At 63.6% G+C, this 56,992-nt stretch carries 53 protein-coding genes (1 of these 53 cut by a window edge); 34 read left to right on the forward strand and 19 right to left on the reverse strand.

The genetic code is table 11. The annotated features are described in order from the left end of the window. Positions 1–84: 84 nt before the first annotated feature. Positions 85–1,104 carry an IS110 family transposase gene (locus HH302_RS00005; protein WP_172196506.1) on the reverse strand — a complete coding sequence of 340 codons (1,020 nt, stop codon included), beginning with the start codon at positions 1,102–1,104 and terminating at the stop codon, positions 85–87. Positions 1,105–1,228: 124 nt separating this feature from the next. On the opposite strand from HH302_RS00005, the gene HH302_RS00010 reads away from it, so the two are divergent. The 5 genes from HH302_RS00010 (at position 1,229) to HH302_RS00030 (ending at position 4,247) form a co-directional block, all read left to right on the forward strand. Then, positions 1,229–1,540, forward strand: a complete 312-nt coding sequence (locus HH302_RS00010; protein WP_172196508.1) for an SMI1/KNR4 family protein — start codon at positions 1,229–1,231, stop codon at positions 1,538–1,540. 516 nt (positions 1,541–2,056) lie between these two features. Next, entirely contained in the window at positions 2,057–2,479 is a 423-nt protein-coding gene (locus HH302_RS00015; RefSeq protein WP_172196510.1) for a hypothetical protein, read from the forward strand. Positions 2,480–2,591: 112 nt separating this feature from the next. After that, on the forward strand, positions 2,592–3,116 hold the full coding sequence (locus HH302_RS22670) for a hypothetical protein (protein WP_216661728.1): 525 nt from the start codon (positions 2,592–2,594) through the stop codon (positions 3,114–3,116). Positions 3,117–3,305: 189 nt separating this feature from the next. Beyond that, entirely contained in the window at positions 3,306–3,692 is a 387-nt protein-coding gene (locus HH302_RS00025) for a VOC family protein (protein WP_172196512.1), read from the forward strand. A gap of 135 nt (positions 3,693–3,827) precedes the next feature. Further along, positions 3,828–4,247, forward strand: a complete 420-nt coding sequence (locus HH302_RS00030) for an MGMT family protein (RefSeq protein WP_172196514.1) — start codon at positions 3,828–3,830, stop codon at positions 4,245–4,247. A gap of 752 nt (positions 4,248–4,999) precedes the next feature. Here HH302_RS00030 and HH302_RS00035 read toward each other — a convergent pair. From HH302_RS00035 to HH302_RS00045, 3 genes are all read right to left on the reverse strand, one after another. Beyond that, a complete protein-coding gene (locus tag HH302_RS00035) occupies positions 5,000–5,350 on the reverse strand; it encodes a hypothetical protein (protein ID WP_172196516.1) in 351 nt (116 codons plus the stop codon). Positions 5,351–5,353: 3 nt separating this feature from the next. Beyond that, positions 5,354–6,631 carry a hypothetical protein gene (locus HH302_RS00040; RefSeq protein WP_172196518.1) on the reverse strand — a complete coding sequence of 426 codons (1,278 nt, stop codon included), beginning with the start codon at positions 6,629–6,631 and terminating at the stop codon, positions 5,354–5,356. Positions 6,632–6,929: 298 nt separating this feature from the next. Beyond that, entirely contained in the window at positions 6,930–7,244 is a 315-nt protein-coding gene (locus HH302_RS00045; protein ID WP_172196520.1) for a hypothetical protein, read from the reverse strand. A gap of 874 nt (positions 7,245–8,118) precedes the next feature. Between HH302_RS00045 and HH302_RS00050 the strand changes: the two genes are divergently transcribed. Both HH302_RS00050 and HH302_RS00055 read left to right on the forward strand, forming a co-directional pair. Then, positions 8,119–8,586 carry a hypothetical protein gene (locus HH302_RS00050; protein WP_172196522.1) on the forward strand — a complete coding sequence of 156 codons (468 nt, stop codon included), beginning with the start codon at positions 8,119–8,121 and terminating at the stop codon, positions 8,584–8,586. A 2-nt stretch (positions 8,587–8,588) separates the two neighbouring features. After that, positions 8,589–10,304: a M48 family metalloprotease gene (locus HH302_RS00055; protein ID WP_172196524.1), complete on the forward strand. Its 1,716-nt coding sequence runs from the start codon at positions 8,589–8,591 to the stop codon at positions 10,302–10,304. Positions 10,305–10,663: 359 nt separating this feature from the next. Here HH302_RS00055 and HH302_RS00060 read toward each other — a convergent pair whose 3' ends face one another. From HH302_RS00060 to HH302_RS00070, 3 genes are all read right to left on the reverse strand, one after another. Further along, positions 10,664–11,095, reverse strand: coding sequence for an HAD domain-containing protein (locus HH302_RS00060; protein WP_172196526.1), 432 nt, complete (start codon positions 11,093–11,095; stop codon positions 10,664–10,666). 662 nt (positions 11,096–11,757) lie between these two features. Next, positions 11,758–12,282: a GNAT family N-acetyltransferase gene (locus HH302_RS00065; protein WP_216661729.1), complete on the reverse strand. Its 525-nt coding sequence runs from the start codon at positions 12,280–12,282 to the stop codon at positions 11,758–11,760. A gap of 175 nt (positions 12,283–12,457) precedes the next feature. Then, the gene (locus tag HH302_RS00070; protein WP_172196528.1) at positions 12,458–12,952 is read right to left on the reverse strand and encodes a DUF2938 family protein; all 495 of its coding nucleotides are present in this window, start codon (positions 12,950–12,952) and stop codon (positions 12,458–12,460) included. A 650-nt stretch (positions 12,953–13,602) separates the two neighbouring features. Here HH302_RS00070 and HH302_RS00075 point away from each other — a divergent pair. From HH302_RS00075 to HH302_RS00090, 4 genes are all read left to right on the forward strand, one after another. Continuing rightward, positions 13,603–14,679, forward strand: coding sequence for a sensor histidine kinase (locus HH302_RS00075; protein WP_172196530.1), 1,077 nt, complete (start codon positions 13,603–13,605; stop codon positions 14,677–14,679). Between the two features lie 42 nt (positions 14,680–14,721). Then, complete coding sequence (locus HH302_RS00080) at positions 14,722–15,528, forward strand: LytTR family DNA-binding domain-containing protein (protein ID WP_172196532.1); 807 nt, start codon at positions 14,722–14,724, stop codon at positions 15,526–15,528. Positions 15,529–16,313: 785 nt separating this feature from the next. After that, positions 16,314–16,748 carry a FixH family protein gene (locus tag HH302_RS00085; RefSeq protein WP_172196534.1) on the forward strand — a complete coding sequence of 145 codons (435 nt, stop codon included), beginning with the start codon at positions 16,314–16,316 and terminating at the stop codon, positions 16,746–16,748. Between the two features lie 47 nt (positions 16,749–16,795). Then, on the forward strand, positions 16,796–18,061 hold the full coding sequence (locus tag HH302_RS00090; RefSeq protein WP_172196536.1) for a cytochrome-c peroxidase: 1,266 nt from the start codon (positions 16,796–16,798) through the stop codon (positions 18,059–18,061). 223 nt (positions 18,062–18,284) lie between these two features. Here the strand turns inward: HH302_RS00090 and HH302_RS00095 are convergent, their stop codons facing one another. Beyond that, positions 18,285–21,773, reverse strand: a complete 3,489-nt coding sequence (locus HH302_RS00095; RefSeq protein WP_172196538.1) for a carbohydrate binding domain-containing protein — start codon at positions 21,771–21,773, stop codon at positions 18,285–18,287. Continuing rightward, positions 21,770–21,967 carry a hypothetical protein gene (locus tag HH302_RS00100; RefSeq protein WP_172196540.1) on the reverse strand — a complete coding sequence of 66 codons (198 nt, stop codon included), beginning with the start codon at positions 21,965–21,967 and terminating at the stop codon, positions 21,770–21,772. The genes HH302_RS00095 and HH302_RS00100 overlap by 4 nt, the downstream gene beginning before the upstream one ends. Positions 21,968–22,293: 326 nt before the next feature. On the opposite strand from HH302_RS00100, the gene HH302_RS00105 reads away from it, so the two are divergent. From HH302_RS00105 to HH302_RS00170, 14 genes are all read left to right on the forward strand, one after another. Further along, positions 22,294–23,301 (forward strand): sulfate ABC transporter substrate-binding protein, encoded by a 1,008-nt coding sequence (locus HH302_RS00105; RefSeq protein ID WP_172196542.1) that lies wholly within the window; start codon positions 22,294–22,296, stop codon positions 23,299–23,301. A 225-nt stretch (positions 23,302–23,526) separates the two neighbouring features. Next, positions 23,527–24,054, forward strand: coding sequence for a rhodanese-like domain-containing protein (locus HH302_RS00110; protein WP_172196544.1), 528 nt, complete (start codon positions 23,527–23,529; stop codon positions 24,052–24,054). Between the two features lie 36 nt (positions 24,055–24,090). Continuing rightward, positions 24,091–25,065 (forward strand): cysteine synthase A, encoded by a 975-nt coding sequence (gene cysK, locus HH302_RS00115; RefSeq protein WP_172196546.1) that lies wholly within the window; start codon positions 24,091–24,093, stop codon positions 25,063–25,065. 58 nt (positions 25,066–25,123) lie between these two features. Further along, positions 25,124–26,086 (forward strand): serine O-acetyltransferase EpsC, encoded by a 963-nt coding sequence (gene epsC, locus HH302_RS00120; RefSeq protein WP_172196548.1) that lies wholly within the window; start codon positions 25,124–25,126, stop codon positions 26,084–26,086. After that, on the forward strand, positions 26,070–26,336 hold the full coding sequence (locus HH302_RS00125; RefSeq protein WP_172196550.1) for a helix-turn-helix transcriptional regulator: 267 nt from the start codon (positions 26,070–26,072) through the stop codon (positions 26,334–26,336). Before epsC ends, HH302_RS00125 begins: the two co-directional genes overlap by 17 nt. Before the next feature lie 99 nt (positions 26,337–26,435). After that, a complete protein-coding gene (locus tag HH302_RS00130) occupies positions 26,436–27,365 on the forward strand; it encodes a family 2A encapsulin nanocompartment shell protein (RefSeq protein ID WP_172196552.1) in 930 nt (309 codons plus the stop codon). Beyond that, positions 27,340–29,196 carry a family 2A encapsulin nanocompartment cargo protein cysteine desulfurase gene (locus HH302_RS00135; RefSeq protein WP_172196554.1) on the forward strand — a complete coding sequence of 619 codons (1,857 nt, stop codon included), beginning with the start codon at positions 27,340–27,342 and terminating at the stop codon, positions 29,194–29,196. Before HH302_RS00130 ends, HH302_RS00135 begins: the two co-directional genes overlap by 26 nt. A gap of 298 nt (positions 29,197–29,494) precedes the next feature. Continuing rightward, a complete protein-coding gene (gene ssuE / locus HH302_RS00140) occupies positions 29,495–30,091 on the forward strand; it encodes an NADPH-dependent FMN reductase (protein WP_172196556.1) in 597 nt (198 codons plus the stop codon). 77 nt (positions 30,092–30,168) lie between these two features. Beyond that, a complete protein-coding gene (locus HH302_RS00145) occupies positions 30,169–31,134 on the forward strand; it encodes a sulfonate ABC transporter substrate-binding protein (RefSeq protein ID WP_172196558.1) in 966 nt (321 codons plus the stop codon). Between the two features lie 32 nt (positions 31,135–31,166). Further along, on the forward strand, positions 31,167–32,339 hold the full coding sequence (gene ssuD / locus HH302_RS00150; protein WP_172196560.1) for an FMNH2-dependent alkanesulfonate monooxygenase: 1,173 nt from the start codon (positions 31,167–31,169) through the stop codon (positions 32,337–32,339). Between the two features lie 7 nt (positions 32,340–32,346). After that, a complete protein-coding gene (ssuC, locus tag HH302_RS00155) occupies positions 32,347–33,129 on the forward strand; it encodes an aliphatic sulfonate ABC transporter permease SsuC (protein WP_172196562.1) in 783 nt (260 codons plus the stop codon). Between the two features lie 13 nt (positions 33,130–33,142). Then, positions 33,143–33,994, forward strand: a complete 852-nt coding sequence (locus tag HH302_RS00160) for an ATP-binding cassette domain-containing protein (protein ID WP_172196564.1) — start codon at positions 33,143–33,145, stop codon at positions 33,992–33,994. 22 nt (positions 33,995–34,016) lie between these two features. Continuing rightward, on the forward strand, positions 34,017–34,232 hold the full coding sequence (locus tag HH302_RS00165; protein ID WP_172196566.1) for a molybdopterin-binding protein: 216 nt from the start codon (positions 34,017–34,019) through the stop codon (positions 34,230–34,232). Positions 34,233–34,274: 42 nt separating this feature from the next. Then, a complete protein-coding gene (locus tag HH302_RS00170) occupies positions 34,275–34,904 on the forward strand; it encodes an alpha/beta hydrolase (RefSeq protein WP_172196568.1) in 630 nt (209 codons plus the stop codon). A gap of 54 nt (positions 34,905–34,958) precedes the next feature. On the opposite strand, the gene HH302_RS00175 is transcribed toward HH302_RS00170, so the two are convergent. Genes HH302_RS00175 through HH302_RS00185 form a run of 3 tightly spaced genes read right to left on the reverse strand, consistent with a single transcriptional unit; the run spans position 34,959 to position 36,373 of the window. Then, the gene (locus tag HH302_RS00175; RefSeq protein WP_172196570.1) at positions 34,959–35,765 is read right to left on the reverse strand and encodes a class II glutamine amidotransferase; all 807 of its coding nucleotides are present in this window, start codon (positions 35,763–35,765) and stop codon (positions 34,959–34,961) included. A 6-nt stretch (positions 35,766–35,771) separates the two neighbouring features. Continuing rightward, positions 35,772–36,074 (reverse strand): hypothetical protein, encoded by a 303-nt coding sequence (locus tag HH302_RS00180; protein WP_172196572.1) that lies wholly within the window; start codon positions 36,072–36,074, stop codon positions 35,772–35,774. A 5-nt stretch (positions 36,075–36,079) separates the two neighbouring features. After that, positions 36,080–36,373, reverse strand: coding sequence for a DUF2325 domain-containing protein (locus HH302_RS00185; protein WP_172196574.1), 294 nt, complete (start codon positions 36,371–36,373; stop codon positions 36,080–36,082). A gap of 298 nt (positions 36,374–36,671) precedes the next feature. Here HH302_RS00185 and cysT point away from each other — a divergent pair, with 298 nt between their 5' ends. The 4 genes from cysT to HH302_RS00205 are packed head-to-tail and all read left to right on the forward strand — an operon-like array spanning position 36,672 to position 40,436. After that, positions 36,672–37,502, forward strand: a complete 831-nt coding sequence (cysT, locus tag HH302_RS00190) for a sulfate ABC transporter permease subunit CysT (protein WP_172196576.1) — start codon at positions 36,672–36,674, stop codon at positions 37,500–37,502. After that, positions 37,502–38,392, forward strand: coding sequence for a sulfate ABC transporter permease subunit CysW (cysW, locus tag HH302_RS00195; RefSeq protein WP_172196578.1), 891 nt, complete (start codon positions 37,502–37,504; stop codon positions 38,390–38,392). The genes cysT and cysW overlap by 1 nt, the downstream gene beginning before the upstream one ends. A 5-nt stretch (positions 38,393–38,397) precedes the next feature. Beyond that, positions 38,398–39,501, forward strand: a complete 1,104-nt coding sequence (locus HH302_RS00200; RefSeq protein WP_172196580.1) for a sulfate/molybdate ABC transporter ATP-binding protein — start codon at positions 38,398–38,400, stop codon at positions 39,499–39,501. Next, positions 39,498–40,436 (forward strand): CysB family HTH-type transcriptional regulator, encoded by a 939-nt coding sequence (locus HH302_RS00205; protein WP_172196582.1) that lies wholly within the window; start codon positions 39,498–39,500, stop codon positions 40,434–40,436. Before HH302_RS00200 ends, HH302_RS00205 begins: the two co-directional genes overlap by 4 nt. 99 nt (positions 40,437–40,535) lie before the next feature. Here HH302_RS00205 and HH302_RS00210 read toward each other — a convergent pair whose 3' ends face one another. Both HH302_RS00210 and HH302_RS00215 read right to left on the reverse strand, forming a co-directional pair. Further along, positions 40,536–41,591 carry a porin gene (locus HH302_RS00210; RefSeq protein ID WP_172196584.1) on the reverse strand — a complete coding sequence of 352 codons (1,056 nt, stop codon included), beginning with the start codon at positions 41,589–41,591 and terminating at the stop codon, positions 40,536–40,538. 181 nt (positions 41,592–41,772) lie between these two features. After that, positions 41,773–43,686, reverse strand: a complete 1,914-nt coding sequence (locus tag HH302_RS00215; RefSeq protein ID WP_172196586.1) for a radical SAM protein — start codon at positions 43,684–43,686, stop codon at positions 41,773–41,775. 372 nt (positions 43,687–44,058) lie between these two features. Here HH302_RS00215 and HH302_RS00220 point away from each other — a divergent pair, with 372 nt between their 5' ends. Beyond that, a complete protein-coding gene (locus HH302_RS00220; protein WP_172196588.1) occupies positions 44,059–45,237 on the forward strand; it encodes an ROK family transcriptional regulator in 1,179 nt (392 codons plus the stop codon). Positions 45,238–45,317: 80 nt separating this feature from the next. Beyond that, positions 45,318–45,779, forward strand: a complete 462-nt coding sequence (locus HH302_RS00225) for a lipopolysaccharide assembly protein LapB (RefSeq protein WP_172196590.1) — start codon at positions 45,318–45,320, stop codon at positions 45,777–45,779. A gap of 143 nt (positions 45,780–45,922) precedes the next feature. Here the strand turns inward: HH302_RS00225 and HH302_RS00230 are convergent, their stop codons facing one another. From HH302_RS00230 to HH302_RS00245, 4 genes are read right to left on the reverse strand one after another with little or no spacing between them, the layout of a single operon-like run. Next, positions 45,923–49,069, reverse strand: a complete 3,147-nt coding sequence (locus tag HH302_RS00230) for an efflux RND transporter permease subunit (protein ID WP_172196592.1) — start codon at positions 49,067–49,069, stop codon at positions 45,923–45,925. Between the two features lies 1 nt (position 49,070). Further along, positions 49,071–50,639: an efflux RND transporter periplasmic adaptor subunit gene (locus tag HH302_RS00235; RefSeq protein ID WP_172196615.1), complete on the reverse strand. Its 1,569-nt coding sequence runs from the start codon at positions 50,637–50,639 to the stop codon at positions 49,071–49,073. Continuing rightward, entirely contained in the window at positions 50,636–51,904 is a 1,269-nt protein-coding gene (locus HH302_RS00240) for a TolC family protein (RefSeq protein WP_172196617.1), read from the reverse strand. The genes HH302_RS00235 and HH302_RS00240 overlap by 4 nt, the downstream gene beginning before the upstream one ends. A 38-nt stretch (positions 51,905–51,942) precedes the next feature. Beyond that, the gene (locus HH302_RS00245) at positions 51,943–52,272 is read right to left on the reverse strand and encodes a copper-binding protein (RefSeq protein WP_172196619.1); all 330 of its coding nucleotides are present in this window, start codon (positions 52,270–52,272) and stop codon (positions 51,943–51,945) included. A 203-nt stretch (positions 52,273–52,475) separates the two neighbouring features. On the opposite strand from HH302_RS00245, the gene HH302_RS00250 reads away from it, so the two are divergent. Both HH302_RS00250 and HH302_RS00255 read left to right on the forward strand, forming a co-directional pair. Next, positions 52,476–53,156 carry a heavy metal response regulator transcription factor gene (locus HH302_RS00250; protein WP_172196621.1) on the forward strand — a complete coding sequence of 227 codons (681 nt, stop codon included), beginning with the start codon at positions 52,476–52,478 and terminating at the stop codon, positions 53,154–53,156. Further along, complete coding sequence (locus HH302_RS00255) at positions 53,153–54,556, forward strand: heavy metal sensor histidine kinase (protein WP_172196623.1); 1,404 nt, start codon at positions 53,153–53,155, stop codon at positions 54,554–54,556. The genes HH302_RS00250 and HH302_RS00255 overlap by 4 nt, the downstream gene beginning before the upstream one ends. 157 nt (positions 54,557–54,713) lie before the next feature. Here HH302_RS00255 and HH302_RS00260 read toward each other — a convergent pair whose 3' ends face one another. Continuing rightward, complete coding sequence (locus tag HH302_RS00260) at positions 54,714–56,372, reverse strand: methyl-accepting chemotaxis protein (RefSeq protein ID WP_172196625.1); 1,659 nt, start codon at positions 56,370–56,372, stop codon at positions 54,714–54,716. Positions 56,373–56,689: 317 nt separating this feature from the next. Here HH302_RS00260 and HH302_RS00265 point away from each other — a divergent pair, with 317 nt between their 5' ends. Then, a protein-coding gene (locus tag HH302_RS00265; RefSeq protein WP_172196627.1) for a transporter crosses the window boundary here: on the forward strand, positions 56,690–56,992 show its start. It continues 627 nt past the right edge of the window; only the first 303 of its 930 coding nucleotides appear in the window; the start codon lies at positions 56,690–56,692; the stop codon falls past the right edge of the window.

Raw genomic sequence — 56,992 nt, forward strand, 5'->3', positions numbered from 1 at the left:
CCGCCACGAGTTAAACAGGACATGCCTCGCGCGGGTCCAACCCTGGCTCATCAACGCGTGCCGTCTCGATCGGCGGGAAACGGGTTACTCGGACTTGAGTTCAAACGCGTCGCCGCGTGCAAGGCAGGCCCACGCGAGCCGTGCGTTCTTGGCCGCGACAGCGATCACGGCGCGCCAGTAGCCGCGTCGCACTGCGAGTGCGCGCGCCCAGCGGCTGATGCGATCTTCACGCTGGGCGGCCAGCGCCAATACCGCACGAGCGCCCATCACCAGCAGGCTTCGCAAGTAGGCATCCCCGGCTTTGGTGATGCGGCCCAGGCGTGACTTGCCGCCTGAGCTGTATTGACCCGGTACGAGTCCGAGCCAGGCAGCGAACTGCCGTCCGTTCTTGAATTCGTGGCCGTTGCCAATGCTCGCCACCAAGGCACCCGCGCTGGTCTCGCCGACACCAGGCAGGGCCATCAGGCGTGTAATGCGCCGATCCTGCCGCGCGATCTGACGTAGCTTGGTGTCGTAGGCATTGATGCGTTCGTCGAGCTGGGCGATGGTGACGAGCAGATCTTCGAGCGCGTCACGCGCCAAGCTTGGCAGCGTCTCGATCGCCGCACGCGCCTGACGGCGGACCACGCTCGCTTTGAGCGGTAGCACATGACCAAATTCGGCGAGCAACCCACGCAGGCGGTTGATCATTGCCGTACGCTCGGTGACAAAGCCTTGTCGGACCCGATGCAGCGTCAGATGCGCTTGTTGCGCTTCATCCTTCACCGGCACGAAGCGCATCGCCGGCCGTTGCACCGCTTCGCAGATCGCAGCGGCGTCCGCCGCGTCGTTCTTGCCGCGCTTGCCTGAAAGCCGGTAAGGCACCACAAATTTGGGCGCCATCAAACGCACCGAGTGACCGAAGCGGGAAAATGCCCTCGCCCAATGGTGCGCGCCCGAGCATGCTTCCATGCCGATCAAGCAGGGCGGCAGTTGGGCGACAACCTCGAGCAACTTCTCGCGTCGTACCGAGGGTTGTACAAGGGCAGGCTTGCCGTGTTCATCCACGCCATGCAACGCAAACACGTTCTTGGCCAGATCGATTCCAAGGACCACAATTTTCATGGGCTTCCCCTCCATCGAGATGACGATGAGTTGTGCAATCCCATCGTGGCACTCAAAACGCGACGCCGCTCACACGGCACCGCGGGATGGGGAATGCCCTTTCATTCGTTAGAGCGCAACACCAATGGCACCTAGCCCCGAACTAATCGCGTACTACGCCTCAGGAAAACCACTGGTTTGCGAGCTCGATGCCAATCCGTTTCTTTGCGAGTTCTGGCCGCCGGAAGAGTTGGAGCAATACAACCACGAGTACGAGGTGTCGGAATACGCGCCGGGCTATTTCGGCTTTGCTACAAGTGGCGGAGGTGAAATGTTCGCCCTTGCCCCCAACGGTGCAATCGTGTGCCTGCCGTTTGTCGGCATGGAGCCGGCCGCGGCTTCACCTGTGGCTCCATCATGGAGCGCATTTGAGGGCATGCTCCGAAATGCGCTCTAACAAGTCCGTCAACGGGACGCCAAACTGCTGCGCAGTTTGGTTCCCTTCGCTGCGCTCAGGCGCCCGTTACGTCCAACGTTAGCGCGCAAATCCGATGTACCTTGCAGTAGCCTTCCTTATCTTGCTCTTGACGTTTCTTCCTTACCTCGTTGTAGGCGGTGTTACGTTGCTGGCTCACCTGTTTGGCTGTGGGACAGCAGATACCCATTTCTGTCGAGAGCTCTACGGCTATATGGGTATTGGGTGGCTCGGAGTAATAACGCTCCCGCTCGGTCCTATCCTGCTTTTCGGGTGGCTCATACTCGGTGCCATTCTGTCTCCCTCAAGCAAGCAGCCAGTCCCCGAAGACGACAATGTGGCCGGATCAAATGAAAAATAGCACGGGCCGCACCCTGTCGGTTCAATGTCACCCGAGCGCTAACAAGGCAGTCAACCGGACACCCAAACTGCTGCGCAGTTTGGGTTCCCTCCGCTGGCGCTCCGGTGCCGGTTACTTTCAACGTTAGCCACTACCCCATGCCCAATCCGCTACGCGAGACCGTCAAACAGAAGTTCTATCCGTTTGCCGAGGCGCGGGGATTTTCGCGTGTGAAATCAAACAACGCGTTGTTCACGGTTTTCCGCAAGAGCGATGGCGGGGTCACATACGAGTTTGAACTTCAGTGGGACAAATACCACCGCCCATATTTCGTGCTTAACTTCGGTCGGCCCGAGGGATCCGGCGTTCAAACTCGAACAAAACGGGGACGGTTGCAACGAAAGAGAGGTGGTCCGATGAGTTGCTGGTTCAACCTTCGGAAGCCATGGCTTGAGGCGCTTCAAACCTGGCGTATCAGGTATACGCCGGACGAGGTAGTGGAGCAACTGATGACATTCTTTCCTGAGATCGAAGCTTGGTGGTCGTGCGGAACCGAAGGGCCTCATGTCTATTGCATCTAGGCTCCTGGCTAACAAGTCTGTCAACGGGACGCCAAAATGCTACGCATCTGGGTTCCGTCGGCTGCGCTCCGGCGCCCGTGACGTCCAACATTAGTCTGCAAAGGGAACCGCCGTGGCGTTGAACTCAATTCGTAAGCCGCAGGTCTGTATCCTCGGGAGTGCCGAGCCGGGCTCTGTCGCATATGAGCTCGCGGGCGAGGCTGGGGCGCTCTTGGCCCTTCACGGCATCACTTTAGTGAGTGGCTGCGGAAGCCCCGCCACGCGTATCGCCGCAGAACGTGCCGTTTCCGCCGGCGGCTTGGTCTTGAGCATCATTCCACCCGATCAGATGCCACCCGCCGATTGGCCTGCTACGGTGGTCGTACCATGCGGCATGGGAGATGCTAGGAACCTTCTCATGGCGCTGGCCGGTGACGCATGCATCGTGATTGGGGGTCGAGCCGGCACCATTTCGGAGGTCTGCTTGGCCTGGCTGCACAAGCGCCCGCTGTTGCCACTGGTTGGCTGCGGTGGCTGGTCCGCTGAACTCCCTTCGCATCCACCGGATGAAAGAGCGAACTCGCCCATTCTTCCTTGGGCCAGCGCAACAGAGTTGGAGGGCCAGCTTCGGCAGCTTCAGCTCATCCGCAAGCGCTGAGGAATGCCGCAACATTGCGGCCCAACCCTTCGCTCGAGCCGACCCGCTCCGGCAAAGCACCCTGGCCGCCCAGGTCCCAGTACTATGTTGCCCCCGTCGGCCAGGGCACCTTGCCTCTGTGGTCGGCTCAGCTCAACCGTCAGGCAGCAAATTCGCTCCCTTTCGCAGACCCCTATCCTCGGAGGTTCTATGAAGCGAGTTACTGGCATTGGTGGCATTTTCTTTAAAGCCAAAGACGCTCCGGCGCTGCGGGCCTGGTATCAGCGCCATCTTGGAATCGATGTTCAAGAATGGGGCGGCACCGCTTTCACCTGGACCGACGCAGAAGGCAATCCAACCGCGGGAACAACCATCTGGTCCATTGGTTCGGCGCAAAGCGATCAGTTCTCGCCAGGCTCAGCCACGTTCATGGTCAATTACCGCGTGGAGGATCTCCACGCGGTAGTTAAAGCCTTGCGCGAAGAAGGTTGCAACGTCCTCGAGAAGGTCGATGAGTCCGAATACGGGAAGTTCGCCTGGGTCATCGATCCTGAAGGGAACAAGGTAGAACTTTGGCAACCGCCCGCTGGCCAATGACCGAGACAGCAGGGTCGAGCACGCGACTGTGGCCAAACCCCTCCATCGAGAGCGGCGCCCAAGGGCTATCGCCCGCGGCCGCACCTCATGTCAAACGTTGGGCCTTGTGAGCGTAAGTAAGGAGTCGCCAAGCATATGCTCAAGGACGAAGTCGTGGCAATTGCAACGGAACGCGAGAAGTTCTTCGGATGCTCGGGGCGAATGCTCTTGCCCAGCCCGGACACGGTTGCCCAGGTAGTCAATGAGGTTCCAGCCGGCATGGTAACGACGCTAGACCTTCTTCGTGGCGAACTAGCACGCCGGGCCGGTGTGGAAGCGGTCTGCCCGTTCCAAACGAAGCAAGCCTTGCGGGCCATTGTGGCCCAATCTAGTGCAGTGCCGCTTTGGCGCCTGGTCAAGAAGAATGGCGAGCTACTGAAGTACTTGTCTGGAGGCACAGCACATCAAGCGGCGTTGTTGGAAAAGGAGAAGGTAGCGACTGCGCAAACGACGCTCGGCCACAAGGTCAAGAAGCTCAAGCAGCATCTTCTGTGCTTTGATCCCGATGAGTCCTGAATTTCGAAGGTGACCTGGAACTCTTGGCGGTAGCAGCCCGACACCTATCTGAATCGCCCTTCCTCGGAAAGTCCGCTTACGTCGATTTCGGGATCAACATCCTATTCGGTCGGAGTGACGCCCTTGGGTCGGATCCTGGCGACAATGGGGTTTCAAAGCTGACGTTCGCATGCTCACAGAGCACGATGGCATGAATGTCCGCTAAGGCCGAAAAGGACTCATCCGCCCCCGTTCTGAACGACCGCTGTGCTCAACTTTCCGCCGCTCACAGCATACGAGGGTCTATGTCCTTACGGGGTCGGGCTCGGACTGACCTCTCCTCGATTTCAGGGCCGGAATGCGGTCACTGAAGCTGCGCTTCCCGGAAGCAGCCATTCGTCACCGTACACGGACGACCCATTTCGGCCGTTCAGTCCACAGAGAACGTCATCGTCAGAATCTCACGAATGCTGACATTGTCCTGCGCTCAACGCAGTAGATCGGGTTGGCCATGGGACAGGCGTTTGGCAGACTGTCCACCAATAGGGCAAAAGACGATGAGGCGCTCAACAGCGCACGTGCTGCGATACCAAGCAGGATACCAACGACCACCCAACAGATCGATCCGGTCAGAAAGGCCTTATTGACGGTCTCACTGAACACGATGCCAACACAGAAGATGAGCATTAACACTCCCACCGGCGGTCACAGTGATGCCGCCCCTGCGATTGCGACGGCTGCCAAAACGGACAACACTCCAAACGTTGATACCTCTACTTGGCGCCTCCGGCAACAGGAGCCACCCAGGTCTGTTCTGCCGTATCGAACTGTCCCACAACGTACGCACGTTCACACAAACGAGTCGCATTGAAGGCCTCTCTGATAGACCCGAACACCTTGGCATTTTGAGGATCTTTGACCCAGCCCTTTTTCAACACATCAGGGAGGTCTTCAAGCAGCGCCAAGAATTCGTCGCTCGCCTCCAGATGCAGGCCGTAGCCGAGAAATCGCGCTTCCGACGGAATCCCAGTTTCCTTCTTGATGTCATCGAGCGATCGCTCGATGAGCCCAAGTCGTTCGGCGACTCGCTGATCGCGCGAACCGCGGCGCTTTGCTTGTCCCACTGTTCACTCCTGTTTCGCGGTTTCTTGCTTGGTCGCTTCGCCACTGGTGACGCCGGTGACGGGCGCGGCGCGGCCACGCGACACCAGTTGAAGCATGACATCCCAAAAGCCGGGCCTTTGGCTGACGGCCTCATGGAGTGGGCTACCAAAGGTCTCCTGCTCGACCAACCGCAGGGGAACCTCGTCCAGGCGAGTGAGCGTCGAACTAAAGAGGCGTTTCTTGAAATCCTCGTCGAGAGACGCCGCCTCGCTGCGATACCCCTCGTACGCATTCGAGATGGCAGCCTTGAACTTATAATCCTCAGCCAATCGGAAGCGCTGTGAGATCTGTTTGGTAGCAACCCACCCGAGCCAGACAGGGGCGCCGATTGCGACGACGCCAAGCCACGCATGCATGAAGATCGACGGCCAGGTGATTGTTGGTGCGGCCAGAAGGGCGGAGATCGTCTTCATCCGTTCCATGCCGACATATCCGCATGCAGCCAGAGCGACGATCAGAACCCCGAGCCACGGATAGACCGACACGCCAAGCCAAAAGCCACGATTCTGGAACGCTCCGGCCAACACGGTTGAGGTCCCAACGCGGTGCAGCGTACGCAGCTGGGTTACAAGTCTCTCCGCTTCCTCGAGCCGTTCAGCCAACACCGACGCATCGGCGGTTGCCTGCGACGAAGAGCGCTCGAGTGCGTCGACGTGGCCCTGGGCCGTAACCTTCAGGCCGGAAATCTTCTGGTTGGCTTCAGCAAGGTCTGCAAGAGTTTCCGGCAAACGATCGGCTGTTCGGTGAGCCTGCTCGATTCGCGTGACCATCTCCGCGAGCGAGGTCGTTCGCGGCTCAACATCGTTCGTTCGCAGTTCGATGTTACGGATCCGCTGAAGGAGGTCGCGAATCGCCGAAGCGGCCTCGTTCGCTTGACGCTCGGGTACCGGCGCGAGAGCGTCGTGCAAATCACGTTCAAGCTCATCGAGCGTGATGGTGTATGCCGGGACCGCTTGGGCTGCATTGGCCCAGAGCTGAGGGACCGTGTTCGCTCGCAAAAAGCGGAGTCGCGTGACCTGTGCATCCAGTATCCCCACCAACTCCCCAAGATCCTCGGTGGTGTGCGTTTCGATGTAGGACTGGAGGACTTCTGCTCGATACGCCAAGTCGCCCAAAGAAACCGCCGGAAAGCTCCAGTTGCCTGTGGCGACGGAAATAGCGCGTGATTCAACGTTGACCGCCCGGACCGAGGCGGAGAGCTGTTCAAGTTCTCCGCAGAGATTAGAAAGTGTTTCGTGCATTGCCGAGGCTCGTAGACGAGAGGGGGGTGGAAAGTAGCGCTACAGGGGCTGGTTAAGCCTGCCGTACGAGTCCTAATCAGTTGCTCGTCGTCGGCAGCAATAAGCAGGGAGCAATTGGCTGGTCGCCCGCGTGCTGTGGTAGGTGAGCGGTCTGCTTAAATCTGTGACAGCCGGATTGCAAACTACAGCAGATCGTCTCCTCGGTTCGGGAGTCATCCCACTCGAGAAGGACCCGGGCGCCCACAGCCAGACAAACCCGTTCGCCGCGTCTAGCGATCATGCATTCATCTCCATTTCGCTAAGCAACGCGCTGGCCGTCTTTCGACTGAGCGCCCATGTTCAGTTCTCCGTGCTCCTGTTCGAGGAATTCGGCAAAGGCGGCCACAACTTCGGGATCTCCCTTTAGCGCATGCGTAACTGCCCCACAACCAGGGCAGATACCGGCATAAGCGGCCTCCATCCCCCGAAGGCCTCGCGTGTCGAGCTCGTCGAAGTCAGTGATGGCGGCGCCGCAGTCGTTACATGCCAAGGCTGTCGGACGAAGAGCAGCCTTGCGCTCTTGCGCAGCCTGGATTCGTTGTTCGCGAGAGCCGCGGTTCTTGGCTTGCCCCATTGCTTTGGTCCTGTAAGGTCATGAGCCCACAGTATGCGATCCCAGAAATGCCAGTTATTGATTTGATCCCAATCCTGGCAGGTATTGCGGAATGTCGACGTGCTCCAACTCTACTTGCGCGGTGGCAACCATGTTGGCGGCCATGAAAGCCAGTTTTTGACGGCTCTTTTTGCGCGGTCCGAGTAGATATCCCCAGCCTTCGGGTTAACGGGAGCCGCCTGCTCGCGATAGAAACCAGCGACCAGCCAGACATCCTCACGCCACGGGACGGGAACACAAACTTGTTCGCGACCAACTTGAGGCGGGCATCTATATTGGAGATTGAATCCGAACTCGATTGCGAGGTATGGCCGCGGGCCCAAGGCAGAGCTTAGTGCGGGACCGTCGGCCCCAGCGCTCACAACGCCCGATTAGCGTTTGGCCTGAACGTAGCCGCTGGCCTCATTGAAACTGAACTGCAGGATCCTGAGTTGTGTCGAAGGTAGCTTCCATTTGCGGTCAGAGGGATATTGTTTCGCGTAGGTCGACAGATGTCACCTGCCAGAAACTGCAATTCCCCCGCTAGAACGCCATTCGTTCATCGCCGTCATCATGGTGCCGCCGTATCCCATCGAGCCCCTCCTCGAATGGCACCATGGGCGAGATCATGGCCTCGTGCGGCGCGGCCGAGGCGCGGACGAGCGCGGCGGTCGCACCAGCAATCAGCAGAATCCATGGAACATGCTTGGCGCATGTCGAGGGGCTTTGATCTGCTTGGCTGGGCTAAGCAAATCGCGCCGGTGTATGAGACTGGCGCCGATATCCAGTCTTGCAGTGTTGGTAAGCACTGACTAAATATTGAAGAAGCTGTCACGTGAAGCTGGAGCCCTGACTTATGACGTCACCGACCATGATTTCCGAAGGATTCATCGCAGCGTGGGCCGCCACGGCCCGGGCTGTCGCGATCCTTGAACCAGCAGAGACAGAACTCGTTCCGGACATCGCACAGTCGGCCGCCGAGCAATGGGGCAGGATCCGAAGAGTGCCTGGCGCGTTCGACTTCGACCTCGTCGGTGTGCAAAGCATGGCAATCACGTTGTTCCCGATCGTTCTCGCTGCCATGAGTAGTGCGATGCCAAAACTGTTCGACGCGTCAATAGACGTCGGTAAAGAAGTGGTGAAGAAGCTGGTCGAGCGGCGCCTTGCCGCGAAGACCGCTAGTCCTACATCTCCACCCATCGACGCTGCGCACCTGCACGAGACGATTCGTGTTGCGGTGATCGAGAGACGGCTCTCTCCGACGACCGCAGACGCGATAGCGAACGCGGTCGTCACGCAGCTGGCGATCGAGAAGTCCGTGTAGTCATGGCGGCGGCGCCCCGCCTAGATCCTCTGAAGTTCCCGGACGAAACAAAGGCAGGTTTAGCCCTTGTCGCCGGGTATATCTTGTTCGACGTCACTCAGTCGATCTCGTTCGGTGCATTTGGTGTTGCGACTTGGATTGGTTGGGGTGCTGCCACACAGTTGGCCGAAGCAATTCAACTCGTCGCACTGCTACTACTTACAGCGGTGCTGTTGTGTTGGCGCCAGCTGAGGGCGGCATACACTCTGGGGCTGCAACCATTGCCCGCGGCAGATCCATCGTTCGCCGAGGAGGCAAGTGAGGTCGGTGGGCAAATCGCTCCAGGGCGCTGCAATTTCGTCGTAACCGCAAACTTTGGAGACGCCAACGCATTTTGTTTAGCCACCGGAGGCGAGAGCCGGATAGTCTTGGGGGGCGGGCTGCGGTTGTTGTTTCGCAAACACCCCGAACGCGCCCGCGCCATCGTCGCGCACGAGTGTTCCCATGTCGAAAGCGGTGACGTCAGCTATGCGGTTCTGGGCTGGCTGCTCTTCGTCAGTTATGCGCTGCTAATGCTTGCGAACTGCGTTGGCTTGCAAATCAAGTTCTGGTCGGACGTGTGCCATATATGGCCAGTATATGCGGCTCACGGGATGGGGGTGGTGGACGCTATCCAGAAAAACCTCCCAAACGCCTTCAGCAACGGTGGCAACGATGTGGCTGCTGTTGCGGGGGTGTGGCTGGTACAGCGTCACTTCATTCGGTTACGTGAGTTCAGGGCGGACGAGCGCGCAGCGCAGTTTGGGTATCGCGGTGTGCTGACGGACCTGCTCAGGGCTGGCTCAGTATTACCTCGTCTTGGCGACAAGTGGCGCCTCCTCTCAATGCACCCGAGCGCGAGCGAGCGTGCCAAGCAGCTTGAATCGCAAACATCATGGGGGCGGATGGACGTCGCGTTTCTTGGGGGTGTGTCACTTCTGATAGCTCGTATCAGTGAAGACCTACCGGCGCTTGGACACAATGAGTCATTGCAGACGGCGCATACGATGGACGAGTTTATGGAGTGGATTGTGCGAGTGTCGCCATCGAACGTGTGGTTGGGCGTTGCACTCCTTGCGCTTCAGAGTTCACTCGTCCTGGTTATGGCATTACACGTATACCGCACCGCCGCGGTGCTTTCGCATCACGGCGGCGGTTTGACGTATCGCCTCACGTACCTTTACGCCGCGATCCTGACGGTCTTCGTTGGCGCTCTCCTTGGCACGGGGAGTTCCTCGGCGAGCCTGCGCGCCTTGGCCGACCCACGCGAGGCGTTCGACATCGCACAATGGATCGATGCCGCTCTCGTCGCGAGCATCCTATCGACGTTCACGTTCTTTCATCTGGCTTTGGGCGTTCTTGTGTTCGCGAACTATGATGTGCTCCGCCCCCCCAAGCGGCCTGTTTTGCTGACAATGTTTCTGACTGCCAGGACCGCACTTGCCGCGGTCCTATTAGAGGTCATTCTCAGTGGTTGCCTTACTGCCTACTGGCACCTCACCGGCGGGTTCAGCCCTTGGGGCAGCGCATTGCTTCCCAACGCCACAACGCAGATGCTCCAGGGAATGCCAAGTCTTCTGCAAGGCCTAGTCATTCTGCTTGGAGGTGCAGTAAGTGTTGCAGGGTTGCGCTGGAGCGGGTTAGTTAAACTGAAGGCGCCGCGCAGCCCAACTCACCCAGACTGGTATGCCAAGCAGTGATTTTGGATCGCACCGCTTTCCCTTGACACGTTCTTGGCTCACTCTGAGGCATACAGGGAAATTCCGCTTGGCGGCGCGGTCTTGAACGACCGTTTCGGTTGGCAAGCATTGGACGGTCTCGATTCGTTAGAACCTCCGTTCATGGCCGGACGTCGATGAGTGCGGAGATGCTCGTTAGCTGACGTTGGCGAGCAGATCGTCGCAACGTCGACTGACCGCTTTGGCCGAATCTCAGGCATTCAAACTCGGACGATAATGGAACGATAGGCTTCTTGGGGCCGAGTAACACGTCGCCGGTCAAAGTGGCCTTTGCAGTTTATGAGATGGAATGATGGGCGCTAGGGTGCAAAAGCGTCCCCTCACGACGCACGAAAGTGTTGCTGCAACGCTTCGATACTCTCCGGCGTCAAACCAACCCTTGAGTCGCAAACAATCACCCGTTCTCGCGTCGCGAACAACGTGGGTTCGTCATCCAATGCGATCCATGCGGCGTCCGTTCGTCCGTTGGCGTCAAGCCACATCCGGCATTCGCGCTCACGCACGGCGGCCGGTGCCGGCTCCAGCGCTGCCCGCGAAAAGATCGGCGTTGCTCCGATCACGCGTTCGGCAATCGTGGCAGAGAGTTTTGAACGCAGCACAGCCAAGGGGAATATCTGGCGCCAGCTGGTCGACAGGACTATCTCTACGTCGCATTGTTCGGCCAGAAAGGTATCCAGTAGATGCGTCCTGGTGAACTTCTCCGCCTTGTTGAGCGGGTGTAGCACTCCGTCGAAATCGAGGAACAGGATCATGAGAGGACAACCACTATCGCTAGGCTGAAGCTTCATTTTTGCGTATACCTGTTGCGAGTGGGCGCCCCGATGGACTTGCGACCACATGTGCCGACAGCCCCCGGCTGGGTAGGCAAGGCCAGTCCGCTCGCCTGCAAAACGGGTCACATGTCCCTTACGGCGATGAAGGTCCGCTATTGGCACGGGAGCAGCCTCTTGACGATCGGCTTCCTAGCGAGGATGCGTTGCCGATCCTGGCCGAAGGGGCACGTAACGCACTCGGCAGACTGTTCGCCGCGCCGGAAAGGATCACTTTTCGGGGTATTACGCGCTGACTCCGCCGGAATCCGCACGGCGCTGAGCACACTGTTTGCACCTCTATTGCACGCCGAAGGGCGAAGAGCGTGAAAACCGTCGTCCGTTTGCAGCTTTAGTCGCCGCTCAAGAGCGCATCGGCCGCCCGACGCCCGCTTCGTTGCACAGCCGCCGTTTGCGCCTCTATTAGGACGAAACACTGCGCGAATGCCTGGCTCTCTGGGCATTGGCTCGCGCGCAGAGGTGGGCCCCAATCCCTATTCCGGCGGGTAGCCGTCAGTGCTTCACGCATGTGCGTACGTGGCGTCTGCGGTTTGTCGAACGCACCTCTGGGCACGGCAGGCGCTCTGGCGCGGCAGCTTTCAGGTTCATGGCGTGGCGTTTGGCCCGGCGGATCGCGGAAGCTGATAGACATCCCGTTCGTGGCCGTCGGGGAACATCGGCCGGGTGACTCGAACGCCGCCGAGGCGGGCAATCAAGGCTTTTGCAGGTGCGTTGTCGTCTGCGGTGTACGTCGTGACCGACTCCCAGCCGAACTTGTCGTAGGCGTGCTCAATGGCCAGGCGAGAGGCTTCCAGTGCGTAACCCTGGCCCCTTGCCTCGGGAAGCAGCCACCATGTGAGCTCCCGCGGCCACCCGCGACCCTGCCAGAACCCGCATACGCCCAGAATTGAAGCGTCCGCGCGCCGACGAATGGCCCAGACGCCAAAGCCCTGCATGTGCCAAGCACCGAGGTCATAGACAAGGCGGGACCACGCGGCGGCGGCCGTCAGCGGGCCGCCGTAGGCCGCTGACGCCTCGGCGTCGGTATAGAAACGTTGGTAAGCCAGGTCGCAGTCTTGGTCTGGCGGCACTAGGTCCAGGCGTTCGGAGGCCAGAGTGGGGATCAGCATGGTGTGATGTCCTGTGTTGCGTGGGGCAGCCGTGTTCAGTTGTACCTAAGCTGCGGGGTAAGAGGCGAGCTTGTCGTCCGGTCATGTCGGCGCATCGATACGCTCGCGTTGTTGGCCGGTGCGTGGCTGCTTCGCGCCATCGGAGCGGGCAATAGCGTGTGCATGGCGGTGTGCGCTACCCGATATGGCGAGCAAATGCGAGTGCAACGCCGACGCCCAGCCCATAGGGGATGTGGGACAGCGGACTTGCAAGCAGGGCATTGGTACCCGCCGGCCCGCGCAGCCCGAAAGCGCCCCAACCGAAGGACGGTAGCAGCACGAACCACGGCAGCAATGAAGTCGCGAGACCAAAGATCATGCCCCCTAGCAGATCGTTGTCCGGGTGTGGCAATCCAGCGCCGTGGAAGAACAATGGATAGAGCAGCGCGACACCGCCGCCGCCAACAAGGAGATGAAAGGCCCACCCTGCCCATGCCTCGCGTTTGAATGGCCGGCATTCGCGAACGTCCTTGTGGGTAAAGCGCCCGCCGAGCAAGCTCAGGAACCAGCGGCCCAGCAAGGCTACGTTCACGCCGCTGGTGACGCCCAATCTCGCCGCGAATGCCTCGGTGGCATCCATCAGCAGGGCGCCGGCCATGCCGCCGACAAACGCTGAAACAAAGCTTTCCATTCCTGATCTCCTCACGTTAGAGCGGGCGCCTCAAGTCGATGTGGCACACGCGTGTGTCCGACTGCGCCTCGTCGTGACTCGGCGGCAAACGGCATGCGCCGCAGCGGTTCCTCGGTCAGCGCCCTTGCCGACCGATGGGTCTCATCAATCAGTGTGGCGAGCACCTGCATACACGGGCGCGTCGGAGCGGTGTCGTCGTGCGAGTTCCGCGTCGTCATCGCCAAGTTGCGTCCGAGCCGCGTCAGGCGATTTGCTGCGGCTGGTGTGCACTTTCGGCGACCCGCGCGCGGGGCGACAGTCGGTTGCGACCAACCGCTGGTTTCGGTGCGGCAACGGTCGGCAGACTCGACTGAGCCGTCGCAGCGCGCGTGCGATGGTCGTGGCCGGGGCAGTGCGCCACCATGCCGGGTGAACGCAGCACCCGGCGTTTGCCACCACGGAGAACGCGAGTCGGGGCGCCCGTTGGAATGATCTGCGCAGCGCGCGAGATCGCCGCCGGTCGGTACTCAAGACCGCTCGGTCGATGAAACCGACCGTTCGCGGACAGTCAAGCGCGGCTTCGTCGTCGCTCGCTTGGCGGCGGTTGGTCCAGGATCTAGAGTGACACGGCGTTTTCAACTTCCCTCGCCGAAACCAGCCTGCAGCCCCAAATGCCACTTACCTCGCATCGACATCCTTATCTGTGGCCCGAGACGTTCGGCGACGCGTTGCAGGCCACGGTCTTCTCCGCCCTGGTATGGGCGCTCGCGGCGACGCTGCTGTACTTTCTGGCGCCTGGCCTCGGTTCCTTCCCCCGGGTGCTGATGTTTTCAGAATGCGTGGGCATCACGATGGTCGCCTGCGTGCTGGCGCTCAGGCGGTCTCAACGTTTGGCGCGCCTGCGTCCGATGACCCGATGGGTTGTTACCGGCCTGATAGCGATCCCGACCGGCTTCATTGCAGGGCACCAGATCGCCTTTCTTCTCTTGGGCGAGCCGATGCAGATGGTCGGCAACCAACGGATCAGCCTGTCGCCCATCATCTTCACCGTGCTGGTGGGGGGGCTCGGCTTGTACTACTACGCCACGCGCGAGCAACTCGCCAAGGAGGCGGCGGCCCGCTCCGAGGCGCAGCGGCTGGCGATCGAGTCACAGCTGCGCCTGCTTCGCGCACAACTCGATCCCCACATGCTTTTCAACACGCTCGCCAATTTGCGCTCGCTGATTCGGGAGGATGTCGACCGTGCCGAGTCGATGATCGATCAGCTGATCGTGTATCTGCGCAGCGCGCTCGCGGCGTCGCAGACGGAAGCAGTGGCTTTGAGCCGCGAATTCGCGCAACTGCGCGCGTATCTCGACATCATGTCCTTGCGCATGGGGCCGCGTCTTAACTTTCGGCTCGATTTGCCGGCTGGCTTGGCGGACACCCTGGTGCCACCGATGTTGCTGCAGCCGCTGGTGGAGAACGCGATCAAGCACGGGCTGGAGCCCAAGATCGGTGCCGGCAGCATCGAGGTCGCCGCGAGCCTGACTGACTCGGGGATCGAAATCCGCGTCAGCGACAGTGGCCTCGGCCTGCCCGCGGATGAGCAGGACGCGGCCGACATTGCTGCACGCCCCGCAGGCACGAGTTACGGGCTGCAGCATGTGCGTGATCGCCTGCACGCCGTTTATGGATCCGCAGCACAGTTGAGCCTTGAGCGTCGAGTCCCAAGCGGCGTTTGCGCCGTGATTCGCATTCCCCGCTGAAGGCCGCGTTTGTCGCACCCAGAACACGTAGAGGAGACATCCATGTCCACGGTTGCCCCAGCTACCGCCGTCATCGCGGAGGACGAACCCGTTCTCTCGCGCAACCTGCGCCGCCTGCTCGAACAGGTGTGGCCCGAACTCCGAATCTGCGGTGTCGCGGAGGATGGTTTGCAGGCCACCGAACTCGCGTTGGCACACACACCCGATGTGATGTTTCTCGACATCAAGATGCCGGGCCGCACCGGCATCGAGGTGGCTGAGGCGGTGGCGGACGAGTGGCCGGAAACCAAGGCCGAGCCTCTGTTCGTATTCGTCACCGCGTACGATGAATTTGCCGTGCCGGCGTTTGAGCGCGCGGCGATCGACTATGTGCTCAAGCCGGCCACGCCTGAGCGTTTGCTGCAGACGGTGGAGCGACTCAAGAAGCGGCTGAGCGAACGCGCGGCATCACCGCATGTCGGGGATATGGCGGCGCTGATGCAGCGGGTACAGGCGATCGCTGAGCCCGCGGATGATGCGATGGAACGAATCAAGGTCATCCGCGCGGGGGTGGGCAACACCGTGCGCATGATTCCGGTTACCGACGTTGCATACTTTGAGGCCACCGAAAAGTATGTGAACGTGGTGACGCCCCTCGGCGAGGCTTTGGTGCGAATGAGCTTGCGCGAACTGATGGCGCGTATCGATTCAACCGACTTCATTCAGGTGCATCGCAGCGTCATGGTGAACACCAACTTCATCCTGAGTGCGACGCGCGAAGAGAACGGGCTCTACAGCTTGCGCATTCGCGGTGTGGATCGGCTGGTGAAGGTCAGCCGTGCATTCGGGCATCTGTTCCGCCCGATGTAAATCATCGCGCGCGGGGCCCGTCGGCACACGCTGCCGAACGGGCTCACGCTCAGGGTTGCTGTTGTTGAAGGCGACGTTGCCTTGCCTCCAGATCGTGTGCGTCCGCCGCCCGTGCAAGGTATCGCTCCTCGTAACTGACTGGACGTAGGCGCGCGACCAGCCGCGCGAACATTCGCATCAGGCCTCTCATCGCTTACTCCAGGCAAGCTTGAAGTGCCCCGCGTGCTTGGGCGCGGGGCGTGCCGGCGCTCAGCCCTTCGTGCATGCGCAACTTGTGCCGCACGCACAGTTCTCACCGCATGCGCATGCGTCCTGCGCGGGTTGCCGGCAGCCACATGCGCAGGACTCGCCTGGGCACTCGGTGCAGTTGCAGGGGGATGCTTGCTGGGTTTCGTTCATGGTCAGACTCCTTGCTTGCTCGAGGACGGGATGCCCTCGATGGCACTCACTCTCGCCGGATACCCCGGTCGGTGAAATCAGGCTGAGACGAACCGCCGATTCCGGGCCTGCAGTGGTTGATGGCATCGACCAGGCGGCATGGTGGGCACCTGGCTCATCACGCGGGCAGGGGCTCCGGTGAGTGCGCTACCAGATCGGATGTAGCGCGGATCCACACGGCAAACCATTCGGCAGCCGGGAGCTACCGTTGCCGGACGCTGGTGTGCATCTGATCGCATCCCGCTGTCGCCGGGGCAGGCGCGGTACGAGAGTGCATCCGTCGCGTCGCGCTTTTGCGTGACGGGTCGGACCGCTTTCAACCGTCGCCACTTGATCCAGGAGTCGCCATGAATCGCTTCATCACCACAACCATTTCTTCGTTTGCGCTTGCCGCCGCCACCGCCTGTTCGGCGCTGCCGCCCAATCTCGATACCTCGTTGACCCATACCAGCGTCGGCAAGAAGTACGTGGTCACACTTCAGCCGCCTGCAGGGCCGGTGGTGGTCAACCAGATGCACGCATGGCAGGTGAAGCTTGCGTCGCCAGCGGGCACGCCGATCACCCATGCGCAAATCAAGGTTGATGGCGGTATGCCGCAACACGGCCATGGTCTGCCGACGCGTCCGCAAGTGACGCGGGAATTGCCGAACGGCACCTACCTGATCGAGGGCATGAAATTCAGCATGACCGGCTGGTGGGAGATCAAGCTCGCCATCGACGGTTCTGAGGGTGCCGACAAGGTCACCTTCAACACGGTCGTGCCCGAATCGGCCGGTCGCTGAGAACCCCGGGGGCTACGACCATGGCCAGATCCACAACCGCAATGCGGATGTTCGGCGTTGTCTTCGCCGCCAGCGTGCTCTCGGCCGTCACGCTGGCGAGCGCCGGGTATCTGCATGAGCCCTCCGGCGCGGACGATTGGAGCGCGGAGGAAAAGCAGGTGTTGGCGTCGCTGAGCCTAACGCGCCTGCCCGCCGCTCCGGCCGACCCGTCCAATGCAGTGGAGCAAATGCCGGCTGCGATCGATCTCGGCAAGCGGCTGTTCAGCGACGCCCGCTTCAGCCGCAACGGGGCGGTTTCGTGCGCCAGTTGCCATGACCCTGACAAGCAGTTTCAAGACGGACTGCCGGTCGGACAGGGCGTCGGAGCCGGCTCGCGACGAGCGATGCCGATTGTCGGCGCGGCCTACAGCACCTGGCTGTTCTGGGACGGGCGAAAAGACAGCTTGTGGTCCCAGGCGCTCGGGCCGCTGGAGGATGCCGTAGAGCACGGTGGCACCCGCACACGCTATGCGCGGCTCATCGCAGCCAACTATCGCAAGGACTACGAGGCCCTGTTTGGTGCGCTGCCTGATCTGGAGGGCCTCCCGCTGGACGCCAGCCCGCTTGGCGACGCGGTCGCTCAGGCTGCGTGGAATGCGATGGGTGCGCGCCGCCGCGACGAGGTCTCGCGCGTCTTCGCGAATATCGGCAAGGCAATCGCCGCCTACGAGAAGTCCCTGCGGCATGAGCCCTCGCGCTTCGATCGCTACGTCGACGCCGTGGTGACGGACGCCCCGGCGGCCCGCAGCATGTTGCGGGCCAACGAAGTCAGAGGCTTGAGGCTGTTCATCGGCAAAGGACAATGCGTGAGTTGTCACAATGGCCCGCTCCTGACGGATCAGCAGTTTCACAACACTGGGGTGCCACCCCGAAACGCGACGGCGCCGGATCGCGGGCGCGCGGCCGCGACGAAGAAAGTACTTGGGGACGAGTTCAATTGTCGGGGGCCGTTCAACGATGCCGGCGCATCGCAATGCCCGGAACTTCAATTCATGGTGGCCGACGATCCAGCGCTGGAAGGTGCGTTCAAGACGCCGGGCCTGCGCGGTGTGGCGCAGCGTCCGCCCTACATGCACGCCGGGCAGTTCGCCTCGTTGGAGCGTGTGGTGCGCCACTATGTCGCTGCGCCCCACGCGGTGATTGGACGGTCAGAGCTGAGCCATCGACACGAGGGTTCCAAAGATGATCCGAAAGCCGGCAGGGCACCGATCGAGCTGACCGAGACTGAAATCGCCGACCTGGTGAGTTTCCTTGGCACCCTGAACGCTGATTGATCTGCGGGGGCGGCCACGCCATGACACGCGTTGCGCCTGCGTCGGCCAGCCTCGGTTCGCCGGGTTCGACACGCTCACCAGCGGCACGAGCGTCGATTGGGGTGAGTGCGCGCTCCAATAGCGCTGTGCTGGGAGCGCAGGCGCTCGACAATGAAAAAGCCCCGCCATTTGGCGGGGCCGTGCCCTGCAGCCAGCCACCCTAGGGGACGGCTGGTTTTGCGGCTTACTGCACCGTAGCGGCGTCTTCCAGCAGCACGACGCCGTTGCTGTCTGCCGTAACGCTCACGCGGCCGCCAGCAACGGTTGCGGTGGCGCCGGTATAGGCGTCGCGCACGAGCAGGCCATCGGCGAACACGCCGGCGACGCTGATCGACACATTGCCGCTGGCGCCGAAGGCGACGACGACCTTGTCGCTGCCCTTGGTGCGCGCGAAGGTGTAGGGCGAGTCCGCCAGCTTCTGGTGACTGCCTGCGCCGACCGCGACGTGCGCGTTACGGAACTTGCCGAGCTTCTGCGCATGGGCCAGGGCGGCCGTGTCCGGCGAGCTCCAGTTCATGTCGCCGCGCCACACGTGATCGCCACAGCACGAAAGGTTCGGACGCCCGCTCTCGTCGCCGTAGAAGATCTGCACGCCGCCAGGCGCCATCAGCAGCGCGGCGAGGCCGGTCTTCAGGTTGGCGCGGTCGTACAGACCCACGTCGTGGCTGGAGATGTAGGAGAGCAGGTTGTACGGCTTGCTGTTGTCGGTGTTGACGCCGGCCAGCGTGACGTAGGTCGACTCCATTCCAGTGAGGCTGTTGGCGGCCCCCTTGAAGTTGAAGTTGATCATCGAGTCGAAGCCGTTGTCGAAATAGCCGTCGCGATCCGTGCCGTGGCCCCAGGCTTCACCGGTCATCCAGAAATCGGTGTCACCGGTGAGCAGGGCGGCCTTGGCCGGATTGGCGGCGATCCAGTCCCGGCGCGCGCGCTGGGCTTCGTCCTTGAGCACCTTCCAGTTGGCGAGTTCGACGTGCTTGGCAGTGTCGACGCGGAAGCCGTCGATACCGAAGTCGCGCACATAGTCGGTCAGCCATTTGACGAGGTGGTTCACCGGCGTGCGCTGGCGGCCTGTCTGCGAGAACCAGGCGTCGAGCGAAGCCTTCTTCTCGTTGAGCGTGCCTTCCTTGGTCCACTTGTTCACCAGCAGCGGCGGCAGGCCGACTGCGGAGAAGTTGTCGGTGCGGAAGTCAGGCAGGTAGCCGACACAGCCGGTCAGGCCGTCGGTGCCGGTACAGGCGCTGTAGCCCACCAGGCCGTTGCTCACACGTAGCCAATCCGGGCTCCACCACTGCGACCAGTTGGCGTTGTTCGGATCCATGTAGGGCTTGATGTGGGTGTTGTAGTCGACCAGATCGTCGGTCTTGAAGGCTGTGTTTTCCCAGCCGTTGACCAGACCACCGAAACCGAACTCCCACATGTCCTTCAGCGTGTCGTAGCCGGCGTGGTTCATCACCACGTCCATCACGATGCGGATGCCCTTGGCGTGAGCGGCGTCGACCACGGCTTGCAGGTCGGCGCGCGATCCCATGTTCTTGTCCATGCTGCTGAAGTCCAGCGCATAGTAGCCATGGTAGCCGTAGTGCTTGTGGCCATCGCCCGATACGAAGCCGTGGATCTGCTCGTACGGCGCGCTCATCCAGATCGCGTTGATGCCCAGCTTGTCGAAGTAGCCCTCGTTGATCTTGCTGAGCAGGCCCTTCAGGTCGCCGCCATGGAAGGTCGCGGGGAAGTCGCTGAGGCGGTTGTTGAACGGCGTGCCGTCCTTGGCGGATTCGCGGCCATACGAGCGATCGTTCGTCGTGTCACCGTTGACGAAGCGGTCGGTCAGCAGGAAGTACACCGTGGCGTTGTCCCAGCTGAAGGTCTTCTTCGGCACCGTCTGGTTGCCGGTCGTGACCGGCGCCGTGTTGCTCGCGCCCGAGCTGAGTCCGGTCGCATTCTTCGCCACCACCGTGTAGCTGTAGGTGGTATTCGGCGCACCGCTCGAATCCACATAGCGATTCGTGGTGGCCGTGAAGGTTTGTGCGCCGCTGCCGCCGGTACGCGTGATCACGTAGGTGATCGTCGGGCTTTCAGGGTCGGTCGAGGCGACCCAGGTCAGCGTCACGGTCGTGCCGTCCGCGGTACCGGCCAGCGTCGTCGGGTTGCTCGGCGGCGTGGTGTCGATGACGCACGGTGCCGCGGCGTTGGTGGTTACCACGCCATCTTTAACCGTGGTCGTGCCGGCGTTGATGGTGTAGTCGATGCCGCCGTTGTTGTCCCAGGTCGAACCGTTGTTGAAGTCCGCCTTCATGCTGGTCAGCGCGCCGAGATTGACGGTCTTCTTGACCCAGTTGGTACAGCCGGCTTCGTTCATGGCCGTGCCGGGCGGCGTCGTCCAGGTGCCGTTGAGGCCGTAGTGGATGTTCACCGAACTCCAGCCACGCGTGCCGGTGTAGTAGTACACGACGGCGCTGCTGTCGGTGGCCGGCTGCGTGCTGACGGTCAGCGGGGGTGCGCTCTGGGCGCTTTCGTTCTTTGCCGCATCGAAGGCCGAGATCGTGTAGCTGTAAGCCGTGTTGGCGGCGAGTCCGGTATCGGTGAAGCTCGGCGTCGCGCTTGAATTGACCTTCGCGCCATTGCGATAGATGTTGTAGCCGGTTACGCCGACATCGTCGGTCGATGCAGCCCAGCTCAGGCTGATCGAGCTGGCGGTCGTGCCGGTGCTGATGACGCTGGCCGGTACGCTCGGCGGTTTGGTGTCTACACCGGCACAAGGGTTGCCAGCGCCGATCACGCCGCCGCTGACCGTCACGTTGCCGGTGCCCAGCGTGTAGTTCTTGCTGCCGTTGTTGTCCCAGGTGCCGGAGCCGTTGTTGAAGGTCGCCGCGAAGCTGGTCGCGTCGCCCAGGCTGACCGTCCTGGCATACCAGCCGGTGCAGGCGAGCGTCATCGCCACGCCGGGTGGCGTCGTCCAGGTGTTGTTGATGCCGTAATGGATGTTGATCGACGTCCAGCCGGCAGCCGGCTTGTAGTAAACCGTCGCGCTGTTGGTGCCTGCCGGCAGCGTCGTGATCGGCAAGGCCGTGCTCTGTGCCGAGCTCGCACCCGCGGCGTCGCGTGCCGACACGGTGTAGCTGTACGCCGTGTTGGGGGTCAGGCCGGTGTCGGTGAAGCTCGTCGTCGTACTCGAATTGATCTTCGAGCCGTTGCGGAAGATGTCATAGGCCACAACGCCGACGTTGTCGGTTGAAGCCGTCCAGCTGAAGCTCGCCGAGGTCGACGCGATCGTGCCGGCGGTCAGCCCGGTCGGTACCGTCGGCGGTGTGATGTCGCCGCACGGCGAGGTGGTGGTCACGACGCCGTTGTTGATCGTGACGATGCCGGTGCCGACGGTGTAGTTCTTGCCCGCGTTGTTGTCCCAGGTGCCGGCACCATTGTTGAAGGTGACCTGCCAGCTCGTTGCGCTGCCGACGTCGACCGTCTTGCTCTTCCAGCCGGTGCAGGCGTTGTCCATTGCGACGCCCGGCACGTTTGTCCAGGTGCCGTTCACGCCGTAGTGGATGTTGGTGGTTGTCCAGCTTGTTGCCGGCTTGTAGTAGACGATCGCCGAATTGGCGAACGCCGCGTGCCCGACGGCCGCAAACATTGCGGCCGACAGCACTCGTGCGCTGTGCGCATTCCAGACCTTCATTGCTTCTCCTCTAGCGTGGTGATTGCAGCCGGCGTTTTGATTGTTTTTGTGTTCAAGACACGTTGTGCGGCTCTGCCTGGCTTCGCCAGTCCAGTGGCGAAAACAATGCTGCGTAGGCTGTCGTCGCCCAGGCGGTTGCGACGCAGGCCCTTTTGCTGCCGGTCTGTTCGCGGATGCTGCTGATTCGAACGCATGAGTGCTGCTTATGCGCCCATACAAAATACCTATGTTGTCGCGTGCGGACTTGTCCGAATTTGTGCCGGCCGGAGGTCCAGACCGGACGCTGCGATGCGCTTGGGCGCTCGTTCGTGACGTTCGGCGATGTGCGCGCAATGCATTTGGCATCGGTTGTGCCGGAATTGCTGGGAATCGGCGCGATGGGTGGCGAACCGGCGAATCGCCGCAACTTCGCAGCAATCCTTATCTGGAATTGCTTATCGATTTTTCTTCGTTCTCGGCTCGGGGGTGGGTCGATACAGTCAGCGCATCGACTTCGCACGAACCCCAGAGAGGCTCCACGATGCAAATTTCCCGACCCCGCCAGACCCTGTTCGCACTGGCACTTGCCCTCGGCTTGGCCGGCGCGGCGAGCGCCGACACCACGCTGCTCAATGTCTCCTATGACCCGACGCGTGAGCTCTACACGGACTACAACGCGGCATTCGCGAAGTACTGGAAGGGCAAGACGGGCGAGACCGTCACGTTCAAACAATCCCACGGCGGTTCGGGCAAACAGGCGCGCGCCGTGATCGATGGCCTCGATGCCGACGTGGTGACGTTGGCGCTGGCCTACGACATCGACGAGATCGCCGCGCGCGCGAAGTCGCTGCCGCCGGATTGGCAGAAGCGTCTGCCGAGCAACGCCTCGCCCTACACGTCGACGATCGTGTTCCTGGTGCGCAAGGGCAACCCGAAGAAGATCACCGACTGGGCGGATCTGGCTCGCAGCGGTGTCGAGGTGATCACGCCCAACCCGAAGACCTCCGGCGGTGCGCGCTGGAACTACCTTGCCGCATGGGGCTATGCGCTCAAGCACACCGGCGGCACCGACGCCAGTGCGCGTGATTTCGTCAAACGCATCTACTCGAACGTCAAGGTGTTGGACTCCGGCGCGCGCGGCGCCACCACCACCTTCACCGAACGCGGCATCGGCGATGTGCTGATTGCGTGGGAGAACGAAGCCTACCTCGCCGTGAAGGAGCTCGGCCCCGACAAGTTCGACATCGTCACGCCGTCGATCTCGATCCTCGCCGAACCGCCGGTCTCGGTGGTCGACAAGGTGGTCGACAAGAAGGGGACACGCAAGGTGGCGGAGGCCTACCTGCAATACCTGTACTCGCCGGAAGGCCAGGACATTGCCGGCAAGCACTACTACCGCCCCCGCGACGCCAAGGCTGCGGCGAAATACGCCAAGCAGTTCGCGCCGGTGAAGCTCTTCACGATCGACGAGGTATTCGGCGGCTGGCAGAAGGCGCAGAAGACGCACTTTGCCGACGGAGGCGTGTTCGATCAGATCTACGGCAAGTAATCCTGATTGCCCCTGGCACAAGCGGCCCGGCATTTGCCGGGCCGTTTTCCGTTTACCGCGTCCGTCGCGGGCGAATCCCATATCGCGAATATGGGAATGAACGGAAACGGACTAAGCACTGGAATTTTTCTTGGTTCGCGTGTGAGCGCTGCGCGCCTACGCTTTCTCCATCGCGCGCTTGACGCGCTGAACGCCCCGCCTGGCGGGCGATTCGTGGAGGAAGACATGGCCCTCATCGCAACATCCCAAACCAGCCCGCTTGCCGCGAACGGTTTTCGCGCGACCGCAAGCGGTTCGGAACCGTCGGCCGCTGCCGAAGCGATTCTTGAGCGTGCGCGTGCCGCGGCGCGTGACGCTGGCCTGCCCTATGCGGGGCGGGTTACGCCGCAGGAGGCCTGGGCGCTATTCAGCGAAGGTGCCGCGCTGTTGGTCGACGTACGTACCGCAGAAGAACGCAAGTTCGTTGGTCATGTGCCCGAGACGCTGCATGTGGCGTGGATGACCGGCACCTCGCTTATCCGCAATCCGCGTTTTGTCCGTGAGCTTGAAAGCAAGACAGGCAAGAACGCCGTGGTGTTGTTGCTGTGCCGCAGCGGCAAGCGTTCGGCCGACGCCGCCGAGGCCGCTGCGAAGGCGGGCTTCGCCAACGTATTCAACGTCCTCGAAGGCTTTGAGGGCGATCTCGATGCCTCGCAGCAGCGCGGCCGCGTTGGCGGTTGGCGCCTGCACGGTCTGCCTTGGGTTCAGGACTGAACGATTCGCGGATTCCCGCCATTTCTGGAGCGCAACATGTCGAACTGGTTTGCTGATAACTCCCTGTCCATTGGACGTACGCCGCTGGTCAAACTCAACCGCATCCTCGACGGTGCGCCGGCCACGGTGCTGGCAAAGATCGAGGGCCGCAACCCGGCCTACTCCGTTAAGTGCCGCATCGGCGCAGCACTGATCTGGGATGCCGAGAAGCGTGGGCTGCTCGGGCCGGGCAAGGAGCTAGTCGAACCGACCAGCGGCAACACCGGGATCGCGCTGGCGTTTGTCGCCGCGGCGCGCGGTATTCCGCTCACGCTGACGATGCCTGAGACGATGAGCATCGAGCGTCGCAAGCTGCTGCTTGCCTATGGTGCGAAGCTGGTGCTGACCGAAGGCGCGAAGGGCATGAGTGGCGCGATCGCGAAGGCCGAGGAAATCGCTGCATCCGATCCGAAATACGTGCTGCTGCAACAGTTCAAGAACCCGGCCAATCCGGCGATTCACGAGGCCACGACGGGCCCGGAAATCTGGCAGGACACCGAGGGCGCGATCGACATTCTGGTCTCGGGTGTCGGCACTGGCGGCACGATCACCGGCGTAACGCGCTACATCAAGGGTACGCAGAAGAAGGCGATCCAGTCGGTTGCCGTGGAGCCTGCCGCCAGCCCGGTCCTGACGCAGACGCGCAATGGCGAGCCGCCCAAGCCCGCGCCGCACAAGATCCAGGGTATCGGCGCGGGCTTTGTGCCGCAGGTGCTGGATCTGTCGCTGGTGGATGCGATCGAGCAGGTGAGCAACGAAGAGGCGGTGGACTACGCGCGGCGCCTTGCCCGCGAGGAGGGGATCCTCTCCGGCATCTCTTGCGGCGCGGCGGCTGCCGTGGCGGCCCGGCTGGCGAAGAAGCCCGAGAACGAAGGTAAGACGATCGTGGTCGTGCTGCCGGATTCGGGGGAACGCTATCTGAGCTCCATCCTGTTCGACGGCGTCTTCGACGCGAGCGGGTTGCCGGTATGAGAGCCCGTCCTCGTCCGTCGAAGGGCGGCTGTCGCGCAACAGCGAAGAGGGCTGCACGATGAGCGACGAGGCCACCGTCTCCGCGCATCTGCTCAGCGCGCAGCCCAACTGGGACCTCGATCGCGTGGTCGCAGGGCTGCGTGAGGCTCGCGACACCTGGCGTACCGCGCAGCGGCGCGGGAGGGACTTCGGCGGACGGGAGCTTCCCTCGCGCAGCGCCCTCAACGAGATCGCCGCCGCGCTGTGCGGTGCGCTGTTTCCGATGCGCCTCGGGCCAGCCGATCTGCGCCAGGAGAGCGAGGACTTCTACGTCGGCCACACGCTGGACGCGGCCCTCAACAGCTTGCTCGCGCAGGTGCGGCTGGAGCTCAAGTACGCGGCGCGTGAAGCACCTTCCAGCCCGACCGAGCTGGAATTGCGTGCGGTTGAAATCGTGCGCAGTTTCGCCGGGCAGTTGCCCGCGGTGCGCCGCCTGCTCGACACCGACGTGACCGCAGCGTTCAACGGCGACCCGGCAGCTCGCAGCGTGGACGAAGTGCTGCTTTGCTACCCCGGCGTGCTGGCAGTGATTCATCACCGCCTGGCACACCAGCTTTATCGACTGGGTGTGCCGCTCATCGCCCGAATCGTGTCGGAAATCGCTCACTCGGAAACAGGGATCGATATCCATCCCGGCGCAACGATTGGCGAAAGCTTCTTTATCGACCACGGCACCGGTGTCGTGATCGGCGAAACGGCAGTGATTGGTAATCGCGTGCGTCTATATCAGGCGGTGACTTTGGGCGCCAAGCGCTTCGAGCAGGACGCGGACGGCAACTTGCTCAAAGGCGCCCCGCGTCATCCGGTGGTCGAAGACGACGTCGTGATCTACGCCGGCGCAACCATCCTTGGTCGCATCACGATTGGCAAGGGCTCGTCGATCGGCGGAAACATCTGGCTCACGCGCAGCGTGCCACCGGGTAGTCATGTAACGCAGGCCAACACGCGGCAGGAAGTGATCAACGATGGCGCGGGAATCTGACACAGCACTCGATGCAGCCCTTTTTGGCCGCGCCGTGCGGCTACTGCGTGGTGAGCGTGGTTGGTCGCAGGAGTTGCTCGCCGAGAAGGCTGACCTCAATCGCACCTACGTGGGTGAGGTGGAGCGCGGCGACGTGGTGCCCTCAATTCTCACTGCGGCAAAGCTTGCCGACGCCTTCGGTGTGCGGCTCTCGATCGTGATGGCGCGTTGTGAGTCCTTGGCTCGGCCCCGCGAGTACACACACTTTTGATGGCGATAGGCGGTTGAGACGGTCAAGGCCGTGTTGCAAGGTGAGTGATTGGAAATTTAGTGCAGTTCATTTCAAGATTTTGCATAAGGAGTCGCGTTCATGGCTGACCACCAAAGCATCCCGACCGCGCTGGGCGATAACGCCGCCCGCCAGTTGGCGAATGCCACGAAGACCGTCCCGCAACTGTCGGTAATTTCGCCGCGTTGGCTGGTCCATCTGCTGCAGTGGCTACCGGTCGAAGCCGGTATCTACCGGCTGAACAAGGTCAAGAATCCGGCCAATGTGCAAGTCGCCTGTTCGCAGCGCGATGAATCGGAACTGCCGCAGACCTTCGTCGACTACGAGGAACAGCCGCGCGAGTACTTCCTCAACGCGGTCACGACGATCCTCGATGTGCATACCCGCGTGTCGGATCTCTACAGCAGCCCGCATGACCAGATCAAAGAGCAGCTTCGCCTGACGATCGAGACGATCAAGGAACGTCAGGAATCCGAGCTGATTAACAACCCCGACTACGGTCTGCTCGCCAACGTCGCCGAAGAGCAGCGCGTGTTCACGCTGACCGGCGCGCCGACGCCGGACGACCTGGACGAACTGATTACCAAAGTCTGGAAAGAGCCCGCCTTCTTCCTGACCCACCCGCTGGCGATTGCCGCCTTTGGCCGCGAGTGCACCCGCCGTGGCGTGCCGCCGCCCACCGTCAGCCTGTTCGGGTCGCAGTTCTTGACCTGGCGTGGCATCCCGCTCATCCCATCGGACAAGGTGCCGGTTGTTGATGGCAAGACCAAGATCCTGCTGATCCGCGTCGGCGAAAAGCGCCAGGGCGTTGTTGGCCTGTTCCAGCCGGGCCTTGCCGGCGAACAGAGCCCGGGCCTGTCTGTGCGCTTCATGGGCATCAACCGCAATGCGATCGCGTCCTACCTGATTTCGCTGTATTGCTCGCTTGCGGTGTTGACGGACGACGCGCTGGCAGTGCTCGAAGACGTGGAGATCGGCAAGTACCATGACTATCCCGACACCTACAAGTGAGGGGCTCGCGGGCCTTGCGCCCGCGGCGCCGCCGGGCTTGCCGGATGTCGGAACGCTTGCGCGCCTCGCGGGTGAGTTCTTTGCTGCACTGCCTGGTACGACGCCGCCGAATTTCGACGGCTTCGGCGGCAGTACGCTGACTCAAGCGCAGGCGCCGGAGCCCCGGCTCGATCTGGCGGGTCGCGCACCGACGTTCGCGCCCTCGGCAGCCGCGTCGACCGGTATTCCGGAGTCGCTGCCCGAGGCGTCACCAGCCGCCGGCCGTGCCGGCGGTGCGTCGCTCGGCGTGCCGGAGGCCTACGCCGCGGCGCTGCCGTCGGTCACGCCGCCTCAGGTTGCAAGCGCCACGCCGCCCACCTCGCCGTACTACTTCCTCGGTGACGCTCAGGCGCTGGCTGCCCAGCCGCAGGTCGAGGTGCCGCGAGAAGACCGAGTCACCGCCCAGTCCTTCGGCTTGCCCGGTGAATCCGAACTGCGTGCGCTGCTCGCAGGGACTGATTCGCCGCGTGCGGTTTCGCCCGAAGCTGCACGCAGCGCGCCCGGCTACTACTTCGTCGATCATGTGGCATTGCCGCAGGAGCCGCCGCAGGTGCAGCCGAGCGGGCATCCGCCGTTCGACGTCAATGCCGTCCGCCGCGACTTCCCGATCCTGCAAGAGCGTGTCAACGGCAAGCAGCTGATCTGGTTCGACAACGCAGCGACCACACACAAGCCGCAGGCGGTGATCGACCGGCTGGCGTACTTCTACGCGCACGAAAACTCCAACATCCACCGTGCTGCGCATGAGCTGGCCGCGCGGGCGACGGATGCCTACGAGGGCGCGCGAAAGAAGGTCGCCAAATTCATCGGCGCCAGTTCGGTGGAAGAGGTGATCTTCGTGCGCGGCGCGACCGAGGCGATCAACCTCGTCGCGAAGACCTGGGGTGTGCAGAACGTCGGTGCCGGTGACGAGATCGTCGTGTCGAACCTGGAGCACCACGCCAACATCGTGCCCTGGCAACAGCTCGCGGCGCATGTGGGCGCGAAGATCCGCGTGATTCCAGTGGACGATTCAGGCCAGATCCTGCTCGAGGAATACCGCAAGCTGCTCAACGACCGCACCAAGATCGTGGCGATCACGCAGGTCTCCAACGCGCTGGGTACGATCACGCCGGTGCGGGAGATCGTCGCGCTGGCACACAGCGTTGGCGCCAAGGCACTGGTCGATGGTGCGCAGTCGGTGTCGCACATGCGTGTCGATGTGCAGGCGCTGGATGCGGACTTCTTCGTGTTCTCCGGGCACAAGGTGTTCGCGCCGACTGGCATCGGCGTGGTCTACGGCAAGCGCGATATCCTCGAGAAGATGCAGCCCTGGCAGGGCGGCGGCAACATGATTGCCGACGTCACCTTCGAGCGCACGATCTACCAGCCACCGCCCAACCGATTCGAAGCCGGTACCGGAAACATTGCGGACGCAGTGGGTCTTGGGGCTGCGATCGATTACGTCGAGCGTATCGGCCTGGAGAACATCGCGCGCTACGAGCACGATCTGCTGGCGTATGCGACGCATGCACTCAAGCCGGTGCCGGGCGTGCGGCTGATCGGCACCTCCGCGGACAAGGCCAGCGTGCTGTCCTTCGTGCTGGCGGGCTATCGCACCGAAGAGGTGGGTGAGGCGTTGAACCGTGAGGGCATCGCGGTGCGCTCCGGCCACCATTGCGCCCAGCCGATCCTGCGCCGCTTCGGACTTGAAGCAACAGTCCGGCCGTCGCTGGCGTTCTACAACACCTGTGCTGAGGTCGATGCGCTGGTGTCGGTCGTGCGTCGGCTGTCGAGCAACCGCGCACACTGAGTCGCGACAGAAGTAAGGCCCCGTTCGCCCGCAAGGCGACGGGGCTTTTTTCATTCTCGAGGTCGATGTGGATGCCGCGGTTAGCACCCGGTCCGTCTGTCACAAGCCGAAGGCGATGAATCTCGCTGTGTCGCGACCGGCGGCCGATGAATACGCAATGCAGAAGAAGGGTGAAATGCTTCGCTGAATTCCTTGGTTCGCGATGCGCGCCGCATTGCCTAGATTGCGGACTCCGCAGCGGTGTTTTCCGTTTGCGAGGTCCGCTTCGTCGGGCGTGATTCACCAAGGAGAAAGCAACGTGAGCATCTTGACCATCGCAGGCAGTCCATCGGCTGAGTCGCGTTCAGCGAAGCTGCTGGCCCATGTCGGCAACGCCATCGAGGCCGCCGATCTGGACGTCGCGACGCTGTCGCTGCGTAGCCTGCCGGCCGAAGCGCTGCTGCTGGCCGATCGCAGCCACCCCGCGATCGCTGCTGCGCTCGACGCGGTGGCCGACGCAAGTGCGATCGTGCTGGCGACGCCGATCTACAAGGCAGCCTACAGCGGCCTGCTGAAAACCTTTCTCGATCTGCTGCCGCAGCGCGGTTTCGAGGGCAAGTTCGTATGGCCGATTGCATCCGGCGGCAGCCTCGCGCATGCGCTGGCGATCGACTATGCGCTGCGCCCGGTGTTGGCGAGCCTCTCGGCCGCGCAGATCGGCCGGGCTGTGTTTGCGCTGGACAGCGAAATCGGCAGCGATTCCGGCGGCGGGCTGCAGCTCGCACCGGCGCTTGCGGCGCGGCTGGACGACGGCGTCAACGCACTGGCGCAGCACCTTGGTGCGTCACCCCGCCTTGCCAAGCTGAACGCGTCGAACGGGTTCATGCGTTTCTCGCCGGCGCGTTGCAACGCCTGAGCGCCCCCTTCGAATTCGAACGAGTCGCGCCGGTGCAGGCGCGCACACATCCTCACCCAGTAATACGGAGAATCCGAATGTCCGTCTTCAATCAGTATCGTCGCCAATTCGCCACGGCCAGCCTGGCGCTGGCCGCCGCACTCGTCGCGCCCGCCGCGCTTGCGGAATACAACCCGAAACTGCTGCGCATCGGCTTCCAGAAGTCCGCCAGCGTGTTGTCCTTGCTGAAGGCGCAGGGCACCGTCGAGAAGCAGCTCGCGGGCAAGGGGCTGGAGATCAAGTGGGTCGAGTTTCCCGCCGGGCCGCAGTTGCTCGAAGGCTTGAACGTCGGTTCGATCGACTTTGGCTACGTCGGTGAGGCGCCACCGATCTTTGCGCAGGCCGCGGGTGCGAACTTTGTCTACGTTGGCTACGAACTGCCTGCGCCGGCAGCCGAAGCGGTGCTTGTGCCCAAGGCCTCCCCGATACGCAGCGTTACCGATCTGAAAGGCAAGAAGATCGGGCTCAACAAGGGCTCGAACGTGCACTACCTGCTGGTCAAGCTGCTCGAAAAGCACGGCCTGAAGTACAGCGACGTCCAGCCCGTCTTCCTGCCGCCGGCTGACGCGCGTGCCGCCTTCGAGCGTGGTGCGATCGATGCCTGGGTGATCTGGGAGCCGTTCCAGTCCGCAGCCGAGAAGCAGGTCGATGCCCGCATCCTCGCTGACGGGCAGGGGGTGGTCTACAACCACGCCTTCTTCCTCGCCGAACGCGAATTCGCGGAAAAGCGTGCCGACGTGATCCGCATCCTCTTCGATGAAGCGCACAAGCTGGGTCAGCAGATCAAGAAGGACACGCGCGCCGCAGCGGCGCAGCTGACGACGCTGCAGGGGCTGGATCCGGCCGTGATCGAACAGGCGCTGAACCGCTACAACCTCAGCGTGAGGCCGATTGACGACGCAGTGCTGGCCGAGCAGCAGAAGCTCGCCGACACCTTCTACGACCTGAAGCTGATTCCGAAGGCGATCCAGGTCAAGGACGCCACGCTGCCAGCGCGTCGCTGAGCGCGAAGTCATCGCAGACAGGAATGAACGCCATGAAGATCTTCTGGTTTCTGCCCACGCACGGCGATAGTCGCTATCTGGGTACCAGCGAGGGCGCCCGCAGCGTCGATCTGGACTACCTGCAGCAGATCGCGCAGGCTGCCGACCGGCTAGGCTACTACGGCGTGCTGACGCCGACGGGCCGTTCGTGCGAAGACCCGTGGGTGGTCACATCGAGCTTGATCGCAGCGACGAAGCAACTGCGTTTTCTCGTTGCGCTGCGACCGGGGCTGACGCAGCCCGCCCTTGCGGCGCGCATGGCTGCGACCTTTGACCGCCTCTCCGGCGGGCGCCTGCTGGTGAATCTGGTGACCGGCGGCGACCCCAACGAGCTTGCGGGTGATGGCTTGTTCGAGTCGCATGCCGAGCGCTACGCGGCGTCGGCCGAATTCATCCGCATCTGGCGCGAGATCATCGCTCGCAGTCACGATGGTGAAAGCTATGACTTCGAGGGCAAGCATCTGCGAGTCCAGGGCGCGAAGCTGCTCTATCCGCCGGTGCAGAAGCCCCATCCGCCGGTGTGGTTTGGCGGTTCGTCGGAGCCGGCTCATGAGCTCGCCGCCGAGCAGGTTGAAACCTACCTGACCTGGGGGGAACCGCCCGAGGAGGTTGCGAAGAAGTTTGCCGATGTGCGTGCACGCGCCGCCAAGCGCGGCCGCACGGTGAAATTTGGTGTGCGCCTGCATGTGATCGTTCGCGAGACTGAAGAAGAGGCCTGGGCCGATGCCGAGCGTCTGATCAGCCGGCTGGACGACGACACCGTTGCGACCGCGCAGGCCGCGCTGGCGCGGATGGATTCGGTTGGCCAGCGGCGCATGGCTGAGCTGCACGGCGCTGGCCGGGGCCGCACCCGCGCAGACCTGGAAATCAGCCCCAACCTGTGGGCCGGTGTCGGGCTTGTGCGGGGTGGCGCAGGCACGGCGATCGTCGGCAACCCCCAGCAGGTTGCCGCGAAGCTCAAGGAATACCAGGATGTCGGCGCGGAGGCCTTCATTCTCTCTGGCTACCCGCATCTGGAAGAGGCCTATCGCTTCGCGGAGCTGGTCTTCCCGCTGCTGCCGCTTGAGCATGGCGCACCGAATCAAACGCTGCCCGGCGGCAGTCTGACCGGGCCGTTCGGCGAGGTGGTGGCCAACCACTTCGTGCCGAAGGCATCGCAAAGCTGAGGGCGCGATGAGTACGCTGAAAGTGAGCCGCCGTACGCAGGCTTTGTTGCCATGGCTGCCGCCAGTGCTGTTGCTGGTGGCGTGGCAAGTTGCGGCGCAGACCGGGCTGATCTCCAGCCGCGTGCTGCCGGCACCGCTCGATATCTTGCGTGCAACGATCCGGTTAGCTTCGTCGGGCGAGCTGCTGAGTCATGTGCTCGTCAGCACCCGCCGGGCCTTGCTCGGCTTCGCCATCGGCGGCGGGCTGGGCCTGGCGCTCGGGCTCGCGACCGGCAGCTTCCGCAAACTCGAAACCCTGCTGGACACCAGCCTGCAGATGCTGCGCAACATCCCGCCGCTCGCGCTGATCCCGCTGGTGATCCTGTGGTTCGGCATCGACGAAGCGGCCAAGCTGTTCCTCGTGGCGGTGGGCGTGTTCTTCCCGGTGTACCTCAATACCTTTCACGGCATCCGCTCGGTCGACCCGGCGCTGATCGAGATGGCCAAGAGTTATGGGCTATCCGGGTGGCAGCTGTACCGGCATGTGATCCTGCCCGGCGCAGTCGCGTCGATCCTGGTCGGTGTGCGCTTTTCGCTCGGCTTGATGTGGGTGCTGTTGATCGTGGCCGAGACGATTTCGGCGAACGCGGGTATCGGCTACATGACGATGAACGCGCGCGAGTTCCTGCAGACCGATGTGGTGCTGGTCGGCATCCTGCTCTACGCGCTGCTCGGCAAGCTGGCGGATGTGCTGGCACGTGCGCTTGAGCGCAGCTGGTTGCGCTGGCACCCCGGCTATCAACCCGTTTGAGCGGAGCACGCATATGCAGATTGATTCTCAGGAAACCCGTGCTGTGGCCCTGCGGGCGAGGGGCGCGAGCGGCGGCATTCCGCTGCAGATCGAGCAGGTCGTCAAACGTTTTGGCGAACGTGAGGTGCTGCACCGCTTGAGCTTGAACGTCGCCCCGGGCGAGTTCGTCGCGATCGTCGGGCGCAGCGGATGTGGCAAGAGCACCTTGCTGCGGCTGGTCGCAGGCCTCGACGACAAGACCGCCGGCGAGATCCGCTTCGGTGGCGAGCAGCGCGACGCACGCGGCGATACCCGCATCATGTTCCAGGACTCGCGCCTGCTGCCGTGGAAGCGCGTCATCGACAACGTCGCACTCGGCCTGCCGGACACTGAGCTGGGCAAGGCGCGTGAGGTACTCGCGCAAGTCGGGCTCGCCGAGCGCGCCGACGAATGGCCAGCGAGGCTCTCGGGCGGGCAGCGGCAGCGGGTTGCGCTGGCGCGAGCCCTGGTCCATAGCCCGCGGCTACTGCTGCTCGACGAACCGCTTGGTGCGCTCGACGCGCTGACGCGCATTGAAATGCACGCACTGATCGAAGGCCTTTGGCGTGAGCGTGGCTTCACTGCGCTGCTGGTTACGCACGATGTGGCCGAAGCAATCGCTCTGGCCGATCGCGTTGTGCTGATCGACGAGGGCCACATCACGCTCGACCTGTCTGTCGATCTCGCGCGCCCGCGCGAGCGGGGCAGCCCGCGTTTTGCGGCACTCGAGGACTATCTGCTGCGCAAGGTGTTGCAGCAACCGCCAGCGGAACCCGTGGCGGAGCCGGAGCAGGTTGGCGACGTGTCGCTGCAACGCACGGTCAATCAGGTCCGCTGGGCCATCTAAACCGATTCAACAGGAGAGCAAAATGACCATTCAAGCGATCAACGTACGTAACCAGTTCCGTGGCAAGGTGAAGGAGATCGTGCGCGGCGATGTTGTCAGCGAAGTGGATGTCGAGACCCCGTCGGGTATCGTCACCTCGGTGATAACGACACGCTCGGTCGACGAGTTGGGGCTGAAGATCGGTTCCGAAGTTGTCGCGCTGGTGAAGTCCACCGAAGTGTCGATTGCGACGCTGTAGGTCAGCGCACCGTGGCGGGGGCCGCGACGCAAGGAGGTATCCATGTCTACCGTACTCGTGGTGCCCGGCCTGCATGGCAGCGGGCCGGCGCATTGGCAGAGCTGGTTCGAACGCCAGGTCGAAGGCAGCATCCGGGTCGAGCAGTCGAACTGGGATGAACCCAACCTGGCGCGCTGGGCGGGAAGTCTGAGGCAGGAACTGGACCGTGCGCGTGGCCATGTCTGGATCGTCGCGCACAGCTTTGGTTGCCTCGCCACCGCGCATGTGGCGCAGGCCTATCGTGAAAGGATTGCGGGCGTCATGCTGGTGGCGCCGGCCGATCCGGACAAGTTCGGTTTGAGTGAGGCGCTACCCGATGAACCGCTGGGTTTCCCCAGTGTTGTTGTTGCGAGTACCAACGACCCGTGGGTGCGCGTCATGCGCGCCGCCTGGCTGGCCGATCGCTGGGGTAGCCGCTTCGTGAATATCGGTGCGGCCGGGCATATCAACGTCGACTCGGGGCACGGGCCATGGCCCGACGGATTGGACATCTTCAATCTGCTGCGCCGCTCGCACGGTGATTTCCCTCTTGGTCCCCTCGATGGCGGCGACGCGCCGACATCGTCACGTCGGAAACGCGGCGAGAGTCGCCGCACGCAGTTCGATTGGGCGAAGTACCTTGGGACTGCGTGACCTTTGCGCGGAGCGACGCTGCCAGGGGTGGCGCGCGATGCCGCTCGCTGACGTTCAGGCGTAGATCAGCGGGCGTGGCGTGGCCGCGGCCTGGGTGGTTTGCTCGGCACCCCGGACGAAGATCTTTGTTTCACCTGGCGCGAATGCGTGCCAGGTCTCCCCGCGCGTCAGCGGCTGCGTTGCGATCACGCTGATGCGGTCGTCCAGATGGTTGTGCCGTGCCAGGTCGATCTGTTGGTCACAGTCGATCAGTTCCACCTGCGCAAAGGGGTAGCGGCGCTCGACATGGAATAGCTGCGTCGCGCAGCGGGCATAGAGCCGGTTGCCGTCGCTCAGCAGGAAGTTGAAGCTGCCATGCTGCGCGAGCCGGTCCGCCGCGGCGCTTATCGCAGCATCCAGCACATCGTCGGATGGCCGACGCAGACCAAAGCGATCGACCAATTGGTTCAACAGCAGGCAGAACGCGCGCTCGCTATCGGTCTCGCCTATCGGCTGGAAGAGTCCGTGGGCCCATGGCAGCGCAGAGCCGAGATCGCCGTTGTGCGCAAACAGCCAGCTACGCCCCCACAGCTCACGGCGGAAGGGGTGACAGTTGCGCTCGGCAATACCGCCACGTGTTGCCTTGCGTACATGCACGATGAAGTTGCGCGAACGGATCTGCTGCTCGCGGATGCGAAGTGCGAGTCCTGAATGTGCTGCCGCGCGGGCTTCGCGCAGCATGCGGGCATGCTCGCCCTGGTAGTAGCCGATGCCCCAGCCGTCGGCGTGCTGATCGGTTTCGCCGCCGCGCAGCAGGAAGCCTTGAAGCGCGAAGGCCGCGGAGACGGGTTTGCGCGCACTTACTCCGAGTAACTGGCACATGCTGCGTCAGCCCTTCCGCGGTTCGATCACGCTGTAACCATGCCGTTCAAGCAGCGCGATCGCCTGGGCGATGCGCTGAGCGCGCCGCCGCTCGCGCTGCGAGTGGCCGTCGTCGTGTTGCCAGTGGCCCACGGCCTGGCCGGCTTCGAGCAACCACTGCCGGATGCCGGCGATGCTCTTTGGCCCCAGGCCTTGTGTATGGCGGATCACGTGGTAGTCGAGCTGGGCCACCTCCAGCGGCGTGAAGCTGTGCTTGCCCAGGGCCGCACGGATGGCGTTGATCTGCCGGGTCGTGAGTGCGGCACTCATGGGTCTCAGGCAGCTTGCGCCAGCTGCATTCGACGCAGCTCGGCGTCGAGCTGGGTGCGTGAGCGCTGACAGAACACGATCGGCACGCCCTGCGCCTGGGCGCCCGCGCGGATGCGGCTGGCCATCATGTGGTTGATCTGGTCGACGACCACCACCACCAGACGGGTGCTGGGCGGCAGGCGGTGGTGCAGCTCGCCCGGCTTGCGCCCGCTCCAGTGGCGCACATCGGGGTAACCCGCAGCGGCCAGGCTGCGGGCCAACGGGGCGACCCGGTCGCCGCCGACGATGAGTGCAGTCATCTTGCTTCTCCGGCGATTGAGGTGACATCAATCTACGGCGCCCGCCTTGGCTGCCCAACCAAGGAATTCTGAAGTGCTTATGCGCGATGGCCGTGTTGCCGCGGGCATGGCCATCCGCTCGAATCTGCCAGAGCGCTTACGCGCGAATCCGCATATGGAATTGAGTTTTTATTGTTTAGCCTTCTAAGGCTGCACCCATAGACTCGGTGCTCCCCGATACGGAGCATCCGTTCATGAAGATCCGATACGAGCGCGCAGCAAGCGCGCCATCTGCAGCCGAACAGCCACGGAGCCGGCCATGAGTGCCGCCCGCCGCGTGCTGCCCGGCTTTGGCCTGTCGCTGGGCTACACCTTGTTCTACCTGTCGGTGATCGTGCTGATCCCGCTCTTTGCGGTGTTTGCCAAATCGGCCACGCTCACGCTCACCCAGTTCTGGGAGGTAACCACCGCGCCCCGCGTGCTCGCTTCGTATCGGCTGACCTTCGGCGCCTCGCTGCTGGCGGCCACGATCAACACCGTTTTCGGTTTCCTGCTCGCCTGGGCGCTGGTGCGCTATCGCTTTCCGGGCAAGCGCATCGTCGATGCGCTGGTCGATCTGCCCTTCGCGCTGCCGACCGCGGTGGCGGGTATCGCGCTCGCGACGATCTACTCGCCCAAGGGTTGGGTCGGTGCGCTGCTGGCGCCCTACGACATCAAGATCGCCTACACCCCCTTGGGCGTGCTGCTGGCACTCACCTTCATCGGCTTGCCCTTCGTCGTGCGCACTGTGCAACCGGTGCTGGAAGACCTCGAGACCGAAATCGAAGAGGCGGCCACTTCGCTGGGGGCGCAGCGCTGGCAGGTGTTCCGCAAGGTGCTGCTGCCCTTGCTGCTGCCGGCACTCCTGACCGGCTTCGCGCTGGCCTTTGCGCGCGCGGTGGGTGAATACGGCTCGGTGATCTTCATCGCCGGCAACATTCCGCTGGTCTCCGAGATCACGCCGTTGATGATCATCACCAAGCTTGAGCAGTACGACTACGCCGGGGCCACTGCGATCGCCGCGGTGATGCTGGTGGTGTCGTTCGCGCTGCTGTTCCTGATCAACAACCTGCAGGCCTGGAGCGCGCGCCGCATCGGGAGGGTGGGCTGATGAGCACCGTCACACTCAATCTGCACGCTGCACCGCGGCACTATGAGGACAACCCGGCAACGCGCGAGTCCGCCTGGGTGAAGTGGACGATCATCGCCGTCTCGCTGCTGTTCTTCTCGCTCTTCCTGCTGCTGCCCTTGGCCACCGTGTTCGTCGAGGGGCTCAAGAAAGGCTGGGATTCTTATCTGGCCGCACTGGTGGAGCCCGATGCGCTATCGGCCGTAACGCTCACTTTGCTCGCGGCCGCGATTGCGGTGCCCCTGAACCTGGTGTTCGGCGTCGCCGCCGCATGGGCGATCGCGCGCTTCGAGTTCCGCGGCAAGCAGTTCCTGATCACGCTGATCGACCTGCCGTTCTCGGTGTCGCCGGTGATCGCAGGCCTGATCTACGTGCTGATCTTCAGCACCCATGGCTGGTTCGGCACCTGGTTTGCCGATCACAACATCAAGATCATCTTCGCGGTGCCGGGCATCGTGCTCGCGACCATCTTCGTTACCTTCCCGTTCGTCGCGCGCGAACTGATTCCGCTGATGCAGGCGCAGGGCAGGGAAGAGGAGGAGGCCGCGATCGTGCTTGGCGCATCGGGCTGGCAGACCTTCTGGCATGTCACGCTGCCCAACATCAAGTGGGGCCTGATCTACGGCGTGGTGCTGTGCAACGCCCGCGCGATGGGCGAGTTCGGCGCGGTGTCGGTGGTGTCGGGCCATATCCGCGGCTACACCAACACGCTGCCGCTGCATATCGAGATCCTCTACAACGAGTACCAGCTCTCCGCGGCCTTCGCGGTGGCATCGCTGCTCGCGATGCTGGCGCTGGTCACCCTCGTCATCAAATCCTGGGTTGAATGGCAAGCCGCACGGGCGGCGAGCGACGACCTGCGTCCGGAGTAAGTGCAATGAGCATCAAGGTTGAAGGCATCCAGAAACGCTTCGGCGACTTCGTTGCGCTCGACGATGTGTCGCTCGAATTCCCGACTGGCGAACTGGTCGCGCTGCTGGGCCCGTCCGGTTGCGGCAAGACCACGCTGCTGCGCGTGATCGCGGGGCTGGAATCGGCCGACGCGGGCCGCGTGCTGCTCGAAGGCGAAGACGCTTCCGACACCCATGTGCGCGAGCGCAATGTCGGCTTCGTGTTCCAGCACTACGCGCTGTTCCGCCACATGACGGTGTTCGACAACGTGGCCTTCGGGCTGCGCGTGAAGCCGCGCAAGGAGCGCCCGAGCGAAGCGGTGATCGCGAAGAAGGTGAAGCAGTTGCTTGAACTCGTCCAGCTCGACTGGCTCGCCGATCGCTTTCCGTCGCAGCTCTCTGGCGGCCAGCGCCAGCGCATCGCGCTGGCCCGTGCGCTGGCGGTCGAGCCGCGCGTGCTGCTGCTCGACGAACCCTTCGGCGCGCTCGACGCCAAGGTGCGCAAGGAGCTGCGCCGCTGGCTACGCCGCCTGCACGACGAGATCCACGTCACCAGCATCTTCGTGACGCACGATCAGGAAGAGGCGCTGGAAGTGGCCGACCGTGTGGTGCTGATGAATCACGGCAAGGTCGAGCAGGTTGGCACGCCGGACGAGGTCTACGACGCGCCGAAGACGCCGTTCGTGTATGGCTTCCTCGGTGCGGTAAATCTCTTTCATGGCCGCGTCGACGGCAGTCATGTCTCGTTGGGCGGCCATGCGCATCCGCACGGCAGCAGCGAGCTGCCGCATGGCGAGGAGGTCGTTGCCTTCGCGCGTCCGCATGAACTCGATATTCTTGTAGGGGAAGGGCACACGCAAGGCATCGGTGCCACCGTCACACGCATCCTCGGCTTTGGCGCCAACGCGCGGATCGAATTGCAGGGCGAAGCGCAGCCCGGTGTGCCGGAGCAGGTCGAGGTGGAACTCTCGCGCACACGGGTGCGCGAACTGGGCCTGATCGAAGGATCCCGCGTGCGTGTCGTACCCTCTCAGCTGGCTGTCTTCTCGCGCCCCGCAGCGGGCGCACTTGCTACCGGAACTGCATCATGAACTTTCAGCAACTTCGCATCATCCGCGAGGCGGTGCGCCAGAACTTCAACCTGACCGAGGTGGCCAGTGCGTTGTTCACCTCGCAGTCCGGCGTCAGCAAACACATCAAGGATCTGGAAGACGAACTCGGCGTCGAGCTCTTCATCCGCCGCGGCAAGCGCCTGCTGGGGCTGACCGAGCCGGGCAAGGAGCTGGTCGAGATCGTTGAACGGATGCTGCTCGATGCGCGCAACATCAAGCGCCTGGCGCAGCAGTTCAGCCAGCGCGACGAAGGCAAGCTGGTGATCGCGACCACGCACACCCAGGCGCGCTATGTGTTGCCGCCGGTGGTGACGCGCTTCAAGCAGGCCTTTCCGAAAGTGCATCTGGAACTGCACCAGGGCAGCCCGGCGGAAATCGTGGCGCTGCTGCAAGCTGGCGATGCCGACATCGGCATCGCGACCGAGGCGCTCGACGGCGCCCCGGACATCGTGACCTTCGACTATCACCGCTGGCATCACGCGGTGATCGTGCAGGAAGGGCATCCGCTGGCGGATGTGCATCCGCTCACGCTCGAGGCGGTGGCCGAGTACCCGATCATCACCTACCACGAGGGCTACACCGGCCGCGCGCGCATCGACCAGACCTTCGCCGCGCAGGGGCTCGCGCCCGACATCGTGATGTCGGCGCTCGATTCGGACGTGATCAAGACCTACGTTGAACTGGGGCTCGGCATCGGCATCGTGGCGTCAGTTGCGTTCAACCCGGAGCGCGATCGCGGGCTGTTGCAGCTCGATTCCTTCGATCTCTTCGAGGAGAACGTCACCCGCATCGCGGTGCGCCAGGGCCACTACCTGCGCGGTTACGCCTACCAGTTCATCGAGGCCTGCTCGCCGCGCCTCACCGAAGCGCATGTGCGCCCGGCGATCAACCCCGCGCGCGATGCGGATGATTGAACCGGCCGTTTGAAGTGAGCGAGCCGGACATCGATTCCGGCATAAAAAGAGGGCGCCTCGCGGCGCCCTTTTCAATGGGGATTTCGGGACCAGTGTCTGTCAGAACTTGTGGCGGATGCCGACGTTGAAGCCGCTGCGATAGTCGTTGCCGGCGTTCGACGAGTCGGCAACGCTGTAGCCCTTGCCCTTCAGCGAGTCGTTGGCATCGATGCGCGAATAGCCGAAGTAGGTGTCGGTGCGCTTCGAGAACGCGTAGCTGCCGCCGATGCCGTACTGCACTGCCTTCTCGTCGAGATCGTTCTTGTCCTTCGAGTAGGCGTAGGAGGCGAGCAGGGACCAGTTGCCAAGCGGTAGCGTCGCACCGACCAGGAAGCGGTTGTACTTCTTCGCTTCACCCTTGACCGGCGTGGTTTCGAACTTCGGCAGCGCGTAGGCGCCGGTGAGTTTCACGACGTTGAAGTCGAGCACCGCGCCGATGTCCAGCACGGAGTCGGCGTTCGATTGGCCCTTTTCCTTGGTCTCGGAATAGTTCGCGAGGATCTTCACCGTCTTGCCGAACTGCAGTTTCGGCCCAATCGCATAGAAGCGCTTGTCCTTCGCGTTGGCCACCGCTTCGTCACCGCTGCGGTTGAAGGCGTATTCCGCATCCACCGAGAACACGTCGCCGAAGAAGGGCGTCGTCACATAGGCCGCGTTGTCGGCGCGCGAGATGATGTGGGTGAAGATGTTGCTCGCCTTCGACACCGTGCCGTGGTTGAACGGATCGATCTCGCTGTAGATCAGGTATTGCGGCGTGTATTGGCGGCCGAAGCGCGCCTCGGCGGCGCCGACGTCGAGGCCGACCCATGCCTGGCGGCCCCAGGTCAGGCCGGACTGAGCAGCCGTGCCGGTGTCGACGTTGATGCCGGCTTCGATGACGAACTTGCCCTTGAGGCCGGGCGTGATTTCCTCGACGCCGCGGAAGCCAAGGCGCGAGCCGTTCGCGATACCGCCATCGAAACCCTGGCGGCTGCCTTTGGTGGCGTCGTAGTTATCGGAACGGTAGGCATAACCGGCATCGATCAGGCCGTAGAGCGTGACGCTGGAATCGACGGCCAGTGCGGGCGCGGCGGACAGCGCTGCGGCAAGCGCCGCAATCGTTGGGTGGAGCTTCAAGGCGGAACCTCTCTCAGGATGTCGTTGGGCCGCCCCGCAACCAGCGCGAGGCGGCGCGACCGATGGTGGTCACGGCCTCAACATTAGAGAGTCGCTGGCCAGACGCGAACGAAGTGATTCTGCTAAGAATTTTCTTACAAAGAGAATATGGTTCTTCCGCGCAACGCGCGCAGGGCGGGCATCACTGTCGTGAGCGTAGGGCTTGCTCGACGAAGTGACGTGGCACGCGGGTGCGCGGTACGCGCGTCTGGAACCAGCTGCGCACATCCTCTTCCAGCCCGATGCCGTGCATGTAGTTGTACAGCGCCTTGTTCAAGGCGACGCCCAGCGTGTCGTGATCGACACCGGTCGGGTCGACGAAGCCGATGTCGTTCTTCGCAAAGCTCACTGGCGGCAGCGGCTGTAGCGTGACGCCGTACTCCTCCGGGTTCTTGCCGACCGGCGAATGCACGGTGCACGAAAAGCGGTGGAAGAAGCCGGACTGGATGCAGCCGGCCTCGAACAGCTGGCGCACGTATTCGAGCGCGTCCACCGTGTCCTGTACGGTCTGCGTCGGGAAGCCGTACATCAGATAGGCGTGTACCAGGATGCCGGCGTCGGTGAAGGCGTGGGTCACGCGCGCCACCTGATCCACCGACACGCCCTTCTTCATCAGATTCAGCAGCCGGTCCGAGGCCACTTCGAGCCCGCCGGATACCGCGATGCAGCCGCTCTGCGCGAGCAGTCGGCACAGCTCGGGCGTGAAGGATTTTTCGAAGCGGATGTTGCCCCACCACGAGATCGCGCGATTGCGGCTCACCAGCTCCTGCGCGAGCGCCTTCAGGGATTTCGGCGGCGCTGCTTCGTCGACGAAGTGGAAGCCGCTCTGGCCTGTTTCGGCCACGATCGCATCGATGCGATCCACCAGCGTGGCAGCCGATGCGCCGTCGTAACGCGAGATGTAGTCGAGACTCACGTCGCAGAAGCTGCACTTCTTCCAGTAGCAGCCATGCGCCACGGTGAGCTTGTTCCAGCGCCCGTCCGACCACAAGCGGTGCATCGGGTTGAGCATGTCCAGCACCGAGAGGTAGCGGTCCAGCGGGAGGCCGTCCCAGGTTGGCGTGCCGACCTCGGCGAACGCGATGTCCGGCTCGACGAAGTTCACGTAGCGCACGGCGCCGGTGTCCGCGTCGCGAAGGAAGGTACGCACCAGCCGCTGTTGCGAACGTTTGCCGTCGAGATGCTCGATCAGCGCAAGCAGCGGGCGTTCGCCGGCATCCAGCGTGACGTAGTCGAAATAGTCGAAGACCCGCGGCTCGGAGAGTTCGCGCAGTTCGGTGTTCGCGAAGCCACCACCCAGCACGGTGACGATGCTGGCGTCGATCGACTTGATCGTCTGGGCGATGCGGAACGCACCGTACACCGAACCGGGGAAGGGCACCGACAGCAAGACGATGCGTGGCGTGTGTTTCGCGATGGCCTCGCGCGTGAGCGCCGCGAGTCGCGTGTCGACCAGTGTCGGCGGGGCGGCCAGCGCGCGCGCCAGCGGCTCGAAGGTCGGCTGGCTTTGCGCCAGCGATTCAGCGTAGCGCACGAATTCGAAACGCGGGTCGACCGCGTCGCGCAGCACGTCGGCGAGGTCGTTCAGGTACAGCGTGGCGAGATGGCGTGCGCGGTCCTGCATGCCCAGCGCGCCGAAGGCCCACGCGAGCGGGTCGCCACCATCCGGGTCGATATACACGTCCAGCGATTCGAAGCGTGCCCCCTCGGGCAGGAAGTCGCGGCCGCCGATGCGATGCGCGAGGGTAGTGTCGCGCCCCTGCAGGAAGGCCACCACCGGCGCAATCGTTGCGGCATAGCGCGGGTACTGGGCAAGGAAGCTCGCGACCTGGCGCGTGTGCTTGCGCGCAGGCAGCGCTTCGATGGCCTCGCGGATCGCGGCCAGCCCCTCTGGCGAGAAGAGCTTGAGCACCAGCGCCAGCGCGAGATCCTCCTGCACCGCATCCACCCCGCGCGAACGCAGGAAGCCGGTGAGGTAGGCGGTGGAGGGGTAGGGCGTATTCAGTTGCGTCATCGGCGGGATGACGGACAACACGCGCAAGGACGATTCAGGCATGGTCGCGGGTCGGCTGTGATGCTGGGGGTGGGCCGGCGTCCGGCGAGTCCCCGATTTTGCGGGGGCGGATGGCGGCGCTCAAGCCGCTCAATGGTCGAATTTTAGCTTGCCGCCCAAGGCCTGTCGTGGGCGGGGCGGTACATGGGCATTTTTCCCGCTCAGCAATCTCAGCAAAGCGCGAATTTGCCAAGAAGGTTATAGTCGCCAAAATTCGTTGGTCGGCCCGAAAATATTGGCTGTCCGGCATCAAGAATGATAGTTGCATTGTTTGGCGCGTGCCCGCCCATGAGTAGAATATGGGCACCCGGCGCGATGTGCCGCTGATGCGCCGAGCACGCTCGATACCCGTAATTTGCCGCGATAGGAATGCGCATGCCCATCACTGGAGACCAGACCCTGCTCAAGCAGATCAACCGCATGGCCATCGTGCGGCGGGTGCGACAGCAGGCGGGGCAATCGCGCGCCGATCTGGCAAAGGAAACCGGACTCACCAAATCGACGGTGAGCCTGCTGGCGCAGGAACTGATCGACGAAGGTTGGCTCGTCGAGCATGAAATCCAGATCACCGGCGCGCTTGGGCGTCGGCCGACGCCGCTGGCGATCGACCCGCATCGGCTCGCGATGGTCGGCGCCGAGCTCGGCGTGGATCGCATTCATGTTGTCGCCACGTCGCTGACCGGCGAGATCGTGTGGCAGGCGGATGAAGATTTCCTCAGCGTGGATGCCGAAGGCGTGCTGCAGCGACTCGCGAGCCTGCTGATCGATGGCATCGTCAGCGTCAGAGCCTCAGGTCGGCAGGTGCTCGGCGCCGGCGTCGGGCTGCCCGGCGCGGTGGACGAGTCGGCGGGCATCCTGAAAGTGGCGCCCAACCTGGGCTGGCGCGATATCGACGTGGCCACGCCACTGCGCAGCGCACTCACGAACGCGGGTCTGGGCGATCTGCCGCTCTACCTGCAGAACGAGGCGGACGTCGCGGCGCTGGGTGAATTCGAATTCGGCGAGGCGCCGGTGCCCGAGCCGCTGGTGTATCTGAGCCTTGGCATCGGTGTGGGTGCCGGCGTGGTCGTAAACGACCGCTTGTTTCTGGGCTCGGCGGGGTTTGCCGGCGAAGTCGGCCATTCGATACTGCAGGTCGCCGGGCCGCGCTGCTCCTGCGGGCGCGAAGGCTGCGCGGAAGCCTACATCGGGCTGCGCGCGATCGCGCAGCAATCCGCCGGCGATGGCGACGTGCAAGCCTCGGCCGGCACGCTGGTGGCACGGGCCAGCGCGGGTGATCCGCTCACGATCAGCGCGGTGCAGCGTGCGGGTCACTACCTTGGCGTGTTGATGCAGAACCTGTGGACCGCCTTCGATCCGGGCCGCTTCGTGCTCGGTGGGCCGACGTGCGAGCTCGGTGCCCCGTTGCTCGACGCCGCGCGCGAAACGCTCGGTCGCTATGCGCGTGATGCCGGCCTGCCGCCGCCGGAAGTCCGCGTGTCGCGCTATGGCGCACGTGCGGTCGCCGCCGGTGCTGCCGGCATGGTGCTGCACAAGCTCGTCCGGCCGCTCTGAACGCAGGTCGCGCGATGAGCTTGCGGCCGCTATAACGACGTCTGGGGGTACTTTCCCTCAGCGCCGGAATGGAGGCCGCCATGAGCAAGATCCGCGTATTTCTCCTTGCTGCCTGCCTGCTGGCTGGCGGCGCTCAGGCCTCGGGCGGCGGCGGTGGTGGTGGCACCACCGTGACCGAGGAACCCGAGATCGTCGCCGCGCAGGCCGCGATCAAAACGTCGGACTGGCAGGGCGCAATCGGCATCCTGATGCCCTATGTCGCGAGCCATCCGCGCAGCGCCGATGGCTTCAACCTGCTCGGATACGCGAGCCGCAAGCAGGGCAAGCTCGACAACGCCTTCCGCTACTACGAGCAGGCGCTTGCGATCGATCCGAAGCATCGCGGCGCGCACGAATACATCGGCGAGGCCTATCTGATGGCCGGCGATCTGGCGCATGCTGAACAACACCTCGCCGCACTGGACAAGCTGTGCTGGCTGCCGTGCGAGGAATACGACGACCTCAAGGCCGCCATCGCCGACTACCGCGCCAAGCACCCGTAGGGCGGTTCAGGGCAGGCGCCGCCCGTTGCAGCAGGTGACACGGGCGGCCAGATGCGCGCGCCGGTTGGCGCGGCACCAGCAGCGAAAGCCGTTACGCAGGCGGAGCAGCATCTGCCGCAAGCGGGAAGCTGCTTGCGGGGCACTCATGACGCACTCGTCGCCGGGATCGATGCCGTGCTCCGCCGCAGCCGGCGGCTCATCACCAGCGCATAGATCGCGGGGATCACCGCTAGCGTCAGCACGGTGGAGGAGATCATGCCGCCCACCATCGGCGCGGCGATGCGGCTCATCACCTCCGACCCGGTGCCGTGGCTCCACATGATCGGCAGCAGGCCGGCCATGATCGCGACGACCGTCATCATCTTTGGCCGCACGCGCTCGACCGCACCTTCCATCACCGCCGCGTAGAGATCCTCGGCCGACGGTGTGCGGCCTTCGGCTGCGCGGCGCGCACTGATCTCGCGCCATGCGTGGTCGAGGTAGATCAGCATCACGACACCGGTTTCCGCCGCGACGCCGCCGAGCGCTATGAAGCCCACCGCGACTGCGACCGACAGGTTGTAGCCGAGCGCCCACATCAGCCACACACCGCCGATCAGTGCGAAGGGCACCGACAGCATCACGATCAGCGTTTCGGTAAGCCGTTTGAAGTTCAGGTACAGCAGCAGGAAGATGATCAGCAGCGTCAGCGGCAGCACGATCTTCATCTTCTCGATCGCGCGCTGCATCGATTCGAACTGGCCGCTCCAGCTCGCGTAGTAGCCGGGCGGGAACTTCACCTGCTCGCTGACTGCCTTCTGCGCATCCTTCACATACGAGCCGATATCTCGATCGCGGATGTCGACGTAGATGTAGGCGGAGAGCAGCGCGTTCTCGGTGCGGATGCTGGGTGCACCCTTGACGATCGACACCTTCGCCACTTCACCCAACGGCACCATCGCACGGCCCATGGTCGGTATCAGCACCTGGCTCGCGATCTTCTGCGGGTCGTCGCGCAGCTCGCGCGGGTAGCGCACCGTTACGCCGAAACGCTCACGCCCTTCGACGGTGGTCGTCACCATCTCACCCCCCAACGCGGTGGATACCACGTCGAGCAGATCGCCCACACCGAGGCCGTAGCGCGCCAGCGCGTCGCGGTCCGGGTCGATATCGAGATAGAAGCCACCGGTGATCCGTTCGGCAAAGGCGCTGGTGGTACCCGGCACCTGTTTCACGACCGCCTCGATCTGCTTCGCGAGGCGTTCCATCTCGTCGAGATCCTTGCCGAACACCTTGATGCCGATCGGTGTGCGGATGCCGGTGGAGAGCATGTCGATACGCGCCTTGATCGGCATCGTCCATGCGTTCGACACGCCGGGGAATTGCAGCGCCTTGTCCATCTCGGCGATCAGCTTGTCGATGTTCATGCCGGGCCGCCATTCGGATTCCGGCTTGAGGTTGATCACCGTCTCGAACATCTCGGTTGGCGCCGGGTCGGTCGCGGTGTTGGCGCGGCCCGCCTTGCCGAACACCGATTCGACTTCCGGGAAGCTCTTGATGATGCGGTTCTGCGTTTGCAGCAGCTCGGCGGCTTTGGTGATCGACATCGCAGGCAACGAGGTCGGCATGTAGAACAGCGTGCCTTCGTTGAGCGTGGGCATGAACTCGGAACCGAGTTTCGATGCCGGCCATACGCTCACCAACAGCGCGACGAGGGCGATGCCGATGGTGGTCTTCTTCCAGCGCATCACGCCAGCGATGATCGGCCGGTAGAGCCAGATCAGCGCGCGGTTAACCGGGTTCCTTGCCTCCGGCATGATGTGGCCGCGGATGAACAGCATCATCAGCACCGGCACCAGGGTTACCGACAGCAGTGCCGCGCCGGCCATCGCGAAGGTCTTGGTGTAGGCAAGCGGCGAGAACAGGCGGCCTTCCTGCGATTCGAGCGTGAACACCGGCAGGAAGGATACGGTGATGATCAGCAGCGAGAAGAACAGCGCAGGGCCAACTTCCTTGCAGGCGGCGATCATTGCGTCGAAGCGTGACTCGTCGGGCTTGAGTCGCTCGATGTGCTTGTGCGCGTTTTCGATCATGACGATGGCTGCGTCCACCATCGCGCCGATCGCAATCGCGATGCCGCCCAGGCTCATGATGTTCGAGTTCATGCCGAGCGCGTGCATCGCGATGAAGGCAATCAGTACACCAACGGGCAGCATCACGATCGCCACCAGTGCGCTGCGCACATGCATCAGGAAGATCACGCACACCGCGGCGACGATGATCGATTCTTCGACCAGCGTGCGCTTGAGCGTTTCGATCGCCCGCTCGATCAGCTCCGAGCGGTCGTACACCGCCTTGATCGATACGCCATCCGGCAGACCGGAAGCGACCTCGGCGATCTTGGCCTTGACGTTGCCGATCACCTCCAGCGCATTCTGGCCGAAGCGCGCCATCACGATGCCGGCGACCACTTCGCCTTCGCCGTTGAGTTCGGTCAGGCCGCGCCGCTCGTCCGGCACGAATTCCACCCGCGCCACATCGCCGATGCGCACCGGCGTGCCGCCCTCGGCCTTGAGCACCAGTTTTTCGATGTCGCTCGGGCTGCGCAGGTAGCCGCGGCCGCGCACCATGTATTCAGTCTCGGCCATTTCGACCACGCGCCCGCCGACGTCGCGATTCGACGCGCGGATCACGTCCGCGAGCTTGTTCAGCGGTATGCCGTAGGCGCGCAGCTTGAGCGGGTCTACCGTGACCTGGTACTGCCGCACGAAGCCGCCGATCGAGGCGACCTCGGCGACGCCATGAGCCTTGCTCAACTGGTAGCGCAGGAACCAGTCCTGCGTGGCGCGCAGATCGGCGAGCGACTTGTCTTTGGCCTGCAGCGCGTACTGATAGACCCAGCCGACGCCGGTGGCGTCCGGCCCCAGCTGTGGCGCAACGCCGCTTGGCAGTCGCCCCGCAGTGGCGTTCAGGTATTCGAGCACCCGCGAGCGCGCCCAGTAGATGTCGGTGCCGTCCTCGAAGATCACATACACGAAGGACGCGCCGAAGAAGGAAAAGCCCCTTACGACCTTGGACTTCGGCACCGACAGCATCGCTGAGGTGAGCGGATAGGTGACCTGGTCTTCCACCACCTGCGGCGCCTGGCCGGGGTATTCGGTGTAGACGATCACCTGCACGTCGGACAGGTCGGGCAGGGCGTCGAGCGGTGTCTTCATCACCGCCCAGACCCCGGCGATCACGACGAAGAGCGTGCCGAGCAGCACCAGGAAACGGTTGCGGGCCGACCAGTCGATGAGCGCGTTGAGCATCTCAGTGGCCCTTGTGTGCAGCCGCGTCGCCGGCGCTGAGCGGCTTGATCGTGGTGACGACCCACTCGCCCGGCTGGCGCTCGACGAAGTCGAACTGCACCGCAGCGCCGACCTTCAACCCGTTGCTGAGCGAGGCATTCGCAAGCACGAAGTCCATCGTCATCGCCGGCCATTTGAGGCTGGCAATTGGCTGGTGCGCGAGGCTGATACTTCCGCTCGCGGCGTCGATTGCCTCGATGCGGCCCTCGCCGTGATGCACCGCGCTTGCACTGGCTGCGTCCTTCGCCTTGGGGGCGGAGGGCTGTGCTCCGAAGCCGGAGACCGCGGCCTTCAGGTTGCTCTCCGCATCGATGAGGAAGTTGGCCGACGTCACGACCGGCTCACCGGCCTTCACGCCGTCGAGCACTTCGACGTCGCTCTCGGAGCGGCTGCCGAGTTTCACCACACGCGGCTCGAAACGGCCTTCCGCAACCTGCACCAGCACGATCTGGCGCGCACCGCTGTCGATCACCGCCGAGAGCGGCACCGTCACCGCCGGGCTGCGCGGCGCGGCGCTGAGTTCAAGTGACGCGAACAGGCCGGGCTTGAGCAGGCCGCCCGGGTTCGCCAGCTCGACCCGGACCGGCACGGTGCGGGTTTCGGCGTTGAGGGTTGGATAGACGTAAGTGATCGCGCCCTCAAACACCTTGCCCGGGTATGCGTTGATCGTGATGCGTGCCTTCTGGCCCAGTGCGAGGAGGCCGACATCCTGCTCATTCACGTCGGCAATCACCCATACCGACGAGAGGTCGGCGATCTGGTACAACGCATCGCCCGCGGCAAATCGCATGCCCTGTACCGCCTTCTTCTCCATCACGATGCCACTCACCGGTGAGCGGAAGCTCAGCGTGCGCCGCGTGCCGCCCTGCTGCGCGAGTTCCTTGATCTGCGCTTCAGAGATGTCCCAGTTGCGCAGCCGCGCGAGCGACGCCTCCGCGAGGCCGCGCATGCCTTCTCGCGCCGTGCCGTCGGCATCCTTCAGCGCGTCGTTGCCCTTGCTGGCGATCGCGTATTCGCGCTGCGCCGAAACCAGATCGGGGCTGTAGACATCAAACAGCGCCTGGCCGCGCGACACGAGCTGGCCGGTGACGTTCACATGCAGTCGCTCGACCCAGCCCTCGAACTTGGGCGATACGGTCGCGACGCGTCGTTCGTCCACCTCGATGCGGCCCAGCGCACGGACGCTGCGTGTGAGCGCCTGCGTCTTCGCTTCTGCGGTGCGCACACCGAGCTTCTGGATCTTCTCGACGCTGAGGCGCAAGGTGCTGCTGCCTGACTCGCCTTCGTCGCCGCCCTCATAGACCGGGATGTAATCCATCCCCATCGGGTCCTTCTTCGGTGTGGGTGAGGTATCGGGCAAGCCCATCGGATTGCGGTAGTAGAGGATCTTCCGTGCGGTGCCCGCAGCTGCATTTGCGCCCGGCGCGGCGGCGTTCGGCGTGGCGCTGCGCTGGTGGCCAACGGTGTAGCCCAGCCCGGCGGCTGCGGCGAGCGCGACGACCCCAGCGCCAATTGCGAGTACGCGGTTCACAGTTGTTCTCCGATCAGTCGTTCGATATCTGCCAGCCGGGCTTGCTGGTCGGCACGCGCCTTGATCAGGTCCTGGCGTGCTTTTCGGATTGCGCGCTGCGCATCGATCAGGGTTGCGAAATCGACGCGGCCGGTCTCGTAACCGGCGAGCGCGGATTGAAAGGTGGCTTCGGTTTGCGGCAGCAGCGTGCTGGCGGTGATCGCCTCGATCCGCCGTGAGGCATCGAGCGCAGCGAGGCTGCCACCGAGCTCGCCGATCAAGCGGCTGGCGGTCGACTCAGCGCGCGCGCGGGCGGCGTCGAGCATCCGTTCGGCTTCACGTTCCTGGCTGCGGCGGCTGTCGAACTGCAACGGCAGGTTTACTTCGAACATCAGTTGCCACTCATTGACGCTGGAGCCGCGCTGCACCGGCACGATGCCGAGGTTCAGATCGGGCATGCGATTGCGATAGGTGAGGTCGCGGCTTTTTTCCGCGCCAAGCGTTTTCGCCAGCTCGGCCGACAGCTGCGGGTTACGGCCGCGCAGCCGATCGACCAGCGCATCCATCTGCAGCGCGGCGGGGCTGGGGATGCTGCGCAATTGCTCCGGCTCGGCCAACGGCGCCTGCGGGCCGCGTGCGAGCAGGCCGTTGAGTATCGCGCGCATCGTCTGGCGTTCATTGTCGAGCTGGATCTGCTCCTGCTTGAGGCTGGTGAGTTCAAGCTGGGCGCGGATCACGTCCTGCTGCGCGACCAGGCCGGACGCATAGCGGCTGCGCGCGACCTGCTCCATCTTTTCCCCCAGGCTGCCCAGTTCTTGTGTCACTTCCTGCAGGCGGGTCACCTGCCAGTACTGTGCGTAACCGCGTTTGACCAGGGCGAGCAGCTCCTGCGTCATGTCCTCCGCGGTGAACTCGGCGACCCGTGCGCCGGATTCGGCGACGTCGCGGCGCAAGTCGCGCTTGCCCCAGAAGGGCAGTTGCTGGCTGAAGGTGTATTGCGTACTGCCGACCTGCGCCGGGGACAGCCGCACGCTGGTGGTGCCCATGTTGGTCACATCCATCAACTCGATCTTCAGCATCGGGTCTGGCAGGGCGCCGGCGGGCTGGACCCGCTCGCGCGCCGCGGCGGCTTCCTGCTGCGCGGCGCGAACCGTCGGATTGGTGCTGCGCGCCAGATCGAGCAGTTCATCGACCGAACGGCCGGGCGCGCGGGCTTCGTTGGCGAGTGCGTTGCCGCACGCGAGCGCGGCGGCCAGGCTGAACACCAGGCAGATGCGTGTGGACATGGGCGTTCCTGTTTTGCGGGCGACGGCTGTCAGTGTGCTTACTTACGCTGCAGTTGGGTAATTGTCAGCGCGCCGCCGACGTCCTCGGCAACAAAATCGATTGCGTCGCCGACCTTGACCTGGTCGAGCCAGGCAGCGTCCTTCGCCTTGAAGCTCATGGTCATCGCACCCATGCCAAGGTTGACCAAGGGGCCGTGCGCGATCGTGATCGTGCCCTTTGCCTTATCCACCTTCTTCACCGTGCCGTGCGACATCTCGGCATTCTTCGTTGCCGCGGCATGATGGCCCGCATGCGGGTCGGCGGCTTGGGCGGGTGCGGCGGCCAGCAGGGCGATGCTCAGTGCAGCGATGGGGAGAAGGGTGTTCATGGCGGTGACCTCGTTGGAACGATTGAAATTGATCGCGTCTGCGCAGCCCCCAATCGGCGGGGTACTGCGCCCGACTGTGCAGGGCGATGATCGGCGTTGGCGGCTGTCGGTATGCTGACCGGTGGATTACATTCCTGTAAGGAAGGCCTGTCCGCGGCGCTGTTCCGGCAGAATCGCCGCCAAGGCCGTGGAGGGGCCGACGCATGAAAATCCTGGTTGTCGAAGACGAAGCGAAGGCGGGCGACTATGTGAAGCAGGGGCTCACCGAAGCCGGCTTCGTCACGGACCTGGCGCGCGACGGCATCGATGGCCTGCACCAGGCGCTCAACGAGGACTACGACCTCGTGATCCTCGATGTGATGCTGCCTGCGATGGATGGCTGGACGGTGCTGCAAGCGATCCGCCGCGCCGGCAAGGACATGCCGGTGCTGTTCCTGACGGCGCGCGACGAGGTCGAAGATCGCGTCAAGGGGCTGGAGAGCGGCGCCGACGACTACCTCGTTAAACCCTTCGCCTTTTCGGAGTTGCTGGCGCGGGTGCGCACGCTGCTGCGGCGGGGCAAGGCGCGCGAGGCCGATAGTCTGGTGGTTGCCGACCTCGAGCTGGACCTGCGCCGGCGGCGTGTGACACGCGCGGGGACGCGGATCGACCTGACCGCCAAGGAGTTCGCGTTGCTCGAGCTGTTGCTGCGGCGCCGCGGCGAGATCCTGCCGCGCTCGCTGATCGCCTCGCAGGTGTGGGACATGAACTTCGACAGTGACACCAATGTGATCGAGGTGGCGGTACGCCGCTTGCGCGCAAAGATCGACGATGGTTTCGAGCCGAAACTGATCCGCACCGTACGTGGCATGGGCTACGTGCTGGAAGAGGGCGAGGCGCAATGAGGCGACCCGCGTCGCTGGCCGCCCGGCTGGCCCTGCTGTTCTCGCTTGCCGCTGCGGTGGTGTTCAGCACCGCAGCCTGGTTCATCGAGCAATCGGTTGAGCGTCATTTCGAAGAACAGGACCTCGATCTGATGCAGGGCAAGCTGGACCTCACCCGTCACGCCCTCGGGCGGCTTCAGTCGCCGGCCGATCTCGACAAACTGGCCGAACGCATGGCCGACGCGCTGGTTGGCCACCATGGCCTTGAACTCTCGATCCAGCGCGGTAGCGGCGAGCAGGTGTTCTCGACGATGCACCACGGCAAGATGCCGGTCTTCCCGATCGATGCGGGCAAGACGCTACTGCATGGCTGGCAGATGGACGGCATGCAGATGCGCGGCTTCTCGGCACTCGCCAGCACGGCGATCCCCGGCGAGCCGCCGATGCGTGTGACGCTGTCGGTCGACGTGATGCACCACGAGCAGTTTCTGCGCGCTTTCCATCGCAGCCTGTTCTGGGTGATCGGCCTGTCGGTGCTCGCGGTGGCGGTGCTCAGCCGCCTGATCGCGCGCCGCTCGCTCCAGCCGATTCAGGATGTCGCGCGCATGGCGAGCCAGATCTCCGCCTCACATCTGAACGAGCGCCTGAAGCTTGAACGGGTGCCGCGCGAGCTCCACGATCTGGCCGAGCAGTTCAATGCGATGCTCGAGCGCCTGCAGGAAGCGTTCGTGCGGCTGTCCGATTTCTCGTCGGACCTGGCGCACGAACTGCGTACGCCGATCTCAAACCTGACGACGCAGACGCAGGTGTCGCTGTCACGGGTTCGTTCGCCCGACGAGTATCGCGAGGTGCTGTTCTCCAACCTTGAGGAATACGAGCGCCTGTCGCGGATGGTCTCGGACATGCTCTACCTCGCGAAGGCCGATAACGGCCTGCTCGTGCCGCAGTGGGAGGCCGTCGCGCTGGACGCCGAAGTCGATGCGCTGATCGAGTTCTTCGAGCCGGTTGCATCCGAGCGCGGCTTGAGTCTGCAGCGCAGTGGCAGCGCCACCGTGCGTGCCGACCACCTGATGTTGCGGCGCGCGCTGGCCAACCTGCTGTCGAATGCGGTGCGTCACGCTCATGGCAACAGCACCGTGGCGATCCGCATCGAGGTCGCGGAGGGCGTTGCAAGCGTTGCGGTGTCGAATCAGGGGGCGACGATTCCCGAGGTGCATCTGCCGCGTTTGTTCGACCGCTTCTACCGCGTCGATCCCGCGCGCACCCGTTCGAGCGAAGGCGCGGGGCTTGGGCTCGCGATCACCCGTTCAATCGTTGCCGCGCACGGTGGCGAGATCTCGGTGGTGTCCTCCGAAGGCACGACTACCTTCTGCATCCGCGTGCCGGTCGGCGGTCTCGCCGCCGAGTCGCCGCGCGGCTGAATCCTGCGGTTCAGGGAAGGTTTGAAGAAGTGAGCGAGACGGATGCAGCGCTAGGCGTGGCGCGCGCGGCCACCAAGACATATCAAATGGATAGCCGCGGGAGCGAGCACGCCACAACGCGGCGATGCGCCGTCGCAGCCACGTATTCAGACCTTCCTTAGCTGAAGGCCGGTTCCGCCTTCGCGCCGGGCTCCAGCACGAAGCGGCCGACCGAATCTTCCAGCGTGCGTGAGAGCTGTTCCAGTGCCTGCGCCTGGGCGGCCGTCTCGCGCACCGTGCTGTCGTTCTGCGCGGCCATGTCGGCAATCTCGGCCACATGGGCGCCGACTTCTTCCGAGGCGCTTCGCTGCGCGACGGCGATCTGCCGGATGCGGCTGACACCGGAGGCGGCGTCTTCCACCGACGATGCTGCATCGGTGAGCATGTGTTTGACACCGTCGACATAGGCGTGGCTGCTCGACAGCGCCGACAAACCGCGCGCAACCGACGATTCGACCATGCCCGATTGGGCGCTGAGCGATTGTGTCATCTCGTCGATCGACGCCGCGGACTGGCGCGACTTCTCGGCGAGCTTGCGCACCTCGTCCGCGACCACCGCGAAACCGCGCCCCTGTTCGCCTGCGCGTGCGGCCTCGATGGCTGCGTTGAGCGCAAGCAGGTTGGTCTGGTCGGCCAGCTCGCGCACCGTTGCGGTCATCGAGCTGATCGTCTGCGTGCTCGACACGAAGGCGCGCACCGAGGTTGCGATTGCGTTCATCGCCTCGTCGGCTTCTGAGACTTCCGCCACCAATGCGGCGACCTGCTCGCTGCCGTCGCGCGTCTTGGTCAGCGCGGCGTCGGAAATGTCGCTCACAGACTCGGCCGAGCGCACCATCTCGGCGAGCGAATCAATGAAGTGCTTGAGGCCGTCACTCGCCGCGCTGGCCATGCTGTTCTGGCGCACCGACGCGTCGGCAACACTCTGCGTGTTGGCGGAAAGTCCGCTTGATGCGAGGGCGACCTGCCCGGCGCTGTCGCGCACGCAGGAAACCGTCTGTGCGAGGTTGCTGCGCATGCGTTCGAGCGCCGTCAGCAGTTCGCCGATTTCGTCGTTGCCATGCGCGCGGATCGGCTCCGCGAGGTCGCCGCCGGAGACCTTCTCTGCGAGCGCGATCGCTGAGCGCAGCGGCACTGCAATGCGGTTGGCCATGAACAAGGCCAGCGCGATGCCGGCCGATGCGGCGATCAGTGCGACGACACCAATCAACACCGAGGCACGCCGCGTGACGCGGTCGGCATCCGCGCTGGCGGCGGCAGCACCTTGTTCTGCGAGGCTGACCACCTTGCGCAATGCCGCGTCAGCCTGTTCGTATTCGGTTTGGGCCGTGCCCCGCAGCAGGTCGCGCGCGGTTTCCGGGTCATCCTGCTGGGCAAGCAGGATCGCTTTGTCATGCTCGATCTTGTAGGCGGCCCAGTGTTTGGAGAACGCATCCAGCGCTTCGCGTTGTGCCGCGTTGCGCGTGATCTGGCTGAGCGTTGCAACGCGTTCGCCGAGGTGTTTGTCGGCGTCCACGAGGATCTTGGCGTAACGCTTGCGGTCGTTCGGGTCGACCGACAGCACGAACTGCAACTCGGCGGTGCGGAAGTCCGCCTTTTCGCCGCTCAGCGCCGCGACGACCTGTACACCGGGCAACCATACGCTGGCCAGTTCGGCCGATACGGCGTTCACCGCCGCGATCTGCCGGCTCGCGAAAACGCCCAGTACGACGACCGCAAGCAGCAGGGCGGCAAAGGCCGCAGTCAGTTTTGCACGCAAGCGCATGGCGGGCAGCCGCATGTTGTTCTCCTTATTCGTTGGCCCACTGGGTCGAGTTGTCACACGCCTTGTCTATCCTCGCGTCGTGGTCGATGGCCTTGCTGCTCTGGATCGAAGGCTGCGCCGCGTCGTCGTTGCGTGTTCAAGGCAGATACTAGGATCGCCTGACTTGGGCATTCCATGACCGGGATTGCTCTCTTGCGCCCTTGGGTGCGTGATAATGAGCGGGCTGGGCTTTGCGCCGATCCTGCGGGCAAGTGCTGCGGCGTCAACGGACCTTTGCGCGGATTGCCGGCAAAGGCCTTGCCAGTGAACGCTGGGCAAAAAGGGCTACGCAATTGGGCACCGTATCGAACGCATCGCGGCGCATCGGATACCTTGCGCTGCTGGGCCTTGGCCTTACGGCGGACGGCGCTTTTGCGCAGTCGATCGAGCCGCGCAATTACTCGAACGCGCCGGTGGGCATGAACTTCGCCATCGCCGGCATAGCTCGTTCAACGGGCGGCGTGGCGTTTGATCCGGCCTTGCCGGTCAAGAATCCAGATCTGCGCGTGTGGGCCGGTTTCGCTGGCTATGCCCGCGTGTTCGAGCTGGGCGGGCAGACGGGCAGAGTGGACCTGGTGCTGCCCTATGCCTCGCTG

This window comes from Niveibacterium sp. COAC-50, from assembly GCF_013184235.1.
Taxonomy (GTDB): Bacteria; Pseudomonadota; Gammaproteobacteria; order Burkholderiales; family Rhodocyclaceae; genus Niveibacterium; species Niveibacterium microcysteis.

Coding starts and splice junctions, on each gene's coding strand:
- HH302_RS00255 (WP_172196623.1), top strand. CDS start 53,153: ATGAGGCGACCCGCGTCGCTGGCCGCCCGGCTGGCCCTGCTGTTCTCG.
- HH302_RS00050 (WP_172196522.1), top strand. CDS start 8,119: ATGACGTCACCGACCATGATTTCCGAAGGATTCATCGCAGCGTGGGCC.
- HH302_RS00030 (WP_172196514.1), top strand. CDS start 3,828: ATGCTCAAGGACGAAGTCGTGGCAATTGCAACGGAACGCGAGAAGTTC.
- HH302_RS00165 (WP_172196566.1), top strand. CDS start 34,017: ATGACCATTCAAGCGATCAACGTACGTAACCAGTTCCGTGGCAAGGTG.
- HH302_RS00185 (WP_172196574.1), bottom strand. CDS start 36,373: ATGACTGCACTCATCGTCGGCGGCGACCGGGTCGCCCCGTTGGCCCGC.
- epsC (WP_172196548.1), top strand. CDS start 25,124: ATGAGCGACGAGGCCACCGTCTCCGCGCATCTGCTCAGCGCGCAGCCC.
- HH302_RS00170 (WP_172196568.1), top strand. CDS start 34,275: ATGTCTACCGTACTCGTGGTGCCCGGCCTGCATGGCAGCGGGCCGGCG.
- HH302_RS00015 (WP_172196510.1), top strand. CDS start 2,057: ATGCCCAATCCGCTACGCGAGACCGTCAAACAGAAGTTCTATCCGTTT.
- HH302_RS00080 (WP_172196532.1), top strand. CDS start 14,722: ATGTCCACGGTTGCCCCAGCTACCGCCGTCATCGCGGAGGACGAACCC.
- cysT (WP_172196576.1), top strand. CDS start 36,672: ATGAGTGCCGCCCGCCGCGTGCTGCCCGGCTTTGGCCTGTCGCTGGGC.
- HH302_RS00060 (WP_172196526.1), bottom strand. CDS start 11,095: ATGATCCTGTTCCTCGATTTCGACGGAGTGCTACACCCGCTCAACAAG.
- HH302_RS00125 (WP_172196550.1), top strand. CDS start 26,070: ATGGCGCGGGAATCTGACACAGCACTCGATGCAGCCCTTTTTGGCCGC.
- HH302_RS00260 (WP_172196625.1), bottom strand. CDS start 56,372: ATGCGGCTGCCCGCCATGCGCTTGCGTGCAAAACTGACTGCGGCCTTT.
- ssuD (WP_172196560.1), top strand. CDS start 31,167: ATGAAGATCTTCTGGTTTCTGCCCACGCACGGCGATAGTCGCTATCTG.
- HH302_RS00110 (WP_172196544.1), top strand. CDS start 23,527: ATGGCCCTCATCGCAACATCCCAAACCAGCCCGCTTGCCGCGAACGGT.
- HH302_RS00145 (WP_172196558.1), top strand. CDS start 30,169: ATGTCCGTCTTCAATCAGTATCGTCGCCAATTCGCCACGGCCAGCCTG.
- HH302_RS00085 (WP_172196534.1), top strand. CDS start 16,314: ATGAATCGCTTCATCACCACAACCATTTCTTCGTTTGCGCTTGCCGCC.
- HH302_RS00160 (WP_172196564.1), top strand. CDS start 33,143: ATGCAGATTGATTCTCAGGAAACCCGTGCTGTGGCCCTGCGGGCGAGG.
- HH302_RS00230 (WP_172196592.1), bottom strand. CDS start 49,069: ATGCTCAACGCGCTCATCGACTGGTCGGCCCGCAACCGTTTCCTGGTG.
- HH302_RS00220 (WP_172196588.1), top strand. CDS start 44,059: ATGCCCATCACTGGAGACCAGACCCTGCTCAAGCAGATCAACCGCATG.
- HH302_RS00055 (WP_172196524.1), top strand. CDS start 8,589: ATGGCGGCGGCGCCCCGCCTAGATCCTCTGAAGTTCCCGGACGAAACA.
- HH302_RS00070 (WP_172196528.1), bottom strand. CDS start 12,952: ATGGAAAGCTTTGTTTCAGCGTTTGTCGGCGGCATGGCCGGCGCCCTG.
- HH302_RS00075 (WP_172196530.1), top strand. CDS start 13,603: ATGCCACTTACCTCGCATCGACATCCTTATCTGTGGCCCGAGACGTTC.
- HH302_RS00205 (WP_172196582.1), top strand. CDS start 39,498: ATGAACTTTCAGCAACTTCGCATCATCCGCGAGGCGGTGCGCCAGAAC.
- HH302_RS00225 (WP_172196590.1), top strand. CDS start 45,318: ATGAGCAAGATCCGCGTATTTCTCCTTGCTGCCTGCCTGCTGGCTGGC.
- HH302_RS00065 (WP_216661729.1), bottom strand. CDS start 12,282: ATGCTGATCCCCACTCTGGCCTCCGAACGCCTGGACCTAGTGCCGCCA.
- cysW (WP_172196578.1), top strand. CDS start 37,502: ATGAGCACCGTCACACTCAATCTGCACGCTGCACCGCGGCACTATGAG.
- HH302_RS00245 (WP_172196619.1), bottom strand. CDS start 52,272: ATGAACACCCTTCTCCCCATCGCTGCACTGAGCATCGCCCTGCTGGCC.
- cysK (WP_172196546.1), top strand. CDS start 24,091: ATGTCGAACTGGTTTGCTGATAACTCCCTGTCCATTGGACGTACGCCG.
- HH302_RS00090 (WP_172196536.1), top strand. CDS start 16,796: ATGTTCGGCGTTGTCTTCGCCGCCAGCGTGCTCTCGGCCGTCACGCTG.
- HH302_RS00010 (WP_172196508.1), top strand. CDS start 1,229: ATGGCACCTAGCCCCGAACTAATCGCGTACTACGCCTCAGGAAAACCA.
- HH302_RS00130 (WP_172196552.1), top strand. CDS start 26,436: ATGGCTGACCACCAAAGCATCCCGACCGCGCTGGGCGATAACGCCGCC.
- HH302_RS00215 (WP_172196586.1), bottom strand. CDS start 43,686: ATGCCTGAATCGTCCTTGCGCGTGTTGTCCGTCATCCCGCCGATGACG.
- HH302_RS00250 (WP_172196621.1), top strand. CDS start 52,476: ATGAAAATCCTGGTTGTCGAAGACGAAGCGAAGGCGGGCGACTATGTG.
- HH302_RS00005 (WP_172196506.1), bottom strand. CDS start 1,104: ATGAAAATTGTGGTCCTTGGAATCGATCTGGCCAAGAACGTGTTTGCG.
- HH302_RS00105 (WP_172196542.1), top strand. CDS start 22,294: ATGCAAATTTCCCGACCCCGCCAGACCCTGTTCGCACTGGCACTTGCC.
- HH302_RS00200 (WP_172196580.1), top strand. CDS start 38,398: ATGAGCATCAAGGTTGAAGGCATCCAGAAACGCTTCGGCGACTTCGTT.
- HH302_RS00100 (WP_172196540.1), bottom strand. CDS start 21,967: ATGCGTTCGAATCAGCAGCATCCGCGAACAGACCGGCAGCAAAAGGGC.
- HH302_RS00045 (WP_172196520.1), bottom strand. CDS start 7,244: ATGGGGCAAGCCAAGAACCGCGGCTCTCGCGAACAACGAATCCAGGCT.
- HH302_RS00095 (WP_172196538.1), bottom strand. CDS start 21,773: ATGAAGGTCTGGAATGCGCACAGCGCACGAGTGCTGTCGGCCGCAATG.
- HH302_RS00040 (WP_172196518.1), bottom strand. CDS start 6,631: ATGCACGAAACACTTTCTAATCTCTGCGGAGAACTTGAACAGCTCTCC.
- HH302_RS00175 (WP_172196570.1), bottom strand. CDS start 35,765: ATGTGCCAGTTACTCGGAGTAAGTGCGCGCAAACCCGTCTCCGCGGCC.
- HH302_RS00135 (WP_172196554.1), top strand. CDS start 27,340: ATGACTATCCCGACACCTACAAGTGAGGGGCTCGCGGGCCTTGCGCCC.
- HH302_RS00180 (WP_172196572.1), bottom strand. CDS start 36,074: ATGAGTGCCGCACTCACGACCCGGCAGATCAACGCCATCCGTGCGGCC.
- HH302_RS00240 (WP_172196617.1), bottom strand. CDS start 51,904: ATGTCCACACGCATCTGCCTGGTGTTCAGCCTGGCCGCCGCGCTCGCG.
- HH302_RS00025 (WP_172196512.1), top strand. CDS start 3,306: ATGAAGCGAGTTACTGGCATTGGTGGCATTTTCTTTAAAGCCAAAGAC.
- ssuC (WP_172196562.1), top strand. CDS start 32,347: ATGAGTACGCTGAAAGTGAGCCGCCGTACGCAGGCTTTGTTGCCATGG.